Genomic DNA, 54265 nt, shown 5'->3' with positions numbered 1-54265 from the left:
GCCTGCAGCCGGACGAAGGCATTTCCTTGCGTGTGATGACCAAAGACCAAGGCCTGGACAAAGGCATGCAGCTGCGCAGCGGTCCGTTGCAGCTGAATTTTTCCGACACCTGGAGCAGCGCACGGATTCCCGATGCCTACGAGCGGTTGTTGCTGGAAGTAATGCGCGGCAATCAGAACCTGTTTGTCCGTAAAGATGAAATCGAAGCCGCGTGGAAGTGGTGTGACCAGTTGATCGCCGGGTGGAAAAAATCCGGTGATGCGCCCAAGCCGTACGCGGCCGGGTCCTGGGGGCCGATGAGCTCCATTGCTCTGATCACGCGGGACGGGAGGTCGTGGTATGGCGATATCTGATTTGAAACTGCCGCAGGGCGTCAGCGCCCATGGGTTCAAGAGCCCGGTGCTGCTGGCTGAAAGCCTGGCACTGAGTGTGGCGAAAAAGCTGAGCGACGCGATCGACGCCCAGGGCACTGCGACCCTGGTGGTCTCCGGTGGCCGTAGTCCGGTGGCGTTTTTCCAGCACCTGGCCAGGCAGTCCCTGGACTGGTCGAACGTGGTGGTCAGCCTGGCCGACGAGCGCTGGGTGCCGGTGGAGCACGCCGACAGCAACGCGGGCCTGATCAAGCGTTATCTGTTGCAAGGTCCGGCGGCCAAGGCGCAGTTCCTGAGCCTGTACAGCGCCAGCGCCAACCTTGAACAGGCGGCGGAGCAGGCCGACCGCTTGCTGTCCGAACTGCCGGTGATCGACGTGCTGATCCTCGGCATGGGCGATGACGGCCACACCGCGTCGCTGTTCCCCAACAGCCCGAACCTTGCCGAGGCATTGCAGGCCGATGGCGTCCGTCGTTGCTGGCCGATGCTGGCGCCGACCGTGCCGCATCAGCGCCTGACCATGAGCCGCGCGCTGCTGGCCTCGGCCAAACACAAGGTTCTATCGATTTCCGGTCAGTCCAAGCTGACCACCCTGAGTACCGCACTGGCCGGCGACGATGTCGCCGCAATGCCGGTGCGCGCATTTCTGCAACCCACGTTAGAGATTTTCTGGTGCCCATGAGCCAAGGAACAGCCGCTATGACAAACCCATCCCCGACCGTTTCCATGGCGGACAAAGTTGCCCTGATCGACAGCCTCTGCGCGAAAGCACGGATCCTGCCGGTGATCACCATCGCCCGCGAGCAGGACGTCCTGCCGCTGGCCGACGCGCTCGCGGCCGGTGGCCTGACAGCCCTGGAAGTGACCCTGCGTTCGCAATTCGGCCTCAAGGCCATCCAGATTCTGCGCGAGCAGCGTCCGGAACTGGTGACCGGTGCCGGCACCGTACTGGATCGCCACATGCTGGCGGCGGCGGAAGCGGCGGGTTCGCAGTTCATCGTCACGCCGGGCATCACCCGCGACTTGCTGGAAGCCAGTGTCGCCAGCCCGATCCCACTGTTGCCAGGCATCAGCAATGCCTCGGGCATCATGGAAGGCTACGGTCTGGGTTACCGCCGCTTCAAGCTGTTCCCGGCCGAAGTCAGCGGTGGCGTTGCGGCCATCAAGGCGTTGGGCGGCCCGTTCGGCGAAGTGAAATTCTGCCCGACCGGCGGCGTGGGACCTGCCAACATCAAGAGCTACATGGCGCTGAAAAACGTCATGTGCGTGGGCGGTAGCTGGATGCTTGATCCGGAGTGGATCAAGAACGGCGACTGGTCCCGCATTCAGGAATGCACCGCCGAGGCCCTGGCGCTGCTGGACTGATCGCTTCACCCTACACTTCGTTGTGTGTTCTACGGCTTTACGGTGCGCTTGGTCGGTGCACCGTTTTTTTTTGCCTGAAAAAAATGGCCTGGATCGGCTCATACCCCCTGTGGGAGCGAGCTTGCTCGCGATGACGGTGTGACAGTTTGCATGGGTGTTGAATGACACGACGCCATCGCTCCCACAGGTTCGGCGCTAACCCTTGTAGGAGCGAGCCTGCTCGCGAAAAACCCGAGGGCGACACTGGGCATCAGGTTTCACCCGTTATCGTTCACGACCATCGCGAGCAAGCTCGCTCCCACAATGGTGAGTGTTCAGCGCAGTTCTTTCAGCGCGATGATCAACTGCTGCATATGGTCGGCAGTGCTGGTCAATCCCGGTGTCACGCGGATGCACGGCCCGCAAGCCGCGCCACTGCGCACCACGGTGAACAGGTTGTAGTCGTTGAGCAGCCTTTCGACCATCACCTGTTGATCGGCCTGTTGGGTAAAGCGCATCGAGGTGATGCCGCAATACAGCCGTGGATCATCCGGGGTCAACACCTCGATGCCCGGAAGTTCGCGAACTTCGCGCACCCACAGGTTGCGCAGATAATTGAGCCGCGCGCCCTTGGCCGCGGCTCCTCCCATCGCCCAATGTTCTTCGAGCACCAGCGGCAAGGTCAGCAGCGCCGGGATGTTGGGGGTGCTGTACGAGGTTCGGGCGCGGGTGTCAGTGGGCGGGAAGTGCATCTCGCCCATGTCCGGGTCGATGTCGGCCAGGCGTTCGGGGGCGATGTAGATATAGCCAAGCGTCAGCGGTGCACCGATCCACTTGTGCAGGTTGTAGCCGGCGAAGGCGATGCCCAGTTCGCTCAGGTCAAACTCGAGTTGGCCGAGGGCATGGGCACCGTCGAGGATGACGTCAATCCCCTGTTCCTTCGCCGCGGCCGCAATCGCCTGCACCGGCATTACCAGGCCCGTGCGATGGGTGACGTGGGTCAGGGCCATCAACTTCAGCCTTGGGTGCCGTGCGAAGGTTTCGCGGTAGGTGTTCAGCAGACTGTCGAAGGTTGCCGGGTGTGCGTGTTCGATTTCGATCACTTCAACGCCGCGATTACGCGCCAGCCAGCGCATGGCGCCTTTGACCGTGTCGTATTCAAGATCGCAAACCAGTACCTGATCGCCGGGCTGCAGCCGGTTGTAGTTGCGGATCAGCGACTGCAAACCTTCCGACGCGTTGCGGGTCAGGGCGATGCTGTCGCCGGGGACGCCTGTCAACCTGGCCAGTTGCGCGCGGATCTTCAGGCTGTCGCCCTGTTCGAAGCGCTGGCGTACGTACACCGAATTGCTGCGATTGATCAGCTCGATGTTGCGTTGGTACTCCTCGACGACCGTGCGCGACATGCGTCCGAAGTAACCGTTCTCCAGGTTGAGCGGACCGGGTTCGACATCGTAGCGGTCGGCAAAGGTTTGCCAGAAGGCTTCATCACGGGCGCGGCGGGTGTTGTCAGGCATGAGGGTGCTCGGTAGGTGATTCAGTGACGCGGGGCCGGTTTGCCGTGTTTGGCGCGCAGCGGTTCGAGCAAGTCCGACAAACCGTTGTGATCGATTTCCTGCATCAGGGCCAGCAGGCCGCCCAATTCGCCGTGAGGGAAACCCTCCCGGGCGAACCAGTTCAGGTAAGGGCCGGGCAGGTCGGCAATGATTCGACCCTTGTATTTGCCGAAGGGCATTTCACGGGTGATCAGCAGTTCGAGCTTTTCAGGATTCATCGATCGGTCGTCTTGATTCAGTCAGTCTGGAAAATACAGGCATTCTGCATGCAGGCCAAATGACAGATCATGCAAATAAAGCGGATACAGATTTTTTGTTAACAGATAACTGTTTGAAAAATAACGATTAGTTAAGCGATTCCGAGCTGGCATGCAGGGTGCAGTACTCATTGCATCGTTCATCAACCGAAGGAATTGAAAAATGACTGACATGAATAAAGAAGCGATTTCTGTACTCAATGACCTGATTGAAACCAGCAAGGACGGTCAGGCCGGGTTCAAGACTTGCGCTGAAGACATCAAGCACCCCGAACTCAAAACCCTGTTTATCAAGCGTTCGACCGATTGTGCGACGGCTGCTGCTGAGTTGCAGTCCGCGGTGCGTTCGATGGGTGGCGATCCGGAAACTTCCACCAGCGTCAGCGGTGACCTGCACCGTCGCTGGGTCGACGTGAAGTCGATGTTCACCGGCAAAGGCGAGGAGGCCGTGCTCAATGAAGCCGAACGCGGTGAAGACCATGCGTTGAAGGCTTATCGGGATGCCATGGAGAAAATCAACAAGCACAACCTGGTGGGCATTCGTGACCTGGTTGAGCGCCAGTACCATGGTGCGCAACGCAATCACGATCAGGTCAAGGCCCTGCGTAACCAGGCACGTGCGCGTTCGTAAGCCTGGCCGAAACCACTGTGGGAGCGAGCTTGCTCGCGATGAGGGCCTGACATTCAACATTGATGTTGACTGATCTGGCGCTATCGCGAGCAAGCTCGCTCCCACATTGTTTTTTAACTGGTCAATCAGCCGATGCTGATCGCCGGCAGTTCCGTCAGTGTCACGCTCTGTTGCTTGCGTGGCGCGAGGATTTCCGCTTCGCCATCCACCACCAGTTCATCACGCTGATTGAACACACGAGTGGCAATGCGTACGCGAAACTTCGGCAGCTTTTCCAGAATTTCCAGGCGTACGGTCAGGGTGTCGCCGATCTTCACCGGTTTCTGAAAGCTCATTGTCTGGCCGATATAGATGGTCCCCGGCCCAGGCAATTCGCAGGCGACCGCCGCGCTGATCAACGCACCGCTGAACATGCCGTGGGCGATGCGCTCCTTGAACATGGTGCTGGCGGCGTATTCGGCATCCAGGTGCACCGGGTTGTGATCGCCGGACATCGCGGCGAACAACTGGATGTCACGCTCTTCGACCGTCTTGCTGAAGCTGGCGGTCTGGCCCACTTCGAGGGCTTCGTAAGGGGTGTTGGTAACCTGGGTCATCTGTCTCAATTCCTGTGACGAATTAAAAAATTCACAAAAAAACTATTCGGCTCGGTGCGGCCGAGGGGTGCTCAAGGCCTGGGCGATCCAGTTCAGCACATCGGCGACGATTTCATCGCGGTTGCTCTCGTTGAACAGTTCGTGCCGGGCCAGCGGGTAAACGGTCAGTTGCAGGTGCTGGCTGCCGGCCGCCCGCAACGCGTCGGCCAGATCCTTGAGACGTTTGCCTTCGCTCACCGGATCACATTCACCGCCAATCACCAGCAGCGGCAGGCCCGGGTCGATCTGGGCGAGATTGGACGCTTTGCTGATTTGCTGCAAGCCACCGAGCAAATCGATCCACAATTGATTGGTGCAGCGGAAACCGCAGAGCGGGTCGTTGACGTACAGGTCGACCTGCGCCGGATCACGGCTGAGCCAGTCGAACGGCGTGCGTGCCGGTTTGAATTTTTTGTTGAACGAACCGAACGACAGCCATTCGATCAATGCGCTGCGTCCTTTGCCGCCCTGGCGCAGGCGTTCGAAACGGGCGATTTGCCGTGCCGCGCGATAAAGCGCCACGGGCTGGAAGTTCGACCCGCTGAGGATGGCCCCGTGCAGGCTGGCACTGTGGTGCAGCAGATAGGCCTGGGCGATGTAACTGCCCATGCTGTGACCGAGCAGCACGATCGGTATGCCTGGGTGCTGCTGGCCGATGTGCTGGTTGAGGCACGCCAGGTCGCTGACGACCTTGCACCAGCCATCGTCATCGGCGAAATGCCCCAGGGTCCCGTTTTCGGCAGTTTTGCCATGTCCACGCAGGTCCGGTGCACACACGCCGTAGCCCTGATCACAGAGTTTTTCCGCAAGGGCTCCATAACGGCCGCTGTGTTCGGCCATGCCATGGGCCAGCAGAATCATTGCCTTGAGGCTGCCGTCGGGTAGCCACTGGTTGACGAAGAGGCGGCTGTGATCGCTCGTGGTCAGCCAGAAAGTGTCATGGATCATGGCGGTTCCTTTGCACTGAGTCGTTGCATTGTATAGCGCATCCCGTTGCATGCGTCTGATCAGCCCACAGCAAGGCTGGAAGATTCACACGGTCAATGACGGCGTTGCGCATATTTGCCTGAATCGCCATAGCTGCTAGTGTCCGTGAAGCTCCGCTTTTCGCTTTCAGCCTTTGAGGGATCAGGGAGAAATGACAGAAAAGCGGCCCCGGATAGATTCAGGTAAAGAGGACAAGAACAATGCAACCTGATTTCTGGAATGACAAACGCCCGGCCGGCGTACCCCTGGATATCGATCTGGGAACCTACAAGTCGGTGATCGAGGTGTTCGAGCGTTCCTGCAAGAAGTTTGCTGACCGCCCTGCGTTCAGCAACATGGGCGTGACCCTGACCTACGCCGAACTGGAACGCCAGAGCGCTGCCTTCGCCGGCTACCTGCAAGCCCACACCGACCTGGTGCCGGGTGACCGCATCGCGGTGCAGATGCCCAACGTCCTGCATTACCCCATTGCCGTGTTCGGCGCCTTGCGCGCCGGGTTGATCGTGGTCAACACCAACCCGTTGTACACCGCGCGGGAAATGCGTCACCAGTTCAAGGATTCCGGTGCCCGGGCGCTGGTGTACCTGAACATGTTCGGCCAGAAAGTCCAGGAAGTGCTCCCCGACACCGACATCCAGTACCTGATCGAAGCGAAGATGGGTGACCTGATGCCCACCGCCAAGGGTTGGCTGGTCAACACTGTGGTGAGCAAGGTCAAGAAGATGGTCCCGGACTATTCCTTGCCCCAGGCCGTCTCTTTCAAGAGCGCATTGCGCATGGGCCGTGGCCTGGGCATCAAGCCGCTGAAGGTCGGCCTCGACGACATCGCCGTGCTGCAATACACCGGTGGCACCACCGGCCTGGCCAAGGGTGCGATGCTGACCCACGGCAACCTGGTGGCGAACATGCAGCAGGCACGGGCCTGCCTCAGCCAGTCGGCCAGCGACGGTCAGCCGCTGCTGCGTGAAGGCCAGGAGGTGATGATCGCGCCGCTGCCGCTGTACCACATCTATGCCTTCACGGCGAACTGCATGTGCATGATGGTGACGGGCAACCACAACGTGCTGATCACCAATCCACGGGACATTGCCGGCTTCATCAAGGAACTGAAGAACTGGCGGTTCTCGGCGCTGCTGGGGCTCAACACACTGTTCGTTGCGCTGATGGATCACCCGGATTTCAAGACCCTGGACTTCTCCAGCCTCAAGCTCACCAACTCCGGTGGCACTGCGCTGGTCAAGGCTACGGCCGAGCGCTGGGAACAACTGACCGGTTGCCGCATCACCGAAGGTTACGGCCTGACCGAAACCTCGCCGGTGGCGTGTACCAACCCCTATGGCGAGCAGTCCCGGATCGGCACGGTCGGCCTGCCGGTGCCGGGCACCACGCTGAAAGTCATCAGCGATGACGGCGTCGAACAACCTTTGGGTGAGCGCGGCGAGTTGTGCATCAAGGGCCCGCAGATCATGAAGGGCTACTGGCAGAAACCTGAAGCCACGGCCGAAGTGCTGGATGCCGAGGGCTGGTTCAAGTCCGGTGACATTGCGGTGATCGACCCGGACGGTTTCGTGCGCATCGTTGACCGCAAGAAGGACATGATCATTGTCTCGGGTTTCAACGTGTACCCGAACGAAATCGAAGACGTGGTGATGGCTCACCCGAACGTCGCCAACTGTGCGGTCATCGGTGTGCCTGACGAACGGTCGGGGGAGGCGGTGAAGCTGTTCGTGGTGGCCCGTGAAGCGGGCGTCAGCCTTGAAGAGCTGAAGGCGTACTGCAAGGAGAACTTCACGGCGTATAAAGTACCGAAGCACATCGTGCTGCGTGAGTCGCTGCCGATGACGCCGGTGGGCAAGATCCTGCGGCGGGAGTTGCGTGATATCGCCTGATCGGTGAATGGCCGATCCCTGTAGGAGCGAGCTTGCTCGCGATGGACGTCAACGATAACGCGCCCTGTTTGTATGATCGCGTCGTCCGGACGTTTTTCGCGAGCAAGCTCGCTCCTACAGTTTTAGCGCGGAAGCCCCGATTTTCGGGGCTTTCAGGGAAGTATAGAATTTTTGCTCTAAAATGACCAATCACTAGTCTTGAGTCACAAATGTGACCGTAGAGGCCGCTTTTGGCTCTAGTCGACCCTTGGCAAAGCTGCTACTCTCGGCGCGCTTTGTGACTTCTCGGCCTTCTATCAGCCAGATTCACCAATGACCAAACACCAATAATAATCGCATCAAATGCGGTGCTGAATTCGCGTTGCTGAGGAGTGGGCTTCCATGATCGAAGACTTTTGGAAGGATAAGTACCCAGCTGGGATTGCTGCTGAGATCAATCCAGACGAGTATCCGAATATTCAGGCAGTGTTGAAGCAATCCTGCCAACGCTTCGCCAACAAGCCGGCATTCAGCAACCTGGGCAAGACACTCACCTACGGTGAACTGTACGAATTGTCCGGTGCGTTTGCCGCTTATCTGCAACAGCATACCGATTTGCAGCCTGGCGATCGAATCGCCGTGCAACTGCCCAACGTGTTGCAGTACCCGGTTGCCGTCTTCGGCGCCATCCGCGCCGGGCTGATCGTGGTCAACACCAACCCGCTGTACACCGCGCGGGAGATGGAACACCAATTCAACGACTCCGGTGCCAAGGCTCTGGTCTGCCTCGCCAACATGGCGCACCTGGCTGAAGCCGTGGTGCCGAAAACTGGCGTCAAGCACGTGATCGTCACCGAAGTCGCCGACCTGCTGCCGCCGCTCAAGCGCCTGCTGATCAACAGCGTCATCAAGTACGTGAAGAAGATGGTGCCGGCCTATCACTTGCCAAAAGCCATCAAGTTCAACGACGTGCTGAGCAAAGGCCAGGGCCAGCCAGTGGCCGAAGCCAATCCGGCCAGCAGCGATGTCGCGGTGCTGCAATACACCGGCGGCACCACCGGCGTGGCCAAGGGCGCGATGCTGACCCACCGCAACCTGGTGGCGAACATGCTGCAGTGCAAGGCGCTGATGGGTTCGAACCTCAATGAAGGTTGCGAGATCCTGATCACGCCGCTGCCGCTGTACCACATCTATGCGTTCACTTTTCACTGCATGGCGATGATGCTGATCGGCAACCACAACATCCTGATCAGTAACCCGCGTGACCTGCCGGCGATGGTCAAGGAACTGTCGAAGTGGAAGTTCAGCGGCTTCGTTGGTTTGAACACATTGTTCGTGGCCCTGTGCAACAACGAAGGCTTCCGCAAACTGGACTTCTCCGCGCTGAAAGTCACCTTGTCGGGCGGCATGGCCCTGCAACTGGCCGCAGCCGAACGCTGGAAGGCGGTCACCGGTTGCGCCATCTGCGAAGGCTACGGCATGACCGAAACCAGCCCGGTGGCCACGGTCAACCCGATCCAGAACATCCAGATCGGTACCATCGGCATTCCGGTGCCGTCGACCCTGTGCAAAATCATCAACGATGCCGGTGTCGAACAACCGATGGGCGAAATCGGTGAACTGTGCGTTAAGGGGCCGCAGGTCATGAAGGGTTACTGGCAGCGCCAGGAAGCCACCGATGAAATCCTCGACAGCGAAGGCTGGTTGAAGACCGGTGACATCGCGCTGATCCAGCCTGATGGCTACATGCGCATTGTCGATCGCAAGAAAGACATGATCCTGGTGTCCGGTTTCAACGTGTACCCGAACGAGCTCGAAGACGTGCTGGCGACCCTGCCGGGCGTGCTGCAATGCGCGGCCATCGGTGTGCCGGACGAGAAATCGGGCGAAGCGATCAAGATTTTCATCGTCGCCAAGCCAGGCGTGACCCTGACCAAGGAGCAGGTGATGGAGCACATGCGCGCCAACGTCACCGGCTACAAGGTCCCGCGCTCCGTGGAGTTCCGCGATGCACTGCCGACCACCAACGTCGGCAAGATCCTGCGTCGTGAATTGCGCGATGAAGAGCTGAAGAAGATCAACGCGAAGAAAGCCACCGCGTAATCGACAAAAAGCCCCGCAGATGCGGGGCTTTTTGTTGAGGCCAATCTTGGGGGCAGGGGGCTTTTGTGGCGAGGGGGCTTGCCCCCGTTCGGCGGCGCAGCCGTCGCAAATCAGATCAACTCGGTGTGTCTGACAAATCTCAGTTGCAGGTTTTGGGGCCGCTTTGCAGCCCAACGGGGGCAAGCCCCCTCGCCACAAAGTTCTGTGAATTATTGGCGAAACGGCGCGAAGTTGACGTTGGTGCCCGCCGGGCGCATGTCTTGCAGGAAGGAGTCCTTGTCGGCGCTCAGTTCCAGGCTCAATGCAGCCTTGCGCTTGCCTTCATTGCGCACCACCAGCCCTTCGAGTTTCTCGCGCAGGAACACGGTCGGCACTTTCAGGTGCAACAGCTCGTCGGTGGCCGGCGTGTGCATCAGCAGGTGGATCCACTCGTACTGACCGATTGCCAGGCGCGTCACCGGGAGGTCGAACCACCAGATGTTGCGATTACGGTTCAATTCGGCGAAGTGGCAGTTGTTGACGCCAAGCACAGCACCGCCGAGTTCCTGGTTTCTGCGGGCAATGGCCTGCTTTTTATCGAGTTTCATAACATTCCTACGGGATTGGATCTTCAGCGCCATGGCCTGAACGTGTTGCGCATTCTCGGGGGTTGGCCCGCAAACATAAAGCGCAACCTGCACTGAACGATGAAATGTCGTGATGAAAATAAATGAAACTCCCTGCAAAAGCCCCCGGTCAACCTTGTGTAACGACTTTTCTTCCCATTGAACTGTTCACAGGAGAGTCACCATGGGCAGCACAAGCGATAAAGTCAAAGGCATGGCCAATGAAGCCGCCGGCAACGTCAAGCAGGGGGTGGGCAAGGCCACCGGTAACGACAAATTGCGCGCCGAAGGCGTGATGCAGGAAAAGAAAGGCGAAGCCCAGCAGGCGGTTGGTAAAGCCAAGGATGCACTGAAAAAAGGCATCGACAAGGCGTGATCCGGCCTTTAATAAAGTTATGAAGCGGCCATCCTCAGATGGCCGTTTTTGTGTCAGCCTGAACTTGAGGGAGGAAAATGTTTCAAAGTCGCGAAACAGGCTGATTTGATGTAGAAAACGGCCCCTGAGTCGCCACGACTTCAACCCAATTCCGTATGCGGCGAATGGAGACGCGAATGATTTTTCCGGACATGAGAGGCCTGCCTCTGCACCGTGTGATGATGCGCACGGTCACCGAGTTCATCGCCGACGAGATGTCGACCTATGCCTCGGCGCTGGCCTATCAAATGCTGTTTTCGCTGTTTCCGTTCATCCTGTTCCTGATTGCCCTGATCGGCTTCCTGCACCTGCCGGACTTCTTCTCCTGGCTGCGCCTGCAATCGGAGCTGGTGCTGCCGCCCCAGGCGCTGGAACAGGTCAACCCGGTGATCGACCAGCTTCAGCAGTCCAAGGGTGGTTTGCTTTCGGTGGGTATCGTGATTGCGCTGTATACCGCCTCCGCCGGTGTGCGGCTGATGATGAGCGCGATGAACGCGGCCTACGACGTGGTTGAAGGGCGCCCGCTGTGGAAACGCTTTCCGTTGTCGATCATCTACACCGTCGGCATTGCCGGCATGCTGCTGATCGCTGCCGCACTGATGGTGCTCGGGCCGCAGGTGATGGGCTGGATCGCTGCGCAAGTCGGCCTTGAGTACTTTATCGTCACGCTCTGGACTATCGCGCGCTGGCCGGTGATCGTGATTCTGCTGATGGTCGCGGTGGCGCTGATCTACTACGTCATGCCCGACGTCAAACAGGAATTCCGCTTCATCACACCGGGCTCGGTGCTGGCGGTGGTGGTGTGGATCATTGCCTCCCTGGGATTCGGTTTGTACGTCAAGGAGTTCGCCAACTACAACGCCATGTATGGCAGTATCGGTGCGATCATCGTGCTGTTGCTGTACTTCTACATTTCCGCCGCGGTGCTGCTGCTGGGCGCGGAGATGAACGCGGTGATCGAACACATGTCGCGAGAGGGCAAGGACCCTGGGGAAAAAGTGGCTGGCGAGCATGGTCCCGTCCATGAGGAAAAACACCACGTCTCGGGCCTGGGCCGCGATCACTCTATCAAACCGACCATCGATGAAACCTGATCATGATTCGTGAAATCCTGAAAATGGGCGACGAGCGCCTGCTGCGCATTGCCCCGCCAGTACCGGCCGAGATGTTCGACAGCCCCGAGCTGTGGCAACTGATCGATGACATGTTCCAGACCATGGAGAGTGTGGGCGGCGTTGGCCTGGCGGCGCCGCAGATCGGCGTCGACCTGCAACTGGTGATCTTCGGTTTCGAGCACAGCGAACGTTATCCGGATGCCGAAGCCGTGCCGCAGACGATCCTGATCAACCCCTTGATCACGCCGCTCAGTCCGATCATGGAAGAGGGCTTCGAAGGTTGTTTGTCCGTGCCCGGCCTGCGTGGCGCGGTGCAGCGTTACCAGCAGATTCGCTACGAAGGTGTCGATCCCAAGGGCGAGCCCATTGTGCGCGTTGCTTCGGGGTTCCACGCACGGGTGGTGCAGCATGAGTGCGATCACCTGATCGGCCGCCTGTACCCCTCGCGCATCACCGACTTCAGCAAGTTCGGCTTCACCGAAGTGATGTTCCCGGACCTGGATCCCAACGCCGACGATTAATCCAGATCCACCACAAAACCGATGTGGGAGCGGGCTTGCTCGCGAAGACGGCTTGATATTCAACAACTGAATTGACTGACCCACCGCCTTCGCGAGCAAGCCCGCTCCCACATTCGATCTTCGTCAGGCTTGAGAAGGCGCCAACCCCATCGCAATCATCGGCTTGCTGCGCGCATACCGGCTCAACCGTTCAACCATCGCATAAGGCATCGGCGGATCGAACGTAAACCCGCGTCGCTCATAAAATCCGCGCAAGTCCGGATGGCAGAACAACCACACCGGCAATTCACAATCCTTCACCGCGGCTGCAATCAACCCGGCGGCTATTCCTTGTTCCCGGCACTGTGGATCGACAAACAACCCGGTCAGCCAATGCCCGCCGGACACCGGGCGCAAACACAGTGCGGCCACAATCCCGTCACGCCGGGCCACCCAGAGCTGCGCGTCGCGCACGGCTTTCATTGACGATTGGTGAGCGCGATAGAACTTGTTCATCAATGGCCATAACGGCTCGTCGAGCAGGGCGTACTGGGTGTCGGGCATGGTCTCGGACTGTCGGTGGGCAAAGCGGCGATTATAAAAGAACGCGCGCGCCGGGATAGGTGTATACCTGATCTCACATCCCCACGAGTGGAGTACGCATCATGTCCAAAGGTATGGATTCAAAGAAAGCAGACAAGAAAAAGCCGGCGAAAACCGCTATCGAAAAGCGCGCCGACAAGAAAGCCAAAAAGGTCAATGTGTTCGGGCATTGAGCCTGCGCTGACCGATCGCTCCCGCGCAATGCGGGAGCGATCACATTGCAAATAATCTGCAAGAAATCCGGGCGTCGTTGCACAGAAGAGGATTGGTCCCCGATCCGAGCAATGCCATGCCTCATTATTTCGATGCAGCCCACCGAGAAGAAATCGAAACCCTGCGCCAACGCCTCACCGCCCGCACCGAGTGGCCGACCTGGTTGCTGTTGATTGGCGTGTACAGCGCGTGGTTCACCCTTGTTCTGGCCAGTGATTCATTGGGCTTGTGGTTGAGCACGTTGTTGCTGATTCCCGTGGTGGTGGTGTGGCTGTCGGTGCAGCACGAACTGCTGCACGGTCATCCGACCCGCTGGCCGCTGTTGAACAAAACCCTTGGCTACGCACCGTTTGCCGTCTGGTATCCCTACACCTTGTATCGCGACAGCCATTTGCTGCATCACCGCGATGAAGACCTGACCATCCCCGGTCGCGATCCGGAAAGCCGTTACCTGAATGCCGAGCAGTGGCAGGGCAGTTCGTTGTTCGAACAAGGCCTGCACTGGTTGAACAAAACCGTGCTCGGGCGCTTTCTGCTCGGTGCGCCAATCGCCTTGATGACGCTGGCCCGGGAAGAACTGCAACGCCTGAAAAGCGGCGAGCGCCAGGCCTGGTTGATGTGGCTCAGCCATGGCGCATTGACTCTGTTGATGCTGCTGTTCATCGCGCGCTACAGCGTGTTGCCGGTGTGGCATTACCTGTTCCCGATCAGTGTGCCAGCGCTGTCGATCGCCATGATTCGCTCCTACTATGAACATCGACCTCACGCGGCGCCGGAGCAACGTACCGTGCTCAATGAAGCGGCGTGGCCGTGGCGTTGGTTGTTCCTGAACCTCAATTTCCATCTGGTGCACCATGAGTTGCCGGGGTTGCCCTGGTACGACCTGCCCCGCGCCTATTGGGCCCGCCGCGAGCAATGGCTGGCGCGTAGCGGCGGGTTTTTGGTGCGGGGTTATGGGCAGCTGTGGCGTGAATACGGCGTAAAGGCCATCGACAGCCCGAGGCATCCGTTTTACTGATGCGTAGATCACCTCCAAACCCTGTGGGAGCGGGCTTGCTCGCGAATGCGGTGTGTCATTCAGCATCGATGTTGGCAGAGACGACGCCTTCGCGAGCAAGCCCGCTCCCACAGGGAACTTCGTGGTATGGAGATACGATGATGACCCAACACATCGCCGAACTGCTGATGTACACCGCCCCCGAACCCATCCACCAGGCCAACGAACGCTGGCTGGCGCGAATCCTCGAGCACCTGGGCGAAACCCGCGGCGATGCTGCAGGCCTGTCACTGATGGAGATGTGGTTGTCGCCGCATTTGCTGCTCACCCAAACCTGCGGCTATCCGCTGATGACGGCCTTGCGCGGCAAGGTCCGGGTGCTGGGGCGACCGCGTTACGAGCTGCCGGACAGCCGCGGCGGCAATCACTGCAGTCTGATCCTGGGACGGGTCGATGATCCGCGACAGACCCTGGCGGATTTTCGCGGCAGTCGAGGCGTGATCAATGGCCATGACTCCAACAGCGGCATGAATCTACTGCGCCACCGGTTGGCGCCGTTGCAGCGTGACGGGCGTTTTTTTGCCGAGCTCGGCATCAGCGGCAGTCATCGCGAAAGCCTGCGCTGGTTGCGCGAGGACCTTGCCGATCTGGCGGCCATCGACAGCGTGACATTTGCCTGTCTGGCCCGATACGCCGAGGAGGAAGTGACCGGTTTGCGCGTGATTGACCGCAGTGCGCTAAGTCCTGCGTTACCGTTCATTACTGCCGCAACGGTCAGCGATGAGCAGGCTGAAACGTTGTTGCAGGCGATGAATCAGGCGTTGCGCGAGTTGCCTGACGTTGCCGAAATCCTCGGTTTGCTGCAGGTGCTGCCCGCCACTGAAAGCGATTATCAGGTTGTGCTCGATTATCAGCGTGAGGCCGAGATGCTGGGATATGGAGATTTGCGATAGGGCGCAAATGTCGAGTCGACAGGTCCATTTTTCGCGGGCAAGCCCGCTCCCACAGGGTTTCGGAGTACCTGTGGGAGCGGGCTTGCCCGCGATGACGGATGGTAAGGCGCAAGAAATCTTAAATTCCATAAATGAATATAAAAATAAGTTTTAAGTATTATTAATGAATAAGGCTCCTTGCTAGGATTCGCCTCACCGGACCACCGGACATTCAGCGACCCCTAACCCAGGAGCCCCTATGTCCGGCGCCGATATTCTTCACCGCAAACACGTGGACGGACTGTTCCGCGCCCACTACCACTGGCTCTGCACACGCCTGCGTCAGTCCCTGAACGATGCCGCCGCTGTCGAAGACATTGCCTGCGAAACCTTCCTGCAGCTGCTCCAGGCGCCTGGCCTGACGGCCATCCGTGAACCCCGTGCCTTGCTCACCACCATCGCCCGGCGCCTGCTCTATCAGCGCTGGCGTCGAGGTGATCTGGAGCGCCAATACCTTCAGCAACTGCAACAGGCCGAGCCGATCCACGCCGAATCACCAGAGGAGCTGGCTCAACTGTCCCAAACCCTGACCCATGTGGAGCGCAGCCTTCAGCGGCTGCCTGGCAAAGTGCGCTCGACCTTCCTGCTGTCGCGGATCGACGGCCTGACCTATCCGCAAATTGCCGCTGCGCTGGGCATCTCCCTGCGTTCGGTCAGCGACTACATGACCCGTTCCCAGGCCCTGTGCGACCGGCACAGCGCCAACCAATCCCTGAACCGCCCACTCCAGAACAAGAGGTCCGCATGAGATCGATCAAAACCCTGCTCGGCAGTTCGCTGCTGGCCCTGAGCCTGTTGTCCCACCCGGCATCGGCCACGGAAAAAGCGGCGCCTATCCATTTTGGCGACATCACTTGGGAAAGCGGCAGCCTGATCACCGAAATCCTGCGCCTGATCGTTGAGAAAGGTTACGGCTACCCGACCGACACGCTGCCGGGCAGCACCGTCAGCCTGGAAGCGGCGCTGGCCAAAAACGATATTCAGGTCATCGGTGAAGAGTGGGCCGGACGCAGCCCTGCCTGGGTCAAGGCCGCCGCCGAGGGCAAGGTCTTCGGCCTCGGCGATACGGTCAAAGGCGCCACCGAAGGTTGGTGGGTGCCGGAGTACGTGATCAAGGGCGATCCCGAGCGCGGCATCAAGCCCTTGGCCCCGGAGCTGAAGTCCGTTGCCGACCTGGCGAAGTACAAGGATGTATTCCGCGACCCTGAAGACCCGAGTCGTGGACGCTTCCTCAACAGCCCCACCGGCTGGACCTCGGAAATCGTCAACAGCCAGAAACTCAAGGCTTATGACCTGACCGCCAGCTACGTCAACTTCCGCACCGGTTCCGGCGCAGCGCTGGACGCAGAAGTGGCGTCGTCGATCCGCCGTGGCAAACCGGTGCTGTTCTACTACTGGTCGCCGACACCGCTGTTGGGGCGATTCAAACTGGTGAAGCTCGACGAACCGCCGTTCGACGCCGAAGCCTGGAAAACCCTGGCCGACGCCAACAACCCGAACCCCAAAGGCACGCGCTCGATGCCGGCGAGCCTGGCCATCGGCGTGTCGGCACCGTTCAAGGCGCAATACCCGGACCTGGTGACGTTCTTCGAAAAGGTCGACCTGCCGATAGATCTGTTGAATCAGACCCTGGGCCAGATGAGTGAAAAACGCCAGAAACCCCGCGAAGTCGCCGAAGCGTTTTTGCGTGAGCAGCCGCAGGTGTGGAAGGGCTGGGTGCCGGGGGAGGTGGCTAGCAAGGTGAGTGCGAGCTTGTAGTACTGTCTGAAGTTTCTGCGGTGCCTGAACTGCCGTCTTCGCGAGCAAGCCCGCTCCCACATTGGGTCTGTTGTGTCCACAAATCCTGTGGTCAACAACGATCCCCTGTGGGAGCGGGCTTGCTCGCGAATGTTCTCAAGTCTTACGCCAATTGAGTGGTCAATGCCGCTTTCATCGCCGGTCGCTGATCCCCCCTGACAAGCCGCTGAACCGTTTTTGTCCTCAATGCTGGCCGACTAGTGGCCTTGCAAGCCCAAGCTTGCTGTCTATGATCAGCTGTAATTGGTTATGTCGACCGTGATGGGGCGGTCGACTGGCCGTCAGAGTGCGCAATCAAAGGCACCGACACTTGATGACAGGGAGCTGTCCGCTAAATGGAATTTGATTCGAATCTGTTAGGGCTGGCCCGCATGCGGGCTATCAAGAGAAGGATGTCTTGATGAGCGTGTCGCTGTAAGGACCCTCCGATTGATCATCGTTTATCACCTGACTAGTCCTTCTTTTTGGAGGGATGCGTGTGCCTGTTCCACGGAACGTAGTGGTGGATGTGAAAGACCTGCAACTTTCATCAATCAAAAAAATGCGCGCAAGGTGATACAACAATGTTCAACCTACATCACAAGGCTGACCTGCTGGAAATCGAACGCTTCAGCTGTGCGCTGACCGAGGCCAACGCCAAGCTGGCGGCGGTCAGTCGTTCGATGGCGATGATTGAATTCACCCCGGACGGCATCATCATCGATGCCAACGAAAATTTTTGCAGTGCCATGGGTTACAGCGCCGAAGACGTGCGCGGCAAGCATCACCGGATCTTTTGTGAAGAGCAGTACTACCGCAGCGACGACTACACCAGACTGTGGCGCGACCTGGCGCGGGGCGAGCCGCTGAGCGGGACCTTTTTGCGCTTGCACAAAAGCGGCCGTGAAATCTGGCTCGAAGCCAGCTACCTGCCGGTGCTGGGCCCCGACCGGCAGGTCAAGAGCGTGATCAAGGTCGCTACCGACATCACCGCGCGGATCAACAAGGAACACGAAAACGAAAGCCGACTCGCCGCGATCGGCCGCTCCATGGCCGTGATCGAATTCACGCCCGAAGGCAAGGTCATCAGCGCCAACGACAACTTCCTGAAAACCATGCAGTACTCGCTCAACGAAGTGGTGGGGCAGCATCACAGCCTGTTCTGCCACCGTGCCGAAGCCGAGTCCCAGGGTTACCGAAATTTCTGGGCTTCGCTCAACCGCGGCGAATATCACTCCCACCGTTTCGAGCGCAGGAACAAGCAAGGTCAGACGGTATTCCTCGAAGCGTCCTACAACCCGTTGTTCGACGCCAAGGGGCGTTTGTACAAAGTGGTCAAGTTTGCCAGCGACATCACTGCCCAGATGACCACCCTGCAAACCGCCGCCGAATCGGCCCACAGCACCTCGGTGCAAAACGACGTCTGCGCGCGCAAGGGCTCCGAAGTGGTGCAGCAGACGGTGCAGATCATCCAGGACATTTCCCGCGACCTGAACGAAGCGGCACTGAGTATCGATGCCGTGAGCAAACAGTCCGACATCATCGGCACCATCGTGCAGACCATCCGCGGCATTGCCGATCAGACCAACCTGCTGGCACTGAACGCGGCGATTGAAGCGGCGCGGGCCGGTGAGCACGGGCGCGGGTTTGCGGTAGTGGCCGATGAGGTGCGCAGCCTCGCGGCGCGTACCAGCCAGGCGACGCTGGAGATCGTCGAGGTGGTGCGCAAGAACCACGACTTGTCGCTCAGCGCCGTGTCGAGCATGCAATCGAGCCTGAGCCGAACCGGCCTGGGCGTGGAACTGGCGCACGAGGCGGGGGAGGTGATCCTGGAAATCCAGCAGGGCTCACGGCATGTGGTGGATGCGATCAGTCAGTTCAACTCGACGTTGCAACTGAACTAGTCGCGGTAACTACAACTGTAGGAGCCAGCTTGCTGGCGATGGACTCCAGTGCGCCGCGTTTATCCAGGTCACACGCGTTATCGTTAACGACCATCGCGAGCAAGCTCGCTCCTACAGGGGACCGCAATTGTAGGAGCCAGCTTGCTGGCGATGGACTCCAGTGCGCCGCGTTCATCCAGGTCACACGCGTTATCGTTAACGACCATCGCGAGCAAGCTCGCTCCTACAGGGGGCCGCAAAATTGTAGGAGCCAGCTTGCTGGCGATGGACTCAAGCGCGCCGCGTTTATCCAGGTCACACGCGTTATCGTTACCGACCATCGCGAGCAAGCTCGCTCCTACAGGGGGCCGCAAAATTGTAGGAGCCAGCTTGCTGGCGATGGACTCCAGTGCGCCGCGTTTATCCAGGTCACACGCGTTATCGTTAACGACCATCGCGAGCAAGCTCGCTCCTACAGGGGACCGCAATTGTAGGAGCCAGCTTGCTGGCGATGGACTCCAGTGCGCCGCGTTCATCCAGGTCACACGCGTTATCGTTAACGACCATCGCGAGCAAGCTCGCTCCTACAGGGGGCCGCAAAATTGTAGGAGCCAGCTTGCTGGCGATGGACTCAAGCGCGCCGCGTTTATCCAGGTCACACGCGTTATCGTTACCGACCATCGCGAGCAAGCTCGCTCCTACAGGGGGCCGCAAAATTGTAGGAGCCAGCTTGCTGGCGATGGACTCCAGTGCGCCGCGTTTATCCAGGTCACACGCGTTATCGTTAACGACCATCGCGAGCAAGCTCGCTCCTACAGGGGGCCGCAAAATTGTAGGAGCCAGCTTGCTGGCGATGGACTCCAGTGCGCCGCGTTTATCCAGGTCACACGCGTTATCGTTAACGACCATCGCGAGCAAGCTCGCTCCTACAGGGGACCGCAATTGTAGGAGCCAGCTTGCTGGCGATGGACTCCAGTGCGCCGCGTTCATCCAGGTCACACGCGTAAGATCGGCAACCTGCGGCCGTTCAAGGCAAGCCGTTGCAGCAATGCTTCAGGAAGCCGGGATGCTGCGCCAGGCGTTTGAAATACTCATCGACGGCGGGGTAATCCGGGCGCTCGATCGGGGTCATCAGCCAGCGGTTGACGGACAGGCCGATGACGATGTCGGCCAGGGTAAACCGCGGTCCGGCGACATAGGCCTTGGTGGTTGCGAGTTGATGTTCGAGGATGCCCATTTTCTGGTTCCAGCCGCGAATGCCGACCTCGAGGCTATGCGGGTCCTGGAACTCCGGGTCTTTGCGCACCAGTGCCATGAACGGGTATCTCCAGGACGGATTGAGCTCGGTGGCTTGCCAATCCATCCACTGCTCCACCCGAGCGCGGGCGGCCGGTTCGGCAGGCAGTAGCTCGGCATGATGGTGATGGTGTTTGCCCACCAGGTAGCGGCAGATGGTATTGGACTCCCATAACACTCCGGCTTCATCGATGATCACCGGCACCTGCGCGTTGGGATTGAACCGGAGGAACTCGGGGCTGTGGGTAGAGGCAAAACCGCTGCCCCAGTCCTCGCGTTCGTAGGTGATGCCCAGTTCCTCGCAGGTCCACAGGACTTTTCTGACGTTGATGGACGACGCTTTGCCGAGAATCTTCAGTACATGTTCCATGTTCTGCTCCAGCGAGAATGACGTACAGGCAATTGTAGGTGGTGGTATGTAGGAAGGCGCTGTAGGAGAGCGGCTTCAGATGAGTTGTGCAGGTTACGCTTTCTTGCACCCTTGCCTACAACTACGCCAGAATCCGCCGACTTGTGCGCCTGGTATCCGGACTCTATCGTTCCGTGTCGCTGCAAATTCAGCGACCGGGTCTAGCAGCCTGGATACTTTAGACGCATGACGTCCACCCATCGTGATCTGCCCGCCAGCTCACGTTATGGCGGCTGTGCGTGGGAAGACCTTCGGGTCTACCGGGTTCTAGAGTCCTGGTCTGCTAGCCCGCGCACGGCTGCCACCTTATTTTCGTCTAGCAGCGAATCGTGGCAGCTCCATCACTCTAGGAGTATTGCCATGTTCAAACCCACGCCCAACCCCCCACGCAATCCCAGCCCGATGTTCTCCATCTCGCCTGGCATCAATAACGAAACGCTGTTGGCGCACGCCTGCGAGTCACTGGCCTCGGCGAGTGTGATGACCAATGACTTTGCTGCGTTTCTGGAAGGCAGCCATCGCAACACGGCGCTGGCGATCGCACAGATCATCATGCTGGCGGAACTGGCGGTGAATCGCGTGCTGGATAACCTCGATCCGCAGGATTGATCGCCGAACCTGTGGCGAGGGAGCTTGCTCCCGTTGGAGTGCGAAGCGCTCCCAATATGAACGGATGCGTTTTATCCGCATTGCGACGGCTGCGCCGCCGAACGGGAGCAAGCTCCCTCGCCACAAACCCTCACTTCACTGCGGTTGTGTCGCGCCTACGTGCTTTCCCGCACCTTCAACTCAAACCCCATGTCCTGCACCGGCCTGGCCACGGTGTTGCCGGCCATCAGTGTCAGCATCTGCTCAGCCGCGCGGCGGCCGATGGCCTCGCGGGGGGTGTTGATGCTGCTCAGGCGCGGGACCATGTGTTCGGACATGGGCAGGTCGTTGAAGCCGAGGATCGCCACTTGCTCGGGGATCTTGATCCCGTGTCGCATCGCTTCGAGCAGCGCGCCCTGGGCCAGGTCGTCGTTGCCGAAGAAGATCGCATCGACATCCGGGCGGCTGGCGATCATCTGCAAGAACAATTCGCCACCCAGGCCGACCGAAGACGGACGGGGCGTCAGCACTTCCAGCGCCGGGTCGTACAAGCCGGCCTTTTGCAGGGCTTTGCGGAAACCTTCGCCGCGCAGCAAGGTGCGCTGGTCCAGCTGCGCGCCGATGTAGGCCAGGCGCTTGCGACCGCGAGACAGCAAGTGTTCGGCCGCCGTTTCGCCGGCCGCCAGTTGCGAGAAACCCACGCAATTAAGCCCGGCGGCGCTGTCCAGCTCCATCATGTACACGCAGGGAATGTTGCTGGCTTCGATCATCCGCCGCGAGCTTTCGGTGCGGTCGAACCCGGTCAGCAGCAAGCCGCGTGGCTGATAGGCCATGTAGTTGCGCAGCAGGTTTTCTTCTTCATCGCGTGAGTAGTGGAAGTTGCCGATCAGCACTTCGAAGCCCTTGGGGCGCAAAACCTGATGAATGGCTTCCAGGGTATCGATGAACAGCAAATTGGATAATGAAGGCACCAGCACCACGACTGAATGGCTCTGGGCCGAGGCCAGGGCGCGGGCGGCAGGGTTGACGACATAGTTGAGTTCCAGCGCCGCTTTCTGCACTTTTTCCACCAGTTCGGTGGCCACGGTGCTGACGCCACGCAGGGCGCGGGAGGCGGTGATCGGGCTGACGCCGGCCAGTCGGGCAACTTCGTTCAGGGTAGGGCGGCCAGTGGTGCGGGTATTTTTATCGTTCTTGGTTGTGTTCATCGACGGCTTGCCAAACAAAATTCAAGGCACTAAGGTAGCGCTGTCTCGATGCAGCTGCAAATGCGTGAGCGAGGGTTCGCCTGATCCTCGCTTTTTGGTGTTGGGACCTAACCTGCTGCAACCCTTAAAATGACAAGAAAGGCGTCGGCAACTTCTGCTTTTGGTCTAGTGTCATAACTGGCAAAGGTAGCGCTGTCTGCGCGCTGAGGTGTTACATGAACCATCCCATCACCGCCCTGGTCATCATGGGCGTTGCCGGTTGCGGCAAGACGTGCGTCAGCGAGGCCCTGTGCCAACTGAGCGGCGCCACGGCCATTGAAGGCGACTCTTTCCACCCTGCCGCCAATATCGAAAAGATGAGCGCGGGGATCCCCCTGAACGATGAAGACCGCGCCGGCTGGCTCGACAGCCTGTGCGATGAACTGCGCCGTGTCGACGCCAAGGGTGAGCGCCCGGTGCTGACCTGTTCGGCGCTCAAACACATCTATCGCGAACGTCTGCGCAGCGCCTTGCCGGGCCTGGGCTTCGTGTTCCTTGAGTTGACCCCCGAGGTGGCCGCCGACCGCGTGTCCCATCGGCCGGGCCACTTCATGCCGTCGACCCTGATCGACAGCCAGTTCGCCACCCTCGAATCGCCCGTCGGCGAGCCGCTGACCCTGGCGCTGGATGCTTCGACCCATAGCGTCGAGCAACTGGCTGCGCAGGCTCATGCCTGGTGGCAGACGAACGGCCTGAAGCAGGCGGTATGACTGTGCTTGCAAAGACAGCGCTGTCCTCGCGGCTTCTGACTAACCCGCTTTAATAACAACAACAACCAGGAGACACCCCTAATGTTTGGCATGTCCCACGAGACGTTCCTGCTGCTCGATGCAGTGGTCACGGTGATCGGGCTTATCGTCCTGATCACCAAGTTCAAATTGCACCCCTTCCTTGCCCTGATCATCGCCGCAGCCTTCCTCGGGCTGACCTCCGGCATGCCGATCGGCACCATCATCAAGGCGTTCCAGGACGGCTTCGGTGGCGTGCTTGGTTTTGTCGGCATCATCCTCGCGCTGGGCACGATGCTCGGCAAGATGATGGCCGAATCGGGCGGTGCGGATCAGATTGCACAGACGTTGATCCGCGCCTTCGGCAAGGACAAGGTGCAGTGGGCGATGATGTTCGCGGCGTTCCTGGTCGGTATTCCGCTGTTCTTCGAAATCGGCTTCGTGCTGCTGATCCCGCTGGTGTTCATCGTCGCTCGCCGCACTGGCGTGTCGATCATCAAGATCGGTATCCCGCTGCTGGCGGGTCTGTCCGCGGTACACGGCCTGGTGCCGCCGCACCCGGGGCCGCTGCTGGCCATCGGTGTGTTCGGTGCTGACATCGGCAAGACCATTCTGTACGGCCTGATCGTTGCGCTGCCAACCGCCATCATCGCCGGCCCGATCTTCGGTACGTTCATTGCCAAGCACATCCCTGGTCATCCGAACCAGGAGCTGGTGGATCAACTGGCCCGCGAATCGGATTCTGCCGATCTGCCAAGCTTCGGCATCACGCTGGTGACCGTGCTGCTGCCGGTGTTCCTGATGCTGCTCAAGACCTTTGCCGACGTGGTGCTGCCCGATGGCAACATCTTCCGCGCCTTCATGGACCTGATCGGTCACCCGATCTCGGCGCTGCTGCTGGCCTTGCTGCTGTCGCTGTATACCTTCGGCTACAAGCAGGGCATCGGTTCCAGCCAGATGATGAAGTGGCTCGATGCGAGCCTCGCGCCGACCGCCGCGATCATCCTGATCATCGGTGCAGGTGGCGGCTTCAAGCAGATGCTGGTGACCAGCGGTGTGGGTGACGTGATCGGCCACATGGCGGTGAACGCACAGATTTCGCCGATCCTGCTGGCCTGGCTGGTGGCGGCGGTGATTCGTATCGCCACCGGTTCGGCGACTGTGGCGACCATCACTGGCGCGGGCATCGTGGTGCCGGTGGTGGGGATGATTCCGGGCGTGAACCGTGAGCTGCTGGTGCTGGCCACCGGTGCCGGTTCCCTGATCCTGTCCCACGTGAATGACGCCGGTTTCTGGCTGGTGAAGCAGTACTTCAACATGACCGTGGCCGAAACCTTCAAGACCTGGACCGCGATGGAAACCATCCTGTCGGTGGTGGGCCTGGGCTTTATCCTGTTGTTGTCGCTGTTCGTCTAAGCGATTCGGCAGACACAAAAAAACCGCAGCGATGCGGTTTTTTTGTGGGTGCTCGATTTTATGGCTGAATACAATTCAAATGTGGGAGCGGGCTTGCTCGCGAAGGGGGAGTGTCAGTCAACCAAGATGTTGTTTGGTACACCGCATTCGCGAGCAAGCCCGCTCCCACAAGGTCATGTGTTATCAGTTGGTTTTCGGGGCCAACCCATCCGCGCGAAACATCCCGCGAATCCCGCGTACGGCCTGGCGAATCCGGTCCTGGTTTTCGATCAGCGCGAAGCGCACGTGATCATCGCCGTACTCGCCAAACCCGACGCCCGGCGAGACACACACCTTGGCCTCGGCCAGCAGTTTCTTGGCGAACTCCAGCGAACCCAGGTGCGCGTAAGCCTCAGGGATTTTGGCCCAGACGTACATCGACGCTTTCGGGTTTTCCACCATCCAGCCCAGTTCATGCAGGCCCTTGACCAGTACGTTGCGGCGCTGCCGATACTGCTCGGCGATGTCGCGCACGCATTGCTGATCGCCTTCCAGGGCAGCAATCGCCGCCACTTGCAGCGGGGTGAAGGTGCCGTAGTCGTGGTAGCTCTTGATTCGCGCCAGGGCGTTGACCAGTTCCGGGTTGCCGACCATGAAGCCGATGCGCCAGCCGGCCATGTTGTAGCTCTTGGACAAGGTGAAGAACTCCACCGCAATGTCCTTGGCCCCCGGCACCTGCATGATCGACGGGGCTTTCCAGCCGTCGTAGACGATGTCGGCGTAGGCCAGGTCGTGCACCACCAGCACGTCGTACTGTTTGGCGAGGGCGATGACGCGCTCGAAGAAGTCCAGCTCCACGCACTGGGCGGTCGGGTTGGACGGGAAACCGAGGATCATCATCTTCGGTTTCGGGATCGAACCGCGAATGGCCCGCTCCAGCTCCGCGAAGAAATCCACGCCCGGCACCAGCGGCACCGACCGTACCTGGGCGCCGGCAATCACGGCACCGTAGATGTGAATCGGGTAGCTCGGGTTGGGCACCAGCACGGTGTCGCCCTGATCCAGGGTGGCCAGCATCAGGTGTGCCAGGCCTTCCTTGGAGCCGATGGTGACGATGGCTTCGCTTTCCGGGTCGATGTCGACCTCGTAGCGGTCCTTGTACCAGTTGGAAATCGCCCGGCGCAGGCGCGGAATGCCCTTGGAGGTGGAGTAGCCGTGGGTGTCTTCGCGCTGGGCCACCGTGACGAGTTTTTCGACGATGTGCGGCGGCGTGGCGCCGTCGGGGTTGCCCATGCTCAAGTCGATGATGTCTTCGCCACGACGACGGGCGGCCATCTTCAGCTCGGCGGTGATGTTGAAAACGTAAGGGGGGAGTCGATCGATGCGCGCAAAGCGGCGCGGCGAACCTTGTTCGGCCATTGTTGCCTCGGATAACGTAAGCGCCCGGAACCGTCCGAGCGACGCTGGTCACTGCGGTGACCTGTGGCGGAATGTAAGGGCAGCTGTGGCAGACTGTCCAGCCTCAAAGTAAACAAATTTTTCCGAAGGATAGGGTTCGATGGAATTTACCAGCGGCTTCTTGCTGAGCCTTTCGCTGTGCCTGGATATCGGCGTGGCCAACATCGCGATGATCACCCTGGCCATGCAGCGCGGCTATTTCCAGGGCTTTGCCCTGGGCCTGGGGACCTGCGTGGGCGATCTGATCTACGCGGTACTGGCGCTGGCCGGCATGACCGTGTTGCTGCAGTACGAAACCGTGCGCTGGGTGTTGTGGATCGGTGGCTCGGCGCTGCTGGTGTATTTCGCGGCGAAGATGATCTATTCGGCGATTCACCACGAAGCGGTGCTGGCGCAATCGACCGAGGTGGGGCACAACTCCCATCGCAAGGCGTTCTTTCGCGGGATCTTCCTGGCCATGTCGTCGCCCAGTGCGATTCTCTGGTTCGCCGCCGTGGGTGGCACGCTGATCGCCCGTTCCGGCGGCGGTGGCGCCCTCAGCTCCGCGCTGTTTCTCGGCGGTTTTCTCTGTGCGGGGATTCTCTGGTGTGTCGGGCTGTGCTTTGCCGCGAGCCACGGCGGCAAGTTGCTCGGCGACAAGTTGCTGCGTTATTCCTACATGGCATCGGCGGCGATCTTCTGTTATTTCGCGGTCTACGTGATCCTATCGGGTTATAACGAGTTCGTTGGCGCCGGTGCGGTCGAGCCGTTGCACGCCCTGTAACTGGGCGAATCGGGTTTGGCTTCTATACTCCCAGCCGAACCCATTTTTATGCGTCAGGAGTCGAGTCATGGATGAGTTAGCACGCGTCGAACTGACGCAACCGCGCTTCGAACACGGGCACTTCCTGCTGATTGCAGGGCTGGGCGGACCATTCACCCAGCAAACCACCCAGGGTATTCCCGAGCTCTGGGAGAAATTCATCCCGCATCTGGGCCATATTCCGGGCCAGAAAGGCGAAGTCACCTACGGCGTCTGCTGCAATTTCGACGGCAAGGGCGGCTTCGATTACATCGCCGGGGTCGAGATCAGCAAGCTCGATGATTTGCCGGAAACTTACCGCTGGGTGGAAGTTCAGCCGCAGCTGTACGCGGTGTTCGAGCACAAGGGGCCACTGGACACCCTGCCGCAAACCTTCCAGTACATCCATGGCACGTGGCTGCCGCAGTCCGGCCACGAGCTATTGGCGGCGCCGGAGTTCGAACGTTACAGCGAAGACTTCAACCCCAAGCTCAACACCGGCAAGCTGGAACTCTGGCTGCCGATCAAGGCATGACACCTGCCGCGAGAGGCGGATCAGCCGATTCGTCTCTCGATGTCCCACGGCGGCTGATTTATCATCCCCAGCCTTTCCCATGCTGATCCCGAGCCGCCATGAACACCGTCATCCGCAACGTCACCCCCGCCGATCTGGACCGCTGCTTTGCCATCGAAACCCTTGCCTATGAAGGTGACGAAGCCGCGACCCGAGAGAAGATCGCCACCCGCATCGCCACCTGGCCCGAGGGGTTTATCGTGGCTGAAGTGGACGGGGTCGTCGCCGGTTTCATCAATTCCGGTGCGGCGTTTCAGGTGGAAATGTCGGACGAGGCGTTCAAGGAACTGATCGGCCACGACCCGGCCGGGCCGCATGTGGTGATCATGTCGGTGGTGGTGCACCCGGATTATCAGGGGCAGGGCCTGGCCAGGCTTTTGATGGGCGAATTCATCGAGCGTATGCGGGCGATGGGCAAGGTCAGCATCAACCTGATGTGCAAGGAGCGGCACATTCCGTTGTATGCAGGGTTCGGCTTTGCGTACGTCAAGCCATCGGCGTCGGACCATGGCGGCATGGCCTGGCATGAGATGGTGCTGGCGCTGTAAGCCACACCGAAGATCCCCTGTGGGAGCGGGCTTGCTCGCGAAGGCGCAGTGTCAGTCGACATCATCGTTGGCTGACACTGCGCCTTCGCGAGCAAGCCCGCTCCCACATTTGAATGGGGTTACCTCAAAAGGTCAGCCCCATCCGCCGCTCGTAGCCGATCCGGCCCTTGTACGCCTCGCCGCTGTCGACAAAGCCGAACCTTTCGTACAGGGCGATGGCAGCTTCGTTATCGGCATCCACCGACAGCTCCAGCCCCCGGATCTCCGGCCAGGCCAGGCGCGCCGCTTCGGGCAGCGCCTGCAGGCAGGCCTTGCCGTAGCCTTTGCCCTGGGCGCGTTGATCGACTTGCAGGGCATGCAGGGTGGCGCTGTGTTCATTGGCCCACGCAGGCAATACGGGTGGGCGTTTGAGCAGCAGGAAGGCCACGGGAATGTCTTCGGCCAGCAGGGCAAATCCTTTGACCCCCGGGCCGGGCCTGGACAACAAGGTGTGCAATGCACCGTGGATATCACCGGAGAACTTTATCTGCTCCGGATGTACTTCAATGGCCTCGATCTGCTGGCGCTGCAGCGCATTCAGGCTTTCGTAAGGTACAAGTCGGGCTGTCACGGGAGTGTCCTTTTTCCAACATGAATAGAACCTCGGATTCTAGCGATTCTGGCCGTTTGGATTATTTTTATTTCTTCTGTCGATTCGCCGGATCGCCAGACGACTAAGGGTGTCTTCCAATAAAAACCACGGAGAACCACCATGAACTCGCAAACCCAGATCCAGAACCTCATCGAGAACTATCGTCAGGCGGTCATGGCCAAGGACATTGAAAAAGTCATGGCCCTGTATACCGATGACATCGTCTCCTTCGACGCGGTCAAGGCCCTGCAATTCAAAGGCAAGCCGGCGTATCGCGCACATTGGCAGGCCTGCATGGAAATGTGCCCCGGCCCGCACATTTTCGAATTCCACGAAATCACCATCGAGCCGTCCCAGGAGATCGCTTTCGCTCACTGGCTGGCCCATTGCGGTGGCACCAACGACAAGGGCGAAACCCAGGCTTGCTGGATGCGTGTCTCGCAGTGCTATCGACAGGAAGCCGGGCTGTGGCAGATCGTCCACGAACATTGGTCGGCGCCGTTCGACATGACCAGCGGCGCGACGCTGTTCGACCTCAAGCCCTGATCGTCGGGAAACCGAGCCAGAATGCCAGTCAGCGACCATAGTTGATCGTTCGATAAGGAGAGCGTGATGAAGTACTTATGCCTGGTCTACAGCGATGAGCACCTGCTGCATTCGCTGCCGGAAAGCCCGAAGGACGAAGAGTGCATGGCCTATGCCGAGTCGATCCAGGGCAGTGGCCGGATGGTCGCCGCCGAGGCGCTGGAGTCGGTGCAGACCGCCACCACCGTGCGCATGCGCAACGGCAAGATGTCGATCACCGATGGTCCATTCGCTGAAACCAAGGAGCAGCTGGCCGGTTTTTATCTGATTGATGCCAAGGACCTCAACGAAGCCATCCAGGTCGCCGGGAATATTCCGGCGGCCCGGGTCGGCAGTGTCGAAGTGCGCCCCGTTCGGCAGCTGAATCCTTAAGATGCCAGGGCTGCCGGTTCAGGCGCAGGTCGAGCGGGTCTATCGCGAAGAGTCGCGGCGCATTCTTGCGACCCTGATTCGTTTGCTCGGTGATTTCGACCTCGCCGAAGAAGCCTTGCACGAGGCGTTTTTCATCGCGGTCGAACGCTGGCAGCGTGACGGTGTGCCGGACAATCCGCGGGCCTGGCTGGTGTCTGCCGGGCGCTTCAAGGCCATCGATGCCTTGCGCCGGCGCGCCCGTTTTGCCGCGTCGCAGCCCTTGCTGATTGCGCAGCTGGAGGAGCTGGAACAGGCAGATTGGAGTGATGAAGACGTGGAAGACGATCGCCTGCGGCTGATCTTCACTTGCTGCCACCCGGCCCTGGCGGCGGACGCACAAGTGCCACTGACGCTGCGGGAAGTCTGCGACCTGACCACGGAAGAAATCGCCCGGGCCTTTCTCTCGGCCCCGGCCACCATCGCCCAGCGCATCGTGCGCGCCAAGGCGAAAATCCGCGACGCGAAAATCCCTTATCAAGTGCCGACGCTGGCGGAGTTGCCCGAGCGCCTGGACAGCGTATTGCGGGTGATCTACCTGGTGTTCAACGAGGGGTACTCGGCGTCCATCGGCGCCGAACTGGTCCGCGAGGAATTGACCCGCGAGGCGATCCGTCTCGGCCGGTTGCTGGTGGAGTTGTTGCCGGAACCGGAAGTGATGGGCTTGCTGGCGTTGATGCTGCTGCACGAGTCGCGGCGTCCGGCCAGGACTTCGGCGAGCGGCGAGTTGATTGTGCTCGACGAGCAGGACCGTTCGCTGTGGGACGCCGGGTTGATCGCTGAAGGCTGTGCGCTGATCGAGCACGCGCTGGGCACGGGGCGATTCGGGCCCTATTGCCTGCAAGCGGCCATCGCGGCGGTGCATGCCGAAGCCTCGACGGCGGGGGAAACCGATTGGCCGCAGATTGTCGGCCTGTATGACGTGCTACTGCGGGCGGTGCCGTCGCCGGTGATCGAGTTGAATCGTGCGGCGGCGATTTCCCAACGGGATGGACCGCAGGCGGGGCTGACGCTGGTCGACGCCATTCTAGCGCGGGGCGAACTGCTGGATTACCACCTGGCGCATTCGGCGCGGGCGGAGTTTTGTCGGCAGCTGGGTCGCAAGCAAGAGGCGCGGGCGGCGTGGGAACGGGCACTGGCGTTGACCCGGCAGGAGCCGGAGCGGCGGTTTATTGAAGGCAGGCTCAAGGCGTTGGAGTGATGTTGAATGTGATGGCCTCTTCGCGGGCAAGCCCGCTCCCACAGGTGTACGCATTCCAATGTGGGAGCGGGCTTGCTCGCGAATGGCCACACCGCTATTCCAGCATCTTGCCCAGCAACCAGCTCCCCGCCGGCCCCGGCGGATTGAGCCGTGACCACAACGCATCCACCGACACCGTTTTCGGCCAGCCGCGCACCACCAGTTCCTGCAAGGTCCCGGGCCCGAAGCGCTCCACCAGCCAGCGGGGCAACGGCGCCCAGCCGAATCCGCCCTGGGCCATTTCCAGCAGCATCAGATAACTCGGCGCCGACCAGACGCGGCCCTTCGCCCGACTTTCATAGGGATTGATGATGGTCGCCAGGCGCAGTTCGCGGTGTTGCTGCAGGACGTCCTGATCGACGTAGTCCAGCATTGCCAACGGGTGGGCAGGGGACACGAACAGGGCGATTTCCGTACGCTCGTCCACCGTCGAACTGACCAGGTCCGGCGGGTAGCTGTCCTGCATTTCGGCGAAGGCAATCTGCGCCCGGCCGCTTTGCACCAGCGACACCAGGTCATCGCATTCGGCGATCAGGCATTCGAGTTCAAGGTCCGGGTAACGCTGCTCGAAGGCACTGAGTGACGCCTCGAAACGGTCCGATTGATAGGTGTCGGACAGCGCCACCGTCAGCTTCGCTTCCACCCCTTGGGACAGTTGGCGGGCGGTCATTTCCAGACGACTGCTGGCGGCCAGGATGTCTTCGGCCCGTTGCAGCATGACGCGTCCGGCCGGGGTCAACCCGGGCTTGCGGCTGCTGCGGTCGAACAGCGTCAGGTTGAGGTCGATTTCCAGGCTGGCCACCGCCGCGCTGATGGTCGACTGACTGCGGCCCAGCTTGCGCGCCGCGGCGGAAAAGGAGCCTTGGGTCGCGGCTTCGACAAACGCCAGCAACACTTCGTGAGAGGCCATGAACTATCGCCTTGATCGATGGTTATTGGTTATGAAGTATCGGTGTGATGACAGATCATGGCAACCACAGTCACTCGAGGGAGTTCGGCCATGAGCGCCAACAAATCCATTACTGAACGTATTTTCCAGGCCATCGGTTTCGAACTGCTGGCCATCCTGATCTGTACCCCGCTGCTGGCCTGGATCATGAAGAAGCCGATGCTGGAGATGGGCATGGTCACCGTCCTCATCGCCGCCCTGGCCCTGGCCTGGAACGTGGTCTTCAACGGTATGTTCGACCGGGTGCTCAAGCGCCTCGCCATCGCCCACAACGCCTGGGTCCGCGTGGTGCATGCGCTGTTGTTCGAAGGCGGTCTGGTCGCGCTTGGCGTGCCGCTGATTGCCTGGTGGATGGATGTCAGCCTGTGGCAGGCGTTCCTGCTGGATATCGGCGTGTTGCTGTTCTTCCTGCCGTACACCTACGTGTACCACTGGGGGTATGACGTGGTTCGGGAGCGGTTGGTGCTGCGCCAGGTTTACTGAATGAGTTTGAACCAGGTTTTTTGTGGCGAGGGGGCTTGTCGGATCGCCGCACCGCCCCGTTCGGCTGCGAAGCAGTCGCAAAAAGCCGGGACCGCTTCGCGCTCCAACGGGGGCAAGCCCCCTCGCCACAAGGATTTTGTTTGGCCTGATGTTTAACAGTAAGCCTTACAAAAACATCCCCCCCGACGCCTCGATGCGCTGGCCATTGATCCACTGACTGCCCGGCGCCAGCAGCAGCGCAATCGCGGCGCCGATGTCATCCGGCAAACCGGCGCGACCCAGGGCGGTGTTGTTCGCCACCAGGGTGTTCAACCCGGGGTTGTCGCGTACGGCGCCACCGCCGAAATCGGTTTCAATCGCGCCGGGTGCGAGGATATTCACCGCGATGTTGCGCGCACCGAGTTCCTTGGCCTGGTAGCGGGTCAGCACTTCCATCGCGCCTTTCATCGCCGCGTAGGCGCTGTGGCCCGGCAGGCTGAAACGGGTCAGGCCACTGGAAATGTTGATGATGCGCCCGCCGTCATTGAGCAATGGCAACAAGCTCTGCGTGAGGAAAAACGGCCCCTTGAATTGGATGTTCACCAACTGGTCGAACTGCTCGACGGTGGTGTCGACGAAGTTGGCGTGCAGGCCGATCCCGGCGTTGTTCACCAGAAAATCGAAACCCTCGCACTCGAAGTGGCTGTGCAGGACCTTCGCGACTTCGCTGGCGAAGGCGCTGAAGCTTTCACTCCGGGCAACGTCCAGTTGCAGCATGACGGCGCGACCGCCCAGGCTTTCGATCTCGGCCACCAGTGCCTGGGCCTCATCGACGCGACTGTTGTAGGTGCCGATGATGTCGATGCCTTGGGCGACCAGATGCAGGGCGGCGTTTTTGCCGAGGCCGCGGCTGGCGCCGGTGATCAGTGCGATTTTACGGTTCATGGGACTTCCTCAAGTGCAGTGGGCGGTTGATGTGAGGAAGTTTATTTATCCGTGTAGGGGTGATAAATAGAGTGAAACCGGAATCACTGGTCGGATAAACAGAGCAATGAAAGAGCAGGCTGATGAACAAACTGGAACTGTTGCGCACCTTTGTCCGTGTCAGCGAGATGTCGAGTTTCACCCAGGCCGGCGAAAGCCTCGGGCTGCCTCGATCAACGGTGTCCGAGCATGTGCAGGCGCTGGAGGCGTTGCTCGGCACCCGGCTGTTGCAACGTACCACGCGCAAGGTCCAGGCGACCCAGGATGGCCTGGTGTTGTATGAGCGCAGCAAGGACCTGCTGTCGCACATGGACGAAATCGAGGGCTTGTTTCGCCAGGACGAGGCGTCGCTGGTGGGGCGCATTCGCATCGACCTGCCGAACATTCTCGCCCGTCGTGTGGTGATGCCGCGCCTGCCGGCGTTCATGGCGCAGCACCCGCTGCTTGAGCTGGAAATCAGCAGCACCGACCGCCGGGTCGATCTGCTCGCCGAAGGGTTCGATTGCGTGCTGCGCATCGGCGCCCAGCCGGACCAATCGGTGGTGGCGCGACACCTGTGTGACTTCACCATGGTCAATTGCGCCAGCCCTGCGTATCTGCAGCGCTATGGCGTGCCCGAGCGGCTGGAGGATCTGGCACGGCATCGGCTGGTGCACTACGTCGGTGTGCTGGGCGCGCGTTCGGAAGGCTTTGTGTACGTCGACAAGGGGCAGGTGCAGCGACTGCCGATGGCCGGCAGTGTCACGGTCAACAGCACCGATGCCTATGAGGCCGCCTGTCTGGGTGGTTTCGGCCTGATTCAGGCGCCGAGAATGGGCATGCAGCAATACCTGCAAAGCGGCGAACTGGTCGAGGTGTTGTCGCCGTTCAATGCACCGTCCTTGGAGGCGTCGCTGCTCTATGCCCGGCAGCGGCATTTGCCGTTGCGGGTGAGGGTGTTCATGGACTGGCTGGGGGAGGTGATCCGCTCAGAAGTCTGAAACCGTGCTTTTTGTGGGAGCGGGCTTGCTCGCGAAAGCGGTCTGTCTGACACATAGCTGCCGGATGTGCCGACGCATTCGCGGGCAAGCCCGCTCCCACAGGGTACTGCGGTGTTCAGAACAGTTGGGTGAACAACCAGTACAAAGGATCACCGTTGACCTGTAGGAGCTGCCGAAGGCTGCGATCTTTTGATCTTAATAATCCTGCTGCTTGCGAAACGCCCAGCGTCCGGCAATCACGGTAAAGGTCGCGACCAGTGCCACCAGGATCCAGAATCCTTGCGGGTCATCGGCTAGCGGAATGCCGCCGACGTTCATGCCGAAGAAACCGGCGATGATGTTGATCGGCAGCGCCAGCACCGTCACCACTGTCAGGGTGAACAGCGTGCGGTTGGTCTGTTCGTTGATGTTGGCGGCGATCTCTTCCTGCAACAGCTTGATCCGCTCACCCAGCGCCGTGAGGTCGTTGATGATCAGCGCAAACTCCTCGGTGGATTTGCGCAGCTCCTTTACGTCTTCCTTTTGCAGCCATTGCGGCGGCCGGTTGAGCAGGCGCAGCAATGAGCCTGGCTCCAGCGCCAGCAGCCGTTGCAAGCGCACCAGCACCCGGCGATTGGCGCCCAGCTCGGCGCGGTTGGTCGACAGGCGCGAGGACAGCAACTCATCTTCGATCTGGTCCACGCTCTGGCTGGTCTTGCGCACGATCTGGGTCAGCACTTCACCCTGGTCGCGCAGCAAATGCACCAGCAGCTCCAGCGGGGAGCGAAAGCATTCCCGGGCCTTCACCGACGAGCGCAACTTGTCCACCGAGTGCAGCGGCTGCAGACGGGCGCTGATGATCAGCCGGCTGCGGGCGCACACCCACAAGGTCGAGACATCCGAGGAGACCATGTTGCTGAGGTTGAACACCACGTCGTTGACCACCGCCAGCAACGCGGAGTCGACATGCTCGATGCGCGTCGAGCGCGAACCTTCGTGCAGCGCCTCGAAAAATTCCTCGGGCAATTCCAGGTGGCTTTTCATCCAGCGCTCGCACGCGGCATGGGCGAGGTTCAGGTGCAGCCAGAGAAACTGTTCGTCGCTCTCCGGTTGTTGCAGGTACTGCAAAGCTTCGGCGGAGTTGATTTCCCGACCGGCCTCACCGTGGCGAAAACTGAAACCGTAGAGCAGGCCGAACAGATCCGTGTCGCGATGGCTTTGATCGATGCTGTGGTTCATGAGGACTCGCAAGGGGAGGCGCCTGTCACGTGTTTTACAGGTTCACTTGAGCGGCATCATCGCAAGCCGGGATGACGTTTTTGTGACAGAAAAATAACGCAAACGAATGCTCTCCCGGTGGTCGGTTTTTTCTAAAGAATCGCTCTGGCACGCCGATCACGCTTGGGTTAAGTTGCGCGCCGCAGGCCTCGGCCGAGACCGCAGACAGGGATGTCCGGACACCTTTCACGCCTTTTTGGGGCGTGCCTCATTCCTGTCATGAGTACCCTTCGATGCTTTTGCAAAAGTCCTTGAGAGCACAAATTCTCGCCCTGCTGAGTGGCAGCCTGCTGGCGATGCTGTTGATCGCCCTGGCGTGCTTTCACTTCCTGTCCAGTGGCGTGCAGCGCTACGCCAATCTGATCGAGGGCCCGCTGCATACCTCGCAATTGATCGATGAAGCCAACCTGCAATTCAAGGTGCAGGTGCAAGAGTGGAAAAACGTCCTGTTGCGCGGCAAGCAACCGGCGGACTTGAGCAAGTACTGGGGGCAATTCGAAGACCGTCAGCGTGATGTGCAAAACATCCTTGGCGAACTGGCCGCGCAGAAGGGCATCGAGCCGTCACTCAAGAGCCGCATCGAGCGCTTGCGTGACGAACATCGCCAGTTGGGCGCGGCGTATCAGAAGGGGCGAGACGCGTTCGTGGCCGCCGGTGGTGATCCGACGGTGGGCGATACCGCGGTCAAAGGCGTAGACCGTGCGACCAGCGATCAGATGAGCGCACTGGTCAGCGAGTTGCGCAAGCAAGGCGCCGAGCAGTCGACCTTGATCAGCGCCGCCGCCGATCGCACGGTGCTGCTGGGGCTTGTCGTGATGCTGGTTTCGGGGTTGTTGATCGGCTTGCTGAGCCTGTGGCTGGTCAACCGCAACCTGGTCGAACCGATCCGCAAACTGATCGAATACGTGGCGCAGCTCAGCCAGGGTCGTCTTGCCGAGCGCGTGGCCAGCACCCGTCAGGACGAGTTGGGCAAACTGGCGATCGCCGCCAACACCCTGCGCGATTTCCTCGCCGAAACCTTCAGCCGTTTGCAGCGCAGCGCGTCGGACCTGGACAGCGCCAGTGGTGAGTTGAACTCGATCGCCACCGTGATGGCCGGCGGCACCAACGAGCAGTTCAACCGCACCGATCAGGTGGCCACGGCGATGAACGAAATGTCCGCCACGGCGCAGGAAGTGGCGCGTCATGCCGCGCAAGCGGCGCGGGCCGCCGACGATGCCGACCAGTCCGCCCAGCAGGGCGAAAAAGTCATGCAGGGCACCATCCACACCATCACCCAAATGCGTGGCGAAATCGCCAACACCGCCACGGTCATCCGCCAACTGGAAACCGACAGCGGGCGCATCGGCAAGGTCCTGGAAGTGATTCGCGGCATCGCCGAACAGACTAACCTGCTGGCGCTCAACGCGGCCATCGAAGCGGCCCGCGCCGGTGAGGCCGGGCGCGGTTTCGCCGTGGTGGCCGATGAAGTCCGCAGCCTGGCCCAGCGCACAGCGGCGTCGATCATCGAGATCAACCAGATCATTCAAACCGTGCAGACCGGTGCGATCGAAGCAGCCCAGGCGATTGAAAGCGGTCAGTCGCGCAGCGAAGAAAGCGTGCAGCAGGTGACCGAGGCCGGCGCCATGCTCGAACGCATCACCCTGGCCGTGGAAGCCATCCGCGACATGAACCGGCAGATCGCCACCGCAGCCGAAGAACAGACCTCGGTGGCCGAAGACATCTCGCGCAACCTCACCGAGATCACCAGCATCGCCAGCACTAACCTTGACAACGTGCAGCGCACCGAAGCAGCCAGCAACAACCTGCACGGTTTGTCGGGGCAGTTGAACGAGGTGACGGCGCGCCTGAGCGCTTAAACGCAAAAAGCCGCACGATCGTCAGAGCGTGCGGCTTATGTGGGTTGTGATTACTTGTCTTGCTTGTTTTCCAGGACCTTGCCGTTAGAGGCATCGATGTCCACATCCCACTCGACGTTCTTGGCGTCGCGCAACTCGATCTCATACTCGTAACCGTTGAAATGGTTATCCAGCTCGGTTTTGGTGATCGTGGCGCCCGGGTGCAGATCCAGAGCGATCTTGTTCAGATCTTCCAGGGGCTTGATCTTGCCGTCCTTGACCAGTTGCGGGATCTCATCCACGCGCACGTCGGCCTGGGCCAGACCGGCAGTGAGGGTCAGGGTTGCAGCGGTAAACAAAGCAGTCAGAGTCTTCATGGGCTTCTTTCCTTGGGTGATCTGTTCAAGTGAGATCAGGTTAGCTTTTGTAACTTAAGCCACCCTTAAAACCCTCTACATGTCCTGCATCAATTCCTGCTGGACTGTGCCCGAACATACAAACACAAATACATAACCTGTGGGAGCGGGCTTGCTCGCGAATGCGGAGTGTCAGTCAACGTGGATGTTGAAGCTGATTGCCCTTTCGCGAGCAAGCCCGCTCCCACAGGGTTTTGCGCGACTCTGGATCAGTAGCCGTTGTTCTGTAGTACCTGCGCCACGCTGGCCACCGCCGGACGTTTATAGAATTTCAACAACTCACTGGCGCGATTGGTGAAGATCCCATCGACGCCGGCGTCCATGACTTTCTGGTAATCCACCGCATCGTCGATGGTGTAGACGTGCACCAGCAGGCCCTGATCGTGGGTGTACTGGTTCATCCAGGGTTGCACCAGGTCCGAGTAACTCTGGTCACCGCCCTGGGTCAGTGCGGCGGACGGGCCGGTGCCGATGGCACCCTGGGCCTTGGCGTAGTCGACCCAGCGCTGGAATTCGGCGTTGTCCTTCGGTTGTTGTTTGGCGTAGTAAGCGGCTTTATCTTTTTCGCCGGACTCGGCAAAGGTCACCTTGGACTTGGGCTCGATACTGCCTTCACCGACCCACAACAGCAGGATCTTCGGCACCTTCGGCATTTCCTTTTGCAGCAGTTCGAGACTGCTCTTCTCGAAGGTCTGCAGGACCACCTTGCCGTTGCCCTGGCCTACCGCCAGCGCGCTGTTCGCCGGTTTCGGTTCGCTCGGGTTCAGCCAGCCGCGGGCCTGGAGTTTTTCCTTGAGGTCGTGTTCGATGCCGGGAAACTGCTTGGGCTCCTTGGTCTCGATGTACAGCCCGGGCTTGTGTTGGGCGCTGCCCTCGGCGATGTCGATGATTTCATCCAGGGTCAGAATCTTCAGGCCGGCGAAAGCAGGACGCGCGCGATCCGGGTAGGCGGCATTGAACCAGCTGCCCGCATCCAGGGTTTTCAGTTCGGCCATGGTGAATGCATTGGCCGGGCTGTCCTTGCGCTCGGGGAATTTGCTGGCGACGTCGGTCGTGCGTTGCAGGTTGTTGTCGTGCAGGGCGAACAGCACGCCGTCCTTGCTGCGCTGCAGATCCAGTTCCAGGTAATCGGCGCCCAGGTCGCGGGCCGTCTTGTAGGCAGCGGCGGTGGATTCCGGCGCATCGAAAGACGCGCCACGGTGGGCGATCACCGCTGGGTGCGGAATGCCCAAACGGGTCGCCAGTTCCGTGGGACCGGGTTCGCTGGCGGCCTGTGCGTGGCCGAGACCGAGCAACAGGCTCAGTAACAGGGCGCTTTTGGTAAAGGTTACGGGCATGGTCGAGATCCTTTCGCAATAAGTGAGCGGTCCCTTTTAACAATTCATCTTTGCGGGCGCTATCGCGAGACCGACATAAATCTGCCTGAAGCTGATTTTCGTCAGCGTTTTTGTGCGCCGGTTTGCAGTACGCTGGAGCCCTGCAATTTCCCCGCAGAGGGAAACGCAGGCCCTGCGTGTAAACCAACGATCACCATTGCGGGGTTTACCATGCGCATCACTTCCCAGCTCATCTGCCAGGCGGCCGACCAACTCAAAGGCTTCGTCGGCCTCAACCGCAAGACCGGCCACCACCTCGTGCGCTTCAGCGAAGACTCGTTCGGCATGGACGTGGCGGACGACGGCATTATCCCGACCAGCGAATTCGTCTGGGGCGCGGGACCCGGGCAGGCCATGACGCTCAAGCGCGAATTGATCCAGTTGTTGCTGGACCAGAACATCGATGACCGGATCAACATCACCGAGCCGTTGCGGGTGTATATGAATCGGCGGGAAGTGCCGGAGATATCGGCGGTTCGCAGTCTGGTTCGGGGTTGAGTTTTTTGGGGTGACTGTTCGGGCCTCTTCGCGGGCAAGCCCGCTCCCACAGGTTGCCATCAATCCCTGTGGGAGCGGGCTTGCCCGCGAAGACGGCCTCAAGAACACCGCATCATTCACAGACTGAACCCGTAGGCCCGCTCAACCCGACACACCCGAGTATGACACCGCGCATACCAGGTCGAACGCCCACGCTCGCGAATCGCCGTATGCTCCGGATGCTGCTTCCACGCCAGAATCGCCACCTCACTGGCCCAATACGACACGGTAATTCCCAACCCATCCTCACCCCGAGCCGATTCCACGCCGAGAAACCCCGGCTGTTCACGGGCGAGTTCGAGCATCCGTGCGGCCGCTTCGGCATAACCCTGATCGCCCTCGGTGCGCAGCGAAGTGAAGATCACCGCGTAGTAAGGCGCCGTTGGGGTATTGGCGATCACGACGAGCGCCCCGCACAGGCTTCGACAAAGGCGCCAACCAGCGGCGGCAAGACGCCCCCGAGTGCCGCCCGCTCGGGCTGAAACAAGGTCGCGACAAAGAACGGATGGCCGCTGAGTTCGACCGCGCGCAGTCCCTGTTGCGAGTCGTGGCCGACGGCGTGCAGCTCGCGCTTGAGCAGCTCCCCTTCGAACTGCGGATTCACCCCATAGCGACAGCGATAGCCTTCACGAATCTCGGCGCTTTCGTACGCCTGTGCGATCAACGAGCCTTCAAGCAGATGAATGGAATCGACGGCCTCGACCAGCGCACACGACAGTGGCGTCAGCAGTGCCCGTGCTGCATCGGGCGCCGTCTCGCCGTGTTCGGCATCCGACCAGCCCAGCACATTGCGCGCATATTCCAGCGCGGCGTGTTGAAAACCGCCGCAGGTGCCGAGGAACGGCCGCCGTTGTTCGCGGGCAAAACGGATCGCTTTTAATGCGCCGTCTTCGCTGCGATAAGGGCTGGCCGGTACGCACCAGAAGCCATCGAATGTATGCAGCGGCGTTTCGGCGTGGATTTCATCGGTGGCCAGCCATTGCCATTGCACGTTCAGGCCGCTGTGTTCAGTGGCCATTTCAAGGGCTACGGGAATGGCCAGGTGGGCGGTGACTTGCGGGTCGTAGTCGCCGATCAGGGCGATGCGAATCGAATGGTTTTCCATGAGGGGCCTCTGCACTTGTTGATTCCTGAGGCCCACTATAGATTGGCGCTCACGCACTCAATATTGGCGTTTTCCCAAGTGATCAATGCAGCGACGCACTATCGACTGGACTACCCGGACCTGGCCCTGATCCTCGCATTGGTACGCGGCGGCTCTCTGGCCCGGGCCGCGCAGCTGTTGAAGGTGGACGTCTCGACGGTGTTTCGAGCGGTGCGCCGGCTGGAGGCTGCGCTGGGGCAGCAGTTGTTCGAAAAAAGCCGCGCCGGTTACCTGCCCACCACCCTGGCGCAGTCACTGGCCGAGCAGGCCGAGCGCGCTGAACAGGCGCTGGAGGCGGCGCGCATCGGTGTGGAGCAGGGCGGTGAAGTGATCAGCGGTATCGTGCGCCTGACCTGTACCGATTCGGTCCTGCAAGGTTTGCTGTTGCCGGCGCTGGCGCAGTTCATGCCGAACTATCCGGCGCTGACGCTCGAACTCAGCACCTCCAATGACTTTGCCAACCTCAGCCGCCGGGATGCCGATATCGCCTTGCGCCTGACCCGCACACCACCGGAGCATCTAGTAGGACGGCGGCTGGCGGACATTGCCTACCGCGTGTGTGCCAGCGAGCGATACCTGCAATCGGTCAACACCACAGACCTGGCCTCATTGACCTGGGTCGCCCCGGATGACTTCCTGCCGGATCACCCGACCGTGACCTGGCGTCGCCAGGCCTTGCCAGGCGTAACGCCGGGTTACCGTTGCAACAGCATGCTGTCGGTTACCGAGCTGGTCAGGGCGGGGCTGGGTGTCGCGGCGTTGCCGGACTTCTTGATCGGTGAGGGATTGCGTCCATTGGGCGAGCCCTTGCACGGATACGACACCGCGTTGTGGCTGCTGACCCGTCCCGATTGCCGAGCCTTGCGCTCGGTGGTCACCTTGTTCGATGAGCTGGGGCGGGCGCTGAAACTGCCGTGAAACCGTTCAGGCCTGTGGCTCATCCTTGCGCACGAAGTGTTGATGCATTTCCGAAGTCAGGTTTTCGATGCGCTCGGTGAGGGCCTTGGTCATCTCCGTGAGGCGGGTGTTCTGCTCGAGCAGCTCCAGCCGTTGCGCGGTGTTTTTCGCGGTTTCTGCCTGGCGCTGGGACTGAGGCTCACTATAGCCCCGGCGTCATTCGAGCAGCGTAATCGCCAAGCGATCGCATCATATGTTCGACGTTTCCAGGCCGGTGTTGCTTGTGTTGACACTGACCTTGTTGCGTCCGGTGTTTTTCGCGGTGTACAGGGCTTTGTCCGCGTCCTCGAGCCAGGCCGTTGCATCGGTAAACGACGGTTGGTAGGCCGCCAGACCGATACTCAGACTGACCCGCAGTTCGGGCACTTCCCCATGCCGATAGTCTTGCAACACGCTGCGCAAACGCTCCATCACGTCCACGGCCTGATTCAGCGGCATGTTGGGCAGAATCACGCAAAACTCATCACCGCCATAGCGACCGGCCAGGTCGCTTTCGCGCAGGTTGCATTTGAGCTCGACGCTCAACTGGCGCAGCACGGAGTCACCGATGAGATGACCGTAGGTGTCATTGATGGTCTTGAAATGGTCGATGTCGATCAGTGCAATGACGGCCTGCTCATGACGCTGGCTGCACTCGCGAAACTTCAGTTGCAGCAAGTCCTTCCAGGCACCGTGGTTGAGCAACCCGGTCAAACTGTCGGTGCGGCTCAGGGCGCTCAGCGTACGTTTGTGCTCCGACAACTTGATCGCCAGCCGGTAGCAGACCATGCCCAACGCCAACGGGTAGAGCGTCAGCATCGGTAGGCAGGCCCACACCTGCAATTGCGTGGTCGACAGGGTGAATGCCGCGCCGAACAGCGACCAGGCAATCAGCACGCCCGCCGCTTGGCTCAGGCTACCCAACAGAAACATCCGTTGGCCGCCGGCGGCGACATTATTCATCGCCATCATCGCCAGAATGGTCACGGTGCAAAGCGGATTGAACTGGAACGTCGCGACCCAAAAACCACCGCACAACGAATCGTAAAGCAGATTGCGGCGTTCGGCCTTGTAGGGAAAGGCCGAGCGGCTCGACAGTTGATAAGCGAGATGCGGCCAGACAAAACCATTGAGCGCCAACAAAACCCAGACCCACACCGGCAAGTGCAACGGATACAGGGCAGCGGCCACACTCAGACTGCCGATGCCCAAGCCAATGGTTCGAGGCATGTAGATGCGTCTGGCAAATGACAAACCCTTGCCGTGTTGTTTATCCATAATTTCCTGCGCCAGATTCATTCTGAAACACTTTACTGCATGGGGGGCGGAATTACCGTTCATCGGTAAAAGCAGCACACATTGTCATTTATTCCAGCCGGAATAATCAGTGTCCTTCAAAGCCATTTAATGTCGGCAAGTGCTGAAACGGCTGGACTAGAGCTGGTAATAGCCCAGGAACATGTCCAGAGCGGAATCCGCCACCGTGTTTTGCGCCTCGGCTGACAAGCCGGGTTGGCCCATGGAAATCTGCGGCCAGAATGCAAAAGACTTGAGCAGACCATGGATCTGTTGCGCGGCGAACTCGGGAGCCACGGCTTTCAACCGGCCATCCGCCTGTGCGGCACGAATCCATACCGTCAGCCCTTCTTCGCGTTCGCCCATTCGCGCCACCATATCCTGCGCCCGCTCCGGGGAATGAATGGTCGCCGCAATCGCCACCCGGGCCAGATCGAGAAAATTGTCATCGCCCAACATTTGCAGCTTGGCCATCAGCAATACGCGCAATTGGTCGCGCAACGGCAGGTTGGGGCGGTAGGCCGTTTCCTGTTCTGCCGTCACCCGGATCCATAACTGATTGAGGATCTCGGCGAACAACTCTTCCTTGCTGGGAAAGTGGTTGTACACCGTGCGCTTCGACACACCGGCAGTGGCCGCAATCTTGTCCATGCTGGTGATCTCGAAACCGTTGTTACGGAACTCGATGATCGCGGCTTGAATGATCGCTTGGCGTTTTCGGTCGGTGAGGCGCTGTGGAGCTGTCATAAGTACGCTTCGGCAGGAAGAAAAGGGGAATTACACTCAGCAGTTTACTTGTCATCGACTTTGATGCAACCTAGAAACTACACTGTGCAGTGTAATGATTTGTTAATCCTGCCCGGTAAAAAATAGAAAGTCCGGCTGATGCGTGCGTGCCTTGGCCATTTATCGTCCAAAAACGGAGAATCGCGTCAAATGCGGTTTTTCTGGAGTCATTCAGTCATGGCCAATTCAAACTCCCCGGCGGACAACGCCTCCACACCTGAAGCGTCCCGACAGGCTCAAGGCCAGTACCAGAACTTCACGCCGGTTCAACCTTTAAGCTTTGGCAAAACCATGGGCATCCTGTGGAACGCGCTGTTCCACAAACCGCAAAACACCCGCCCGAGCGCCCCCGTCCCGGTGCAAGCCCTGACGCAAGCCGCGCTGATCGCAGCGCCGAATCACAGCGTCTATCGCCTGGGCCATTCCACAGTGCTGCTCAAGTTGCGCGACAAATTCTGGATCACCGACCCGGTCTTCGCCGAGCGCGCCTCGCCCGTGCAATGGGCCGGCCCCAAGCGTTTCCACCAGCCACCAATCAGCCTGGAAGCATTGCCGCCGATTGAAGCGGTGATCCTGTCCCACGACCACTACGATCACCTGGATCATGCGGCTGTGTTGAAGCTCGCGGACAAGACCAAACATTTCCTGGCTCCGCTGGGCGTGGGCGACACCCTGATCAAGTGGGGCATCGACCCCAGCAAAGTCCGCCAACTGGATTGGTGGCAAGGCACGGAAGTCGATGGCATCCGGTTCATCGCCACCCCGTCGCAACACTTCTCCGGCCGTGGCCTGTTCGACAGCAACAGCACCCTCTGGGCCTCGTGGGTGATGATCGACGCTGACACGCGCATTTTCTTCAGTGGCGACAGCGGCTACTTCGACGGCTTCAAACGCATCGGCGAACAGTACGGCCCATTCGACCTGACCCTGATGGAAACCGGCGCCTACAACGTCGACTGGCCGCATGTGCACATGCAACCCGAACAAACCCTGCAAGCCCACCTCGACCTCAAGGGCCGCTGGCTACTGCCGATCCACAACGGCACCTTCGACCTGTCGATGCACGCCTGGTACGAACCCTTCGACCGCATCCTGGCCCTGGCCTGGGAACGCAATGTATCGATCACCACTCCGCAGATGGGGGAGGCATTCAACCTGATGCATCCGCAGCGTGGTGGTGCGTGGTGGCTGGCGGTGGAAGGGGAGAGTGAGCGGGTGGTGGTGCAGAACGCCCTGTAGGAGCGAGCTTGCTCGCGATGGACGTTAACGATAACGCGCAAATCCTGGATAAACGCGGTGTCCTTGAGTCCATCGCGAGCAAGCTCGCTCCTACAGGGGGCCATTTATCGTCAATCGGTGAGTTGGCTCACTCCACCATCGCAAAATCCGCCCGCCCGACCGGATTCGGCGTCGACCCTTTCACATTCATCCCTCGACCCGGCGCAAACCCGGGGAAGAACACCAACCCTTCCGATTCGAACCGATAGGCCAATGCCAGGCGCGTGACATCCAGCACCTCCTGGCGTGCCTCGAAGCGTTGAATGGCCTCTACCGAGACCCGGGACTCGCGCGACAGCTCTTCCACACTCCAGCCCAGCATCGCTCGGGCCTGGGCGCAGTGGGCCGGGGTGAATTGGAAGAGGGCGATACGTTCCAGGGTGATTTTCATCGCTTGAGAGGCCATGGTGTTCTCCGGGCTCGAGAGTGTTGGTCAAAATATACTGTGTTTTTGTACAGTTGTTTTGAGCCCGGATCAAACGCAATTTTTGATTATTCTTTTCAGGCAGACGAACGGCACTGCACTTATTTGTCCGCCAACCCCGGCGCCTCCCGCACGATAAAGTGATCCAGATTCTCGATGTTGGCGCTGAACACCCCGAACGTCTGCTCGGGGTTCTTCTTGCTCGGGACCTGCTTCAACTCCGGCGTCACGCCATAAAAGAAGCAATACAATTCCCGCCCGCTCTCGATGGCATGCTTGATCTCCTCCAGGAACGCCTTGCGCTTGCGGTAGCTGTCGATGAGTTTTTTGCTCAGGTAGACATTGACCGAGTAAGGCCTCTTTTCGAACCAGACCTTCTTCTCGAAATCGATGCGAAAACTCTGGGTGTAGTCCTTGATCTCTTTGACCTTGCCCCAGTAAATCAGCCCCTTGTTGTCCTGCAGGTATTCGATCTTCTTGAAAAACGACCCATAAGGCGCGGTGTGCTCGCCAATCTTCAGCGGCACGCGCTTGAGCAAATCCTTGTCGTCGAAGTTCGATACGAAACACTCCACCGGATGGGCGAAGACGCTGGTCTTGTCCGGGGCCGATTCCCTGCCCGGTTGTTCGATATTACTGGCCGCCTTAGGCTTCAGTGGCTCATCCCGAACCACATCGGCAATCACCTCCGGGCTGGATGGCTTGCGCACATACTCACGTCGAGTCAGTAACAATTCCGACGGGAAATGTTCCTCGCGGCTGTCATCCGTTTCCGCCTCATCTACCCCCGACGCCGGCGTCTTCAAGCTGACATAAGGGCAGCCCTCGACATGCCGCGTACTCGGCAAGTTCTTGAAGTGCGGCGTGCGCACGTAATTCACATTCTTCGCGTTGAACGTGCCCAGCTCATTGGCCGCATCGAACGCCAGACGACAGGCATCGTTGGGGCACTGGAAGTGTTCCCGGGCGGAGTCGAAATCCATCGTCTCGTCGAAATTCAGATCCCGAACGTCGTAGATCGACAACTTGTCGTTGAGGCTGAGGCAGTAGGCGAGGTCGAATTTCATGTCGGCTTCCAAGTCCTTTAGGTGGACAGCTTCCAGTGATGGCGCATTCGAAGCAATAGCTACACTGAGATCACTTCGATATCGCCGAGTCTGTCCATTAACGAGGGCGATTCATGAGCCATCCAGATACTTCGCCCCCTCTCCCGGAGCCCGGCCGCATAGCCCGCCGGGACGAACAGACCGGCTGGCGCCGCTGGCTACCGGGACTGGGCGTGCTGCGCGAATACCAATGGGCGTGGTTGCGTTACGACATCGTGGCCGGCCTGGTGCTGACCACGATGCTGGTGCCCGTCGGTATCGCCTACGCGGTGGCCTCGGGCGTGCCCGGCATTTATGGCCTCTACGCGACCATCGTTCCGCTGCTGTTCTATGCCCTGTTCGGCCCCAGCCGGATTCTGGTGATGGGGCCGGACTCCTCCCTGGTGGCCGTCATCCTGGCCGTCATCATTCCACTCTCCGGCGGCGACCCGCAGCGTGCCGTCGCCCTGGCGGGGATGATGGCGATCGTCTCGGGAGCGGTGTGCATCCTGGCCGGTATGGCGCGCCTGGGTTTCATCACCGAGCTGCTGTCCAAACCGATCCGCTACGGCTACATGAACGGCATCGCACTGACCGTATTGATCAGCCAGTTGCCCAAGCTATTCGGTTTTTCCATTGAGTCCGACGGCCCATTGAGAAACATTTGGGCTATCGCCTCGGCGCTGATGGAAGGAAAGGTCAACTGGACCACCTTCACCGTAGGCGGGCTCACCCTGGCGGTGATCCTGCTGCTCAAAAGATGGCCGCGACTGCCGGGCATCCTGATCGCCGTGGTCGGCGCGACGGTCGCCGTGGGTGCCCTCGACCTGGCGGCACGCGCCGGTGTGTCGGTCCTCGGTTCGCTCCCCCAAGGCTTGCCCGGGTTCGCCATCCCCTGGATCACCACCGCCGACATCGTCCCGGTGGTGATCGGCGGGTGCGCCGTCGCACTGGTCTCGTTCGCCGACACCAGCGTGCTCTCCCGTGTCTATGCGGCGCGGACCCGAACCTACGTCAACCCGAACCAGGAAATGGTCGGCCTCGGCATCGCCAACCTCGCGGCCGGATTTTTCCAGGGCTTCCCGATCAGCAGCAGCTCGTCACGCACGCCCGTGGCCGAAGCCGCCGGCGCCAAAACCCAAATGACCGGCGTCGTCGGCGCACTCGCGGTTGCCTTGCTGCTGGTGGTGGCACCAGACCTGCTGCAACACCTACCGTCCAGCGCCTTGGCGGCCGTCGTGATCGCCTCGGCCATCGGCCTGATCGAAATCACCGACCTGCGCCGGATCTATCGCATCCAGCGCTGGGAATGCTGGCTATCGATTGTCTGCACGGTCGGTGTGGCCGTGTTCGGCGCGATCGAAGGCATCGGCCTGGCCATCGTGATCGCGATCATCGAATTCCTCTGGGACGCCTGGCGCCCGTACTCCGCCGTATTGGGCCGCGCCGACGGGGTCAAGGGCTACCACGACATCAAACGCTACCCCGACGCACACCTGATCCCCGGCCTGGTCCTGTTTCGCTGGGATGCGCCCTTGTTCTTCGCCAACGCCGAACTGTTCAGCGACCGAGTGCTGGACGCCGTCGCGGCATCGCCCACACCCGTGCGTTGGCTGGTGGTCGCCGCAGAGCCGGTCACCAGCGTCGACGTGACCTCCGCCGACATGCTGGCTGAACTGGACGACACCCTGCACGCGGCGGGAATCGAGCTGTGCATTGCCGAGATGAAGGATCCGGTGAAGGACAAGCTGAAGCGGTTTGGGTTGTTTGCAAGATTGGGGGAGACGGCGTTTTTTCCTACGATTGGGACGGCTGTGGATAGTTATGTGGCGAATTATCGGGTGGATTATGTGGAGGGGGATGAAGGAGGGGAGGTTGGGCGTTGAGTGGGGGCTGGCAGTTCTCACACCGATTTGGCAGACAGACACCTTACTGTGGCGAGGGAGCTTGCTCCCGCTGGGCTGCGAAGCGGCCCCAAACTCAGCAAACGCGGTCAATCAGACAGAACACGTAATTCGCTGGGCGACTGCTCCGCAGCCGAGCGGGAGCGAGCTCCCTCGCCACAGAATCCAGCTTGTCCGACTATTCGGGAATCAACCGTCCAACCCTTTCATAAAGCAACGCTGTGAACTCATCCCGATCACTCGAATGATGACAACGCCGATGACAGTTCGGGCAAAGGGCTACAGCATTGCTCGGACGGTCTGAACCTAATTGGGCCAAATGCTTAACGTGATGAACCTCAAGGAACGGCCTGCCCGACATTTCAAACGGAGCTGGGTTGCCACAGCCTTCGCACTTACCTTCAGCCTGTTGGCGCACCCACGCTCTCACTCCAGGATCGCGAAAAAAAGACTTTCCGCTGGACTGAGTTTGCTCTGGTCTCTCAATCCCCTTCGGCTCGACTTTGATCGGTTGTCGCTCAAGCTTTGCAGCTCGCTGCTCCAGCGTCGCCTCGTCCGCTGTCGGAGCAAAGTCCTCGGGAGTCAAAGGGACTGGAGCGTTGAGTGCTTCACGAATGCTCTTCGTAACATTAGCGCCGACATTCTTGGCAGGCTTGTATCCCTTGATAGGTTCTCGACCCAGCTCGACCATAACCGTAGAAATGTTCTGCATCCGAAACTCAACAGAACCTTTGGTCCGACCAGCCAAAGCACCCTCGCGCAGGACGCGATTTTCATGAGCCTTGTTGATCGCTTGTCCGTTCTGCTCGCGAGACAGCATGCTGAGATAGGCATCCACCGCAGCCTGGATCTCTGCCTCACTCCAATCGCCGTTGCTCTTTTCCGTATCCATACAATCGCCGAGGGTTAAATACCCTCGGACGATACTGAGTGGCCACTACGACTGTCTACGAAAATTCCTACACAAAGAAGAGAAGGTTCTTGCGGTCGGTCCTACAAGCGGGACACCTAACCCATCGAATGTTTCGACGACTGAAACACCCGCGCAACCTTCCGCCACCAAGGTTTAGCTGCCGGCATCTGCCGTTGCGTGTGATCGAGCAACAGATAAGGCATGTCCCGTAGCCGAATCCACCCTTCATCCTGCCAGTGCAGCAGGCTCAGCGACATCTCCGGCCAGTCCAACAGACTCAGCATCGGCCGATCCGAATTGTCCGACTGCTCCGCATCACGTAAGGCCGGCACCACTTGATGGGTGATCCACTCACGCAGCAAGCGATTTCCTGGAGCGTAGTGATAGACCAGCAGCGCATAGACACCGGACTCACTGAGCATCAGCTGTTTTTCCGGTTGCCGGTAATACTCAATCCACAACGGGCGGTGTTGGTCTTTGTCCAGTTTATTGACCATGCGCTCACTCAGATGGAAACCCATCAAGCGGCCGATATCGCAGGCGCAGAACCATGGTTGGTTTTCCAGGAGGAGAGCATGGAGGGGGAGGTTGTGGCGGTTGAAGACTGTTACAGAAAAGAGATCAGACATGGCCGATCTCCATGGTTCGGAGAGTGACGAGAAGGTTGTGTTCAGGCATATCCATTACCTCTACGTTTGGACTTTTGCGGGCCTGACCCCAACGTAGAGTGGACATAAGAAGCTCCAACGAGCAAAAGCCTCACACAGCCGTACGATCAATCACCAAGGGTGACTGCTCGTCTGTGTAATTGGCTAGCTTTCTACGTTGGGCGTTTCTTAGGCACCTGAAGTAGAGCTTAGGGCCGCATGGAATGGCCCTCAATACAGACGGTGCTGGAATACATGTAGGAGGTTTAACTACTACTGAGATTGCAAGTAAGAGTTTTCCTACCCCACAAAAAAGCCCCGATCAGATCGGGGCTTTCAGATGTTCGATTTGTCGATTCAAGTCGTCAAATCGCGGTTAGCTTGGGAATTAATCCCAGCTAAGCGCACCACCAGTTTGGTACTCAATTACACGAGTCTCAAAGAAATTCTTCTCTTTCTTCAAGTCCATAATCTCGCTCATCCAAGGGAACGGGTTGGTCGTCCCTGGATACTCTTCCTTCAAACCAATCTGGCTCAAACGACGGTTAGCGATGAACTTCAGGTAGTCCTCCATCATCGCCGCATTCATGCCCAACACCCCACGAGGCATGGTGTCACGCGCGTATTCGATCTCCAGTTGAGTGCCCTGCAGAATCATCTGCGAAGCTTCTTCCTTCATTTCAGCATCCCACAAGTGCGGGTTTTCGATTTTGATCTGGTTGATCACGTCGATGCCGAAGTTCAGGTGCATGGATTCGTCGCGCAGGATGTATTGGAACTGCTCGGCGACGCCGGTCATTTTGTTGCGGCGGCCCATGGAGAGGATCTGGGTGAAGCCGCAGTAGAAGAAGATGCCTTCCAGGACGCAGTAGTAGGCGATCAGGTTGCGCAGCAACTCTTTGTCGGTTTCGACGGTGCCGGTTTCGAACTTCGGATCGGAGATCGAGCGGGTGTATTTCAGGCCCCAGGTGGCTTTTTTCGCGACCGATGGGATCTCGTGGTACATGTTGAAGATTTCGCCTTCATCCATGGCCAGCGATTCGATGCAGTACTGGTAGGCGTGGGTGTGGATCGCTTCTTCGAAGGCCTGGCGCAGGATGTACTGGCGGCATTCCGGGTTGGTGATCAGGCGGTATACGGCCAGGACCAGGTTGTTGGCAACCAGGGAGTCGGCGGTGGAGAAGAAGCCGAGGTTGCGCATCACGATGCGGCGTTCGTCGTCGGTCAGGCCTTCCGGGTTTTTCCAGAGGGCGATGTCGGCGGTCATGTTGACTTCTTGCGGCATCCAGTGGTTTGCGCAGCCGTCCAGGTACTTCTGCCAGGCCCAGTCGTACTTGAAGGGTACGAGTTGGTTGAGGTCGGCGCGGCAGTTGATCATGCGCTTTTCGTCAACGGCGACACGGGCGGAGGCGCCTTCGAGTTCGGCGAGGCCTTCGGCGACGTCGAGGGAATCCAGAGCGGCTTTGGCGCGGGCAACGGCGGCGGAGTCAGCGGCGGTCACGGCACGGGCTTCCAGGGCGGCGGCACCGCCGGCGCTGTCGAGACGGTCCATGTTGGCTTCGGTGGCGTGGCCAGCGTTGGCGCTCTTGACTGCTACTTCCGTGTCTTCTTTGTCGAATTCGTCCCAGCTCAGCATGACGTGTCGTCTCCTGCGTGAGGGCCAGAGTGCCCGTGTGAAAATGGATAGGTTGGTTTTCACACGGCCTTACTGGCCGCGTTGGATCTAAAGGAATCGTTTTTTGCAGCAGCTATACGCAGGCATCAAACAGAATTTTGTACGGGGTTCCGAGAGCCACTGATGGGCGCAGCAAGCGGCAAGCGCCTGTGCGGGGCTTCAGACTGGCTTTTCATCCCTGTAAGGGGATATTGCAGGCCCGTTTAAGGCCGCATTATAGGGAAGTTTTGCGTGCTGTGGTGCGGCGAAATGGCTCACGGATCGGTCGACGGGGGCCGTATTTCGGTCGGAGCGAGGGTTTACAGGGCTTTGAAGGGCATTGGCGGGGGAAGATTTTTTTTCCTGATTTTTTGCCCCGGATTGTTTTTGTTCAAGAAATGACCAAAAAAGGCTTTTTTCACTACATCTTGTGTTTCGGTGGGGTTTTCACCGGCTCCAGACACAACTAAGCCCGACCGAAGTCGGGCTGTGAAGTCATGTGGGTGGATCAGCTCAGGCGACCTGCACCGACGTGATCGGCACCATCGGCGGCGAGGCGGGCGGCACCGGTGTGGTCAGCGCCGTCGGAAGCCAGTTTGCCGGCGCCTACATGGTCAGCGCCATCGGCGGCGAGGCGGGCTGAACCGGTGTGGTCGTAGCCGTCGGAAGCGACAGCCGCTTCAGTGGTGTAGGCGGCCGAGCCGGTGCGGTCGTAACCATCGGCGGCGAAGGTGTTGGCAGCCAGGACGGAGAGGGTCAGGGCGAGGATCAGTTGGGTTTTCATGGTCAGTGCTCCGGGTTCGTGGGCGTTGTTTGTCTTGGGTTGAATTGGATACTACGCCGATAAATTCGATTAAAAAGCGCAAATAAATGCTTAAAACAATCGATTTAATCGATTATTAAGGTTCGGCGCTTTATCTGCCTGATCGTGGCGGGTGGGTCGAACCTTATTGGGGGAGGGTGAAGCAGGGATCAGCCGTTAGAGCAACCGTTGCCCATCGCGCTGTAACGCAGGACATGCCGTTGACCGTTGGAATCTTCGTATTCCATTTTCATGGGGACAACTTCACAAACATTCGGTGCTTCGCTCATGGAGATGACTTTGGCGATGTCCAGGTGGGTGGAGTAAGTGTATTCCTCTATTGCCGGTTGTTGCTGCGCGACATCAGTCGGGGCCTCGCTTGCCATGGCGGTTACGCACACGCTGCCGAGGGCCAGAACCCATAAAGCTTTCATTTAAGTTTTACCTTTCTAGGGTCGAGTGGGGTCACGCAATCCTTTTGAGATTGCGTGTGGAGCTTCAGTACCTGGGGGGTTGATTAACTGCCTTCGTGGGGGCTGTATCTTGGTTAATCAGGTTGCCTTGTCGGCGTGGCAGATTTTAGGGGGGCTGGATACGTTCATATAGACGTGGTTTTGATAAACACCTTTGACAGATCCTGTAACAATCCCTGAATAGCCTGTTCTTTTGTAGGAGCGAGCTTGCTCGCGATAAGCCAGAGAACGCCGCGGGGGTGTCAGATTGGGCGCGTTATCGTTGACGACCATCGCGGGCGAGCTCGCTCCCACAGGCACCGCTTTTGTAGGAGCGAGCTTGCTCGCGATGAGCCAGAGAGCGCCGCGGGGTGTCAGATTGGGCGCGTTATCGTTGACGACCATCGCGAGCGAGCTCGCTCCTACAGGTACCGCTTTTGTAGGAGCGAGCTTGCTCGCGATGAGCCAGGGAGCGCTGCGGGGTGTCAGATTGGGCGCGTTATCGTTGACGACCATCGCGAGCGAGCTCGCTCCTACAGGTACCGCTTTTGTAGGGGCGAGCTTGCTCGCGATGAGCCAGGGAGCACCGCGGGGTGTCAGATTGGGCGCGTTATCGTTGACGACCATCGCGAGCGAGCTCGCTCTGATGCCCGGGCAGCGCGGGCGCGAGGGTATTCACGACATTTTGTGTGGGCTTGTTACTACCATCGTCGAATGGTTCTATAGGCCCGGCCCGGCTACAACAGGGTCATACAAAAACAACTATTCCACCGAGGTAAGAAAGATGAGTGCGGCTTCCCTGTATCCCGTTCGTCCCGAGGTTCTGGCCAACACCCTGACCGACGAGGCGACCTACAAGGCCATGTACCAGCAGTCGGTCGTCAACCCCGACGGCTTCTGGCGCGAGCAAGCCAAGCGCCTCGACTGGATCAAGCCGTTCACCACGGTGAAGCAGACCTCCTTCGACGACCACCATGTCGACATCAAGTGGTTCGCCGACGGCACCCTGAACGTGTCCTACAACTGCCTCGACCGTCATCTGGCCGAGCGCGGCGACCAGGTCGCGATCATCTGGGAAGGCGATGACCCTGCCGAAAGCCGCAACATCACCTACCGAGAGCTGCACGAGCAGGTCTGCAAGTTCGCCAACGCCCTGCGCGGCCAGGACGTGCACCGCGGCGACGTGGTGACGATCTACATGCCGATGATCCCCGAAGCCGTGGTCGCCATGTTGGCCTGCACCCGGATCGGCGCGATCCACTCGGTGGTGTTCGGCGGCTTCTCGCCGGAAGCCCTGGCCGGTCGCATCATCGACTGCAAATCCAAAGTGGTGATCACCGCCGACGAAGGCATTCGTGCCGGCAAGAAGATCCCGCTCAAGGCCAACGTCGACGACGCGCTGACCA

58 protein-coding genes and 2 pseudogenes (1 of these 60 cut by a window edge) are annotated in these 54265 nt (G+C 59.8%); 32 read left to right on the top strand and 28 right to left on the bottom strand.

Annotated elements, in window-relative coordinates:
• The 3 genes in view from zwf to BSF40_RS29140 are tightly spaced (at most 17 nt apart) and all read left to right on the top strand, a layout consistent with a single transcriptional unit that may run on beyond the window.
• Nucleotides 1-353, top strand: the final stretch of a protein-coding gene (gene zwf, locus BSF40_RS29150; RefSeq protein ID WP_015096567.1) for a glucose-6-phosphate dehydrogenase. Its footprint begins 1117 nt before the window's first position; only the last 353 of its 1470 coding nucleotides appear in the window; its start codon lies off the left edge, out of view; its stop codon occupies nt 351-353.
• A complete protein-coding gene (pgl, locus tag BSF40_RS29145) occupies nt 340-1053 on the top strand; it encodes a 6-phosphogluconolactonase (RefSeq protein WP_095967931.1) in 714 nt (237 codons plus the stop codon). The genes zwf and pgl overlap by 14 nt, the downstream gene beginning before the upstream one ends.
• A gap of 17 nt (nt 1054-1070) precedes the next feature.
• Nucleotides 1071-1736, top strand: a complete 666-nt coding sequence (locus BSF40_RS29140; protein WP_015096565.1) for a bifunctional 4-hydroxy-2-oxoglutarate aldolase/2-dehydro-3-deoxy-phosphogluconate aldolase — start codon at nt 1071-1073, stop codon at nt 1734-1736.
• A gap of 314 nt (nt 1737-2050) precedes the next feature.
• Here BSF40_RS29140 and BSF40_RS29135 read toward each other — a convergent pair whose 3' ends face one another.
• The gene (locus tag BSF40_RS29135; protein WP_095967930.1) at nt 2051-3232 is read right to left on the bottom strand and encodes an aminotransferase class V-fold PLP-dependent enzyme; all 1182 of its coding nucleotides are present in this window, start codon (nt 3230-3232) and stop codon (nt 2051-2053) included.
• 20 nt (nt 3233-3252) lie between these two features.
• Nucleotides 3253-3489 (bottom strand): DUF3820 family protein, encoded by a 237-nt coding sequence (locus BSF40_RS29130; RefSeq protein ID WP_003227425.1) that lies wholly within the window; start codon nt 3487-3489, stop codon nt 3253-3255.
• 202 nt (nt 3490-3691) lie between these two features.
• Between BSF40_RS29130 and BSF40_RS29125 the strand changes: the two genes are divergently transcribed.
• Nucleotides 3692-4159 (top strand): PA2169 family four-helix-bundle protein, encoded by a 468-nt coding sequence (locus BSF40_RS29125; protein ID WP_095967929.1) that lies wholly within the window; start codon nt 3692-3694, stop codon nt 4157-4159.
• A gap of 125 nt (nt 4160-4284) precedes the next feature.
• Here the strand turns inward: BSF40_RS29125 and BSF40_RS29120 are convergent, their stop codons facing one another.
• Together BSF40_RS29120 and BSF40_RS29115 are read right to left on the bottom strand one after the other, a co-directional pair.
• The gene (locus tag BSF40_RS29120) at nt 4285-4755 is read right to left on the bottom strand and encodes a MaoC family dehydratase (RefSeq protein WP_095967928.1); all 471 of its coding nucleotides are present in this window, start codon (nt 4753-4755) and stop codon (nt 4285-4287) included.
• A gap of 42 nt (nt 4756-4797) precedes the next feature.
• Nucleotides 4798-5742, bottom strand: coding sequence for an alpha/beta hydrolase (locus BSF40_RS29115; RefSeq protein ID WP_095967927.1), 945 nt, complete (start codon nt 5740-5742; stop codon nt 4798-4800).
• Nucleotides 5743-5981: 239 nt separating this feature from the next.
• On the opposite strand from BSF40_RS29115, the gene fadD2 reads away from it, so the two are divergent.
• Both fadD2 and fadD1 read left to right on the top strand, forming a co-directional pair.
• Nucleotides 5982-7670, top strand: coding sequence for a long-chain-fatty-acid--CoA ligase FadD2 (gene fadD2 / locus BSF40_RS29110; protein ID WP_095967926.1), 1689 nt, complete (start codon nt 5982-5984; stop codon nt 7668-7670).
• A gap of 381 nt (nt 7671-8051) precedes the next feature.
• Nucleotides 8052-9752, top strand: a complete 1701-nt coding sequence (fadD1, locus tag BSF40_RS29105; RefSeq protein WP_095967925.1) for a long-chain-fatty-acid--CoA ligase FadD1 — start codon at nt 8052-8054, stop codon at nt 9750-9752.
• Between the two features lie 209 nt (nt 9753-9961).
• On the opposite strand, the gene BSF40_RS29100 is transcribed toward fadD1, so the two are convergent.
• Nucleotides 9962-10339, bottom strand: a complete 378-nt coding sequence (locus BSF40_RS29100; RefSeq protein ID WP_008054262.1) for a hypothetical protein — start codon at nt 10337-10339, stop codon at nt 9962-9964.
• Between the two features lie 202 nt (nt 10340-10541).
• Here BSF40_RS29100 and BSF40_RS29095 point away from each other — a divergent pair, with 202 nt between their 5' ends.
• From BSF40_RS29095 to def, 3 genes are all read left to right on the top strand, one after another.
• Nucleotides 10542-10733: a CsbD family protein gene (locus BSF40_RS29095; RefSeq protein WP_095967924.1), complete on the top strand. Its 192-nt coding sequence runs from the start codon at nt 10542-10544 to the stop codon at nt 10731-10733.
• 176 nt (nt 10734-10909) lie between these two features.
• Nucleotides 10910-11866, top strand: coding sequence for a YihY/virulence factor BrkB family protein (locus BSF40_RS29090; RefSeq protein ID WP_095967923.1), 957 nt, complete (start codon nt 10910-10912; stop codon nt 11864-11866).
• A 2-nt stretch (nt 11867-11868) separates the two neighbouring features.
• Nucleotides 11869-12408, top strand: coding sequence for a peptide deformylase (gene def, locus BSF40_RS29085; protein ID WP_015096556.1), 540 nt, complete (start codon nt 11869-11871; stop codon nt 12406-12408).
• Between the two features lie 123 nt (nt 12409-12531).
• On the opposite strand, the gene BSF40_RS29080 is transcribed toward def, so the two are convergent.
• Nucleotides 12532-12951 carry a GNAT family N-acetyltransferase gene (locus tag BSF40_RS29080; RefSeq protein ID WP_095967922.1) on the bottom strand — a complete coding sequence of 140 codons (420 nt, stop codon included), beginning with the start codon at nt 12949-12951 and terminating at the stop codon, nt 12532-12534.
• Nucleotides 12952-13279: 328 nt separating this feature from the next.
• Between BSF40_RS29080 and BSF40_RS29075 the strand changes: the two genes are divergently transcribed.
• The gene (locus BSF40_RS29075) at nt 13280-14221 is read left to right on the top strand and encodes a fatty acid desaturase (protein WP_095967921.1); all 942 of its coding nucleotides are present in this window, start codon (nt 13280-13282) and stop codon (nt 14219-14221) included.
• 21 nt (nt 14222-14242) lie between these two features.
• Here BSF40_RS29075 and BSF40_RS33285 read toward each other — a convergent pair.
• Nucleotides 14243-14332, bottom strand: a pseudogene (locus BSF40_RS33285) (metal ABC transporter ATP-binding protein); the annotation flags it as partial.
• A gap of 29 nt (nt 14333-14361) precedes the next feature.
• Between BSF40_RS33285 and BSF40_RS29065 the strand changes: the two are divergent.
• From BSF40_RS29065 to BSF40_RS33640, 5 genes and pseudogenes are all read left to right on the top strand, one after another.
• Entirely contained in the window at nt 14362-15153 is a 792-nt protein-coding gene (locus tag BSF40_RS29065; protein ID WP_095967950.1) for a phosphate/phosphite/phosphonate ABC transporter substrate-binding protein, read from the top strand.
• Between the two features lie 238 nt (nt 15154-15391).
• A complete protein-coding gene (locus tag BSF40_RS29060) occupies nt 15392-15940 on the top strand; it encodes a sigma-70 family RNA polymerase sigma factor (protein WP_095967920.1) in 549 nt (182 codons plus the stop codon).
• On the top strand, nt 15937-16950 hold the full coding sequence (locus tag BSF40_RS29055) for an ABC transporter substrate-binding protein (RefSeq protein ID WP_007974473.1): 1014 nt from the start codon (nt 15937-15939) through the stop codon (nt 16948-16950). The genes BSF40_RS29060 and BSF40_RS29055 overlap by 4 nt, the downstream gene beginning before the upstream one ends.
• Before the next feature lie 602 nt (nt 16951-17552).
• Nucleotides 17553-18326 (top strand): annotated as a pseudogene (locus BSF40_RS33645) (PAS domain-containing protein); the annotation flags it as partial.
• A gap of 6 nt (nt 18327-18332) precedes the next feature.
• Nucleotides 18333-18872 (top strand): methyl-accepting chemotaxis protein, encoded by a 540-nt coding sequence (locus BSF40_RS33640; protein WP_225923774.1) that lies wholly within the window; start codon nt 18333-18335, stop codon nt 18870-18872.
• A gap of 1006 nt (nt 18873-19878) precedes the next feature.
• Here BSF40_RS33640 and BSF40_RS29035 read toward each other — a convergent pair.
• Nucleotides 19879-20517: a glutathione S-transferase family protein gene (locus tag BSF40_RS29035; RefSeq protein WP_095967916.1), complete on the bottom strand. Its 639-nt coding sequence runs from the start codon at nt 20515-20517 to the stop codon at nt 19879-19881.
• Nucleotides 20518-20916: 399 nt separating this feature from the next.
• On the opposite strand from BSF40_RS29035, the gene BSF40_RS29030 reads away from it, so the two are divergent.
• On the top strand, nt 20917-21165 hold the full coding sequence (locus BSF40_RS29030) for a DUF6124 family protein (RefSeq protein ID WP_057713571.1): 249 nt from the start codon (nt 20917-20919) through the stop codon (nt 21163-21165).
• A 155-nt stretch (nt 21166-21320) separates the two neighbouring features.
• Here BSF40_RS29030 and BSF40_RS29025 read toward each other — a convergent pair whose 3' ends face one another.
• On the bottom strand, nt 21321-22352 hold the full coding sequence (locus BSF40_RS29025) for a LacI family DNA-binding transcriptional regulator (protein ID WP_095967915.1): 1032 nt from the start codon (nt 22350-22352) through the stop codon (nt 21321-21323).
• A 215-nt stretch (nt 22353-22567) separates the two neighbouring features.
• Between BSF40_RS29025 and BSF40_RS29020 the strand changes: the two genes are divergently transcribed.
• Together BSF40_RS29020 and BSF40_RS29015 are read left to right on the top strand one after the other, a co-directional pair.
• On the top strand, nt 22568-23101 hold the full coding sequence (locus BSF40_RS29020; RefSeq protein WP_095967914.1) for a gluconokinase: 534 nt from the start codon (nt 22568-22570) through the stop codon (nt 23099-23101).
• Between the two features lie 81 nt (nt 23102-23182).
• Nucleotides 23183-24535, top strand: a complete 1353-nt coding sequence (locus BSF40_RS29015; RefSeq protein WP_015096544.1) for a GntP family permease — start codon at nt 23183-23185, stop codon at nt 24533-24535.
• Nucleotides 24536-24718: 183 nt separating this feature from the next.
• Here BSF40_RS29015 and alaC read toward each other — a convergent pair whose 3' ends face one another.
• Complete coding sequence (alaC, locus tag BSF40_RS29010) at nt 24719-25933, bottom strand: alanine transaminase (protein WP_095967913.1); 1215 nt, start codon at nt 25931-25933, stop codon at nt 24719-24721.
• 139 nt (nt 25934-26072) lie between these two features.
• Between alaC and BSF40_RS29005 the strand changes: the two genes are divergently transcribed.
• The 3 genes from BSF40_RS29005 to BSF40_RS28995 all read left to right on the top strand — a co-directional run bounded on the left by BSF40_RS29005 (nt 26073) and on the right by BSF40_RS28995 (nt 27875).
• Complete coding sequence (locus BSF40_RS29005; protein WP_095967912.1) at nt 26073-26735, top strand: LysE family translocator; 663 nt, start codon at nt 26073-26075, stop codon at nt 26733-26735.
• A gap of 67 nt (nt 26736-26802) precedes the next feature.
• Entirely contained in the window at nt 26803-27288 is a 486-nt protein-coding gene (locus tag BSF40_RS29000; RefSeq protein ID WP_095967911.1) for a GyrI-like domain-containing protein, read from the top strand.
• A 98-nt stretch (nt 27289-27386) separates the two neighbouring features.
• Nucleotides 27387-27875 carry a GNAT family N-acetyltransferase gene (locus BSF40_RS28995; RefSeq protein ID WP_095967910.1) on the top strand — a complete coding sequence of 163 codons (489 nt, stop codon included), beginning with the start codon at nt 27387-27389 and terminating at the stop codon, nt 27873-27875.
• Nucleotides 27876-27999: 124 nt separating this feature from the next.
• Here BSF40_RS28995 and BSF40_RS28990 read toward each other — a convergent pair whose 3' ends face one another.
• Nucleotides 28000-28485, bottom strand: a complete 486-nt coding sequence (locus tag BSF40_RS28990) for an N-acetyltransferase (RefSeq protein WP_095967909.1) — start codon at nt 28483-28485, stop codon at nt 28000-28002.
• Nucleotides 28486-28626: 141 nt separating this feature from the next.
• On the opposite strand from BSF40_RS28990, the gene BSF40_RS28985 reads away from it, so the two are divergent.
• The 3 genes from BSF40_RS28985 to BSF40_RS28975 all read left to right on the top strand — a co-directional run bounded on the left by BSF40_RS28985 (nt 28627) and on the right by BSF40_RS28975 (nt 30700).
• A complete protein-coding gene (locus BSF40_RS28985; RefSeq protein WP_095967908.1) occupies nt 28627-29052 on the top strand; it encodes a nuclear transport factor 2 family protein in 426 nt (141 codons plus the stop codon).
• 66 nt (nt 29053-29118) lie between these two features.
• Nucleotides 29119-29463 carry a YciI family protein gene (locus BSF40_RS28980; protein WP_015096538.1) on the top strand — a complete coding sequence of 115 codons (345 nt, stop codon included), beginning with the start codon at nt 29119-29121 and terminating at the stop codon, nt 29461-29463.
• 1 nt (nt 29464) lies between these two features.
• Nucleotides 29465-30700: an RNA polymerase sigma factor gene (locus BSF40_RS28975; protein ID WP_095967907.1), complete on the top strand. Its 1236-nt coding sequence runs from the start codon at nt 29465-29467 to the stop codon at nt 30698-30700.
• Nucleotides 30701-30794: 94 nt separating this feature from the next.
• On the opposite strand, the gene BSF40_RS28970 is transcribed toward BSF40_RS28975, so the two are convergent.
• Nucleotides 30795-31649, bottom strand: coding sequence for a LysR family transcriptional regulator (locus BSF40_RS28970; protein ID WP_095967906.1), 855 nt, complete (start codon nt 31647-31649; stop codon nt 30795-30797).
• A gap of 90 nt (nt 31650-31739) precedes the next feature.
• Here BSF40_RS28970 and BSF40_RS28965 point away from each other — a divergent pair, with 90 nt between their 5' ends.
• Nucleotides 31740-32171, top strand: coding sequence for a multidrug/biocide efflux PACE transporter (locus BSF40_RS28965; protein ID WP_095967905.1), 432 nt, complete (start codon nt 31740-31742; stop codon nt 32169-32171).
• A 165-nt stretch (nt 32172-32336) separates the two neighbouring features.
• Here the strand turns inward: BSF40_RS28965 and BSF40_RS28960 are convergent, their stop codons facing one another.
• Nucleotides 32337-33095 (bottom strand): SDR family NAD(P)-dependent oxidoreductase, encoded by a 759-nt coding sequence (locus BSF40_RS28960; protein ID WP_095967904.1) that lies wholly within the window; start codon nt 33093-33095, stop codon nt 32337-32339.
• A gap of 122 nt (nt 33096-33217) precedes the next feature.
• Here BSF40_RS28960 and BSF40_RS28955 point away from each other — a divergent pair, with 122 nt between their 5' ends.
• Nucleotides 33218-34114, top strand: a complete 897-nt coding sequence (locus BSF40_RS28955) for a LysR family transcriptional regulator (protein WP_095967903.1) — start codon at nt 33218-33220, stop codon at nt 34112-34114.
• A 195-nt stretch (nt 34115-34309) separates the two neighbouring features.
• Here the strand turns inward: BSF40_RS28955 and BSF40_RS28950 are convergent, their stop codons facing one another.
• Nucleotides 34310-35332 (bottom strand): transporter, encoded by a 1023-nt coding sequence (locus BSF40_RS28950; RefSeq protein ID WP_095967902.1) that lies wholly within the window; start codon nt 35330-35332, stop codon nt 34310-34312.
• A gap of 272 nt (nt 35333-35604) precedes the next feature.
• Between BSF40_RS28950 and BSF40_RS28945 the strand changes: the two genes are divergently transcribed.
• Nucleotides 35605-37230 (top strand): methyl-accepting chemotaxis protein, encoded by a 1626-nt coding sequence (locus tag BSF40_RS28945; protein WP_095967901.1) that lies wholly within the window; start codon nt 35605-35607, stop codon nt 37228-37230.
• A 50-nt stretch (nt 37231-37280) separates the two neighbouring features.
• Here BSF40_RS28945 and BSF40_RS28940 read toward each other — a convergent pair whose 3' ends face one another.
• Both BSF40_RS28940 and BSF40_RS28930 read right to left on the bottom strand, forming a co-directional pair.
• Entirely contained in the window at nt 37281-37586 is a 306-nt protein-coding gene (locus BSF40_RS28940) for a PepSY domain-containing protein (RefSeq protein ID WP_095967900.1), read from the bottom strand.
• A 248-nt stretch (nt 37587-37834) separates the two neighbouring features.
• Nucleotides 37835-38962, bottom strand: a complete 1128-nt coding sequence (locus tag BSF40_RS28930) for a glycerophosphodiester phosphodiesterase (RefSeq protein ID WP_095967899.1) — start codon at nt 38960-38962, stop codon at nt 37835-37837.
• Between the two features lie 210 nt (nt 38963-39172).
• Here BSF40_RS28930 and BSF40_RS28925 point away from each other — a divergent pair, with 210 nt between their 5' ends.
• Complete coding sequence (locus BSF40_RS28925; protein ID WP_095967898.1) at nt 39173-39499, top strand: DUF2025 family protein; 327 nt, start codon at nt 39173-39175, stop codon at nt 39497-39499.
• 116 nt (nt 39500-39615) lie between these two features.
• On the opposite strand, the gene BSF40_RS28920 is transcribed toward BSF40_RS28925, so the two are convergent.
• The gene (locus BSF40_RS28920; protein WP_095967897.1) at nt 39616-39939 is read right to left on the bottom strand and encodes an antibiotic biosynthesis monooxygenase; all 324 of its coding nucleotides are present in this window, start codon (nt 39937-39939) and stop codon (nt 39616-39618) included.
• Nucleotides 39936-40643: a CTP synthase gene (locus BSF40_RS28915; protein WP_095967896.1), complete on the bottom strand. Its 708-nt coding sequence runs from the start codon at nt 40641-40643 to the stop codon at nt 39936-39938. The genes BSF40_RS28920 and BSF40_RS28915 overlap by 4 nt, the downstream gene beginning before the upstream one ends.
• 15 nt (nt 40644-40658) lie before the next feature.
• Here BSF40_RS28915 and BSF40_RS28910 point away from each other — a divergent pair, with 15 nt between their 5' ends.
• Entirely contained in the window at nt 40659-41600 is a 942-nt protein-coding gene (locus tag BSF40_RS28910) for a LysR family transcriptional regulator (RefSeq protein WP_095967949.1), read from the top strand.
• Nucleotides 41601-41828: 228 nt separating this feature from the next.
• Here BSF40_RS28910 and BSF40_RS28905 read toward each other — a convergent pair whose 3' ends face one another.
• Together BSF40_RS28905 and BSF40_RS28900 are read right to left on the bottom strand one after the other, a co-directional pair.
• A complete protein-coding gene (locus tag BSF40_RS28905; RefSeq protein WP_095967948.1) occupies nt 41829-42896 on the bottom strand; it encodes a diguanylate cyclase in 1068 nt (355 codons plus the stop codon).
• 156 nt (nt 42897-43052) lie between these two features.
• On the bottom strand, nt 43053-43661 hold the full coding sequence (locus BSF40_RS28900) for a TetR/AcrR family transcriptional regulator (RefSeq protein ID WP_095967895.1): 609 nt from the start codon (nt 43659-43661) through the stop codon (nt 43053-43055).
• A 216-nt stretch (nt 43662-43877) separates the two neighbouring features.
• Here BSF40_RS28900 and BSF40_RS28895 point away from each other — a divergent pair, with 216 nt between their 5' ends.
• The gene (locus tag BSF40_RS28895; RefSeq protein ID WP_095967894.1) at nt 43878-44939 is read left to right on the top strand and encodes an MBL fold metallo-hydrolase; all 1062 of its coding nucleotides are present in this window, start codon (nt 43878-43880) and stop codon (nt 44937-44939) included.
• A 127-nt stretch (nt 44940-45066) separates the two neighbouring features.
• Here the strand turns inward: BSF40_RS28895 and BSF40_RS28885 are convergent, their stop codons facing one another.
• Both BSF40_RS28885 and BSF40_RS28880 read right to left on the bottom strand, forming a co-directional pair.
• Nucleotides 45067-45384, bottom strand: coding sequence for a hypothetical protein (locus BSF40_RS28885; RefSeq protein ID WP_007978167.1), 318 nt, complete (start codon nt 45382-45384; stop codon nt 45067-45069).
• A gap of 119 nt (nt 45385-45503) precedes the next feature.
• The gene (locus tag BSF40_RS28880) at nt 45504-46469 is read right to left on the bottom strand and encodes a hypothetical protein (protein ID WP_095967893.1); all 966 of its coding nucleotides are present in this window, start codon (nt 46467-46469) and stop codon (nt 45504-45506) included.
• Nucleotides 46470-46582: 113 nt separating this feature from the next.
• Between BSF40_RS28880 and BSF40_RS28875 the strand changes: the two genes are divergently transcribed.
• Nucleotides 46583-48373 carry a SulP family inorganic anion transporter gene (locus BSF40_RS28875; RefSeq protein WP_095967892.1) on the top strand — a complete coding sequence of 597 codons (1791 nt, stop codon included), beginning with the start codon at nt 46583-46585 and terminating at the stop codon, nt 48371-48373.
• A 196-nt stretch (nt 48374-48569) separates the two neighbouring features.
• Here BSF40_RS28875 and BSF40_RS28870 read toward each other — a convergent pair whose 3' ends face one another.
• From BSF40_RS28870 to BSF40_RS33635, 6 genes are all read right to left on the bottom strand, one after another.
• Nucleotides 48570-49283: an HNH endonuclease gene (locus tag BSF40_RS28870; protein WP_095967891.1), complete on the bottom strand. Its 714-nt coding sequence runs from the start codon at nt 49281-49283 to the stop codon at nt 48570-48572.
• A 116-nt stretch (nt 49284-49399) separates the two neighbouring features.
• Nucleotides 49400-49933, bottom strand: a complete 534-nt coding sequence (locus BSF40_RS28865; RefSeq protein WP_095967890.1) for a Bro-N domain-containing protein — start codon at nt 49931-49933, stop codon at nt 49400-49402.
• 406 nt (nt 49934-50339) lie between these two features.
• A complete protein-coding gene (locus BSF40_RS28860) occupies nt 50340-51587 on the bottom strand; it encodes a ribonucleotide-diphosphate reductase subunit beta (RefSeq protein ID WP_007978181.1) in 1248 nt (415 codons plus the stop codon).
• A gap of 526 nt (nt 51588-52113) precedes the next feature.
• Nucleotides 52114-52389: a hypothetical protein gene (locus BSF40_RS28855; protein ID WP_015096509.1), complete on the bottom strand. Its 276-nt coding sequence runs from the start codon at nt 52387-52389 to the stop codon at nt 52114-52116.
• A 188-nt stretch (nt 52390-52577) separates the two neighbouring features.
• The gene (locus BSF40_RS28850; RefSeq protein WP_095967889.1) at nt 52578-52841 is read right to left on the bottom strand and encodes a DUF2790 domain-containing protein; all 264 of its coding nucleotides are present in this window, start codon (nt 52839-52841) and stop codon (nt 52578-52580) included.
• A gap of 117 nt (nt 52842-52958) precedes the next feature.
• Nucleotides 52959-53486, bottom strand: a complete 528-nt coding sequence (locus BSF40_RS33635; RefSeq protein ID WP_371918138.1) for a hypothetical protein — start codon at nt 53484-53486, stop codon at nt 52959-52961.
• Nucleotides 53487-53643: 157 nt separating this feature from the next.
• Here BSF40_RS33635 and BSF40_RS28840 point away from each other — a divergent pair.
• On the top strand, nt 53644-54265 hold a 622-nt coding region (locus tag BSF40_RS28840), incomplete at its 3' end, for an AMP-binding protein (RefSeq protein WP_141249763.1).

Origin of the sequence: Pseudomonas sp. ACN5 (genome assembly GCF_002303975.1) — a bacterium.
GTDB lineage: Bacteria > Pseudomonadota > Gammaproteobacteria > Pseudomonadales > Pseudomonadaceae > Aquipseudomonas > Aquipseudomonas laurylsulfatiphila.
This window is presented reverse-complemented; position numbering and strand designations above follow the sequence as displayed.

Excerpts from the sequence above, each read along its gene's own strand:
- pgl (WP_095967931.1), top strand. The coding sequence starts at position 340 with ATGGCGATATCTGATTTGAAACTGCCGCAGGGCGTCAGCGCCCATGGG.
- BSF40_RS29140 (WP_015096565.1), top strand. The coding sequence starts at position 1,071 with ATGACAAACCCATCCCCGACCGTTTCCATGGCGGACAAAGTTGCCCTG.
- BSF40_RS29135 (WP_095967930.1), bottom strand. The coding sequence starts at position 3,232 with ATGCCTGACAACACCCGCCGCGCCCGTGATGAAGCCTTCTGGCAAACC.
- BSF40_RS29130 (WP_003227425.1), bottom strand. The coding sequence starts at position 3,489 with ATGAATCCTGAAAAGCTCGAACTGCTGATCACCCGTGAAATGCCCTTC.
- BSF40_RS29125 (WP_095967929.1), top strand. The coding sequence starts at position 3,692 with ATGACTGACATGAATAAAGAAGCGATTTCTGTACTCAATGACCTGATT.
- BSF40_RS29120 (WP_095967928.1), bottom strand. The coding sequence starts at position 4,755 with ATGACCCAGGTTACCAACACCCCTTACGAAGCCCTCGAAGTGGGCCAG.
- BSF40_RS29115 (WP_095967927.1), bottom strand. The coding sequence starts at position 5,742 with ATGATCCATGACACTTTCTGGCTGACCACGAGCGATCACAGCCGCCTC.
- fadD2 (WP_095967926.1), top strand. The coding sequence starts at position 5,982 with ATGCAACCTGATTTCTGGAATGACAAACGCCCGGCCGGCGTACCCCTG.
- fadD1 (WP_095967925.1), top strand. The coding sequence starts at position 8,052 with ATGATCGAAGACTTTTGGAAGGATAAGTACCCAGCTGGGATTGCTGCT.
- BSF40_RS29100 (WP_008054262.1), bottom strand. The coding sequence starts at position 10,339 with ATGAAACTCGATAAAAAGCAGGCCATTGCCCGCAGAAACCAGGAACTC.
- BSF40_RS29095 (WP_095967924.1), top strand. The coding sequence starts at position 10,542 with ATGGGCAGCACAAGCGATAAAGTCAAAGGCATGGCCAATGAAGCCGCC.
- BSF40_RS29090 (WP_095967923.1), top strand. The coding sequence starts at position 10,910 with ATGATTTTTCCGGACATGAGAGGCCTGCCTCTGCACCGTGTGATGATG.
- def (WP_015096556.1), top strand. The coding sequence starts at position 11,869 with ATGATTCGTGAAATCCTGAAAATGGGCGACGAGCGCCTGCTGCGCATT.
- BSF40_RS29080 (WP_095967922.1), bottom strand. The coding sequence starts at position 12,951 with ATGCCCGACACCCAGTACGCCCTGCTCGACGAGCCGTTATGGCCATTG.
- BSF40_RS29075 (WP_095967921.1), top strand. The coding sequence starts at position 13,280 with ATGCCTCATTATTTCGATGCAGCCCACCGAGAAGAAATCGAAACCCTG.
- BSF40_RS29065 (WP_095967950.1), top strand. The coding sequence starts at position 14,362 with ATGACCCAACACATCGCCGAACTGCTGATGTACACCGCCCCCGAACCC.
- BSF40_RS29060 (WP_095967920.1), top strand. The coding sequence starts at position 15,392 with ATGTCCGGCGCCGATATTCTTCACCGCAAACACGTGGACGGACTGTTC.
- BSF40_RS29055 (WP_007974473.1), top strand. The coding sequence starts at position 15,937 with ATGAGATCGATCAAAACCCTGCTCGGCAGTTCGCTGCTGGCCCTGAGC.
- BSF40_RS33640 (WP_225923774.1), top strand. The coding sequence starts at position 18,333 with ATGACCACCCTGCAAACCGCCGCCGAATCGGCCCACAGCACCTCGGTG.
- BSF40_RS29035 (WP_095967916.1), bottom strand. The coding sequence starts at position 20,517 with ATGGAACATGTACTGAAGATTCTCGGCAAAGCGTCGTCCATCAACGTC.
- BSF40_RS29030 (WP_057713571.1), top strand. The coding sequence starts at position 20,917 with ATGTTCAAACCCACGCCCAACCCCCCACGCAATCCCAGCCCGATGTTC.
- BSF40_RS29025 (WP_095967915.1), bottom strand. The coding sequence starts at position 22,352 with ATGAACACAACCAAGAACGATAAAAATACCCGCACCACTGGCCGCCCT.
- BSF40_RS29020 (WP_095967914.1), top strand. The coding sequence starts at position 22,568 with ATGAACCATCCCATCACCGCCCTGGTCATCATGGGCGTTGCCGGTTGC.
- BSF40_RS29015 (WP_015096544.1), top strand. The coding sequence starts at position 23,183 with ATGTTTGGCATGTCCCACGAGACGTTCCTGCTGCTCGATGCAGTGGTC.
- alaC (WP_095967913.1), bottom strand. The coding sequence starts at position 25,933 with ATGGCCGAACAAGGTTCGCCGCGCCGCTTTGCGCGCATCGATCGACTC.
- BSF40_RS29005 (WP_095967912.1), top strand. The coding sequence starts at position 26,073 with ATGGAATTTACCAGCGGCTTCTTGCTGAGCCTTTCGCTGTGCCTGGAT.
- BSF40_RS29000 (WP_095967911.1), top strand. The coding sequence starts at position 26,803 with ATGGATGAGTTAGCACGCGTCGAACTGACGCAACCGCGCTTCGAACAC.
- BSF40_RS28995 (WP_095967910.1), top strand. The coding sequence starts at position 27,387 with ATGAACACCGTCATCCGCAACGTCACCCCCGCCGATCTGGACCGCTGC.
- BSF40_RS28985 (WP_095967908.1), top strand. The coding sequence starts at position 28,627 with ATGAACTCGCAAACCCAGATCCAGAACCTCATCGAGAACTATCGTCAG.
- BSF40_RS28980 (WP_015096538.1), top strand. The coding sequence starts at position 29,119 with ATGAAGTACTTATGCCTGGTCTACAGCGATGAGCACCTGCTGCATTCG.
- BSF40_RS28975 (WP_095967907.1), top strand. The coding sequence starts at position 29,465 with ATGCCAGGGCTGCCGGTTCAGGCGCAGGTCGAGCGGGTCTATCGCGAA.
- BSF40_RS28970 (WP_095967906.1), bottom strand. The coding sequence starts at position 31,649 with ATGGCCTCTCACGAAGTGTTGCTGGCGTTTGTCGAAGCCGCGACCCAA.
- BSF40_RS28965 (WP_095967905.1), top strand. The coding sequence starts at position 31,740 with ATGAGCGCCAACAAATCCATTACTGAACGTATTTTCCAGGCCATCGGT.
- BSF40_RS28960 (WP_095967904.1), bottom strand. The coding sequence starts at position 33,095 with ATGAACCGTAAAATCGCACTGATCACCGGCGCCAGCCGCGGCCTCGGC.
- BSF40_RS28955 (WP_095967903.1), top strand. The coding sequence starts at position 33,218 with ATGAACAAACTGGAACTGTTGCGCACCTTTGTCCGTGTCAGCGAGATG.
- BSF40_RS28950 (WP_095967902.1), bottom strand. The coding sequence starts at position 35,332 with ATGAACCACAGCATCGATCAAAGCCATCGCGACACGGATCTGTTCGGC.
- BSF40_RS28945 (WP_095967901.1), top strand. The coding sequence starts at position 35,605 with ATGCTTTTGCAAAAGTCCTTGAGAGCACAAATTCTCGCCCTGCTGAGT.
- BSF40_RS28940 (WP_095967900.1), bottom strand. The coding sequence starts at position 37,586 with ATGAAGACTCTGACTGCTTTGTTTACCGCTGCAACCCTGACCCTCACT.
- BSF40_RS28930 (WP_095967899.1), bottom strand. The coding sequence starts at position 38,962 with ATGCCCGTAACCTTTACCAAAAGCGCCCTGTTACTGAGCCTGTTGCTC.
- BSF40_RS28925 (WP_095967898.1), top strand. The coding sequence starts at position 39,173 with ATGCGCATCACTTCCCAGCTCATCTGCCAGGCGGCCGACCAACTCAAA.
- BSF40_RS28915 (WP_095967896.1), bottom strand. The coding sequence starts at position 40,643 with ATGGAAAACCATTCGATTCGCATCGCCCTGATCGGCGACTACGACCCG.
- BSF40_RS28905 (WP_095967948.1), bottom strand. The coding sequence starts at position 42,896 with ATGGATAAACAACACGGCAAGGGTTTGTCATTTGCCAGACGCATCTAC.
- BSF40_RS28900 (WP_095967895.1), bottom strand. The coding sequence starts at position 43,661 with ATGACAGCTCCACAGCGCCTCACCGACCGAAAACGCCAAGCGATCATT.
- BSF40_RS28895 (WP_095967894.1), top strand. The coding sequence starts at position 43,878 with ATGGCCAATTCAAACTCCCCGGCGGACAACGCCTCCACACCTGAAGCG.
- BSF40_RS28885 (WP_007978167.1), bottom strand. The coding sequence starts at position 45,384 with ATGGCCTCTCAAGCGATGAAAATCACCCTGGAACGTATCGCCCTCTTC.
- BSF40_RS28880 (WP_095967893.1), bottom strand. The coding sequence starts at position 46,469 with ATGAAATTCGACCTCGCCTACTGCCTCAGCCTCAACGACAAGTTGTCG.
- BSF40_RS28875 (WP_095967892.1), top strand. The coding sequence starts at position 46,583 with ATGAGCCATCCAGATACTTCGCCCCCTCTCCCGGAGCCCGGCCGCATA.
- BSF40_RS28870 (WP_095967891.1), bottom strand. The coding sequence starts at position 49,283 with ATGGATACGGAAAAGAGCAACGGCGATTGGAGTGAGGCAGAGATCCAG.
- BSF40_RS28865 (WP_095967890.1), bottom strand. The coding sequence starts at position 49,933 with ATGTCTGATCTCTTTTCTGTAACAGTCTTCAACCGCCACAACCTCCCC.
- BSF40_RS28860 (WP_007978181.1), bottom strand. The coding sequence starts at position 51,587 with ATGCTGAGCTGGGACGAATTCGACAAAGAAGACACGGAAGTAGCAGTC.
- BSF40_RS28855 (WP_015096509.1), bottom strand. The coding sequence starts at position 52,389 with ATGAAAACCCAACTGATCCTCGCCCTGACCCTCTCCGTCCTGGCTGCC.
- BSF40_RS28850 (WP_095967889.1), bottom strand. The coding sequence starts at position 52,841 with ATGAAAGCTTTATGGGTTCTGGCCCTCGGCAGCGTGTGCGTAACCGCC.
- BSF40_RS33635 (WP_371918138.1), bottom strand. The coding sequence starts at position 53,486 with ATGGTCGTCAACGATAACGCGCCCAATCTGACACCCCGCGGTGCTCCC.